Origin of the sequence: Marinovum sp. 2_MG-2023, from assembly GCF_030548265.1 — a bacterium.
Classification (GTDB): Bacteria; Pseudomonadota; Alphaproteobacteria; order Rhodobacterales; family Rhodobacteraceae; genus Marinovum.
In genome coordinates, this window is the sequence record NZ_JAUOSD010000025.1 from 1 (window position 1) to 52,209 (window position 52,209).

Annotated in this window: 52 protein-coding genes and 1 pseudogene; 34 read left to right on the forward strand and 19 right to left on the reverse strand. The window is 59.3% G+C overall.

Features of this window, described 5'->3' with window-relative positions:
• Window positions 1–259, forward strand: a 259-nt coding sequence (locus tag Q4577_RS19830) for a hypothetical protein (RefSeq protein WP_303472195.1), incomplete at its 5' end; no start/stop codon positions are given.
• A gap of 173 nt (window positions 260–432) precedes the next feature.
• Here the strand turns inward: Q4577_RS19830 and Q4577_RS19835 are convergent.
• From Q4577_RS19835 to Q4577_RS19850, 4 genes are all read right to left on the reverse strand, one after another.
• On the reverse strand, window positions 433–879 hold the full coding sequence (locus Q4577_RS19835) for a DUF302 domain-containing protein (RefSeq protein WP_303472197.1): 447 nt from the start codon (window positions 877–879) through the stop codon (window positions 433–435).
• Window positions 880–901: 22 nt separating this feature from the next.
• Entirely contained in the window at window positions 902–1,519 is a 618-nt protein-coding gene (gene msrQ, locus Q4577_RS19840; protein WP_303472199.1) for a protein-methionine-sulfoxide reductase heme-binding subunit MsrQ, read from the reverse strand.
• Window positions 1,519–2,424 carry a protein-methionine-sulfoxide reductase catalytic subunit MsrP gene (msrP, locus tag Q4577_RS19845; protein WP_244684732.1) on the reverse strand — a complete coding sequence of 302 codons (906 nt, stop codon included), beginning with the start codon at window positions 2,422–2,424 and terminating at the stop codon, window positions 1,519–1,521. Before msrP ends, msrQ begins: the two co-directional genes overlap by 1 nt.
• Before the next feature lie 141 nt (window positions 2,425–2,565).
• Complete coding sequence (locus Q4577_RS19850) at window positions 2,566–4,044, reverse strand: FMN-binding glutamate synthase family protein (RefSeq protein WP_244684730.1); 1,479 nt, start codon at window positions 4,042–4,044, stop codon at window positions 2,566–2,568.
• Between the two features lie 242 nt (window positions 4,045–4,286).
• On the opposite strand from Q4577_RS19850, the gene Q4577_RS19855 reads away from it, so the two are divergent.
• Window positions 4,287–5,534 carry a calcium-binding protein gene (locus Q4577_RS19855; protein WP_303472203.1) on the forward strand — a complete coding sequence of 416 codons (1,248 nt, stop codon included), beginning with the start codon at window positions 4,287–4,289 and terminating at the stop codon, window positions 5,532–5,534.
• Between the two features lie 86 nt (window positions 5,535–5,620).
• Here Q4577_RS19855 and clpB read toward each other — a convergent pair whose 3' ends face one another.
• Complete coding sequence (clpB, locus tag Q4577_RS19860; RefSeq protein WP_303472205.1) at window positions 5,621–8,239, reverse strand: ATP-dependent chaperone ClpB; 2,619 nt, start codon at window positions 8,237–8,239, stop codon at window positions 5,621–5,623.
• Window positions 8,240–8,470: 231 nt separating this feature from the next.
• Between clpB and Q4577_RS19865 the strand changes: the two genes are divergently transcribed.
• The 15 genes from Q4577_RS19865 to Q4577_RS19935 all read left to right on the forward strand — a co-directional run bounded on the left by Q4577_RS19865 (window position 8,471) and on the right by Q4577_RS19935 (window position 20,774).
• A complete protein-coding gene (locus tag Q4577_RS19865) occupies window positions 8,471–8,779 on the forward strand; it encodes a hypothetical protein (RefSeq protein ID WP_303472208.1) in 309 nt (102 codons plus the stop codon).
• 212 nt (window positions 8,780–8,991) lie between these two features.
• Window positions 8,992–9,693, forward strand: a complete 702-nt coding sequence (gene pyrF / locus Q4577_RS19870) for an orotidine-5'-phosphate decarboxylase (RefSeq protein ID WP_303472210.1) — start codon at window positions 8,992–8,994, stop codon at window positions 9,691–9,693.
• Between the two features lie 118 nt (window positions 9,694–9,811).
• Window positions 9,812–10,675, forward strand: a complete 864-nt coding sequence (locus Q4577_RS19875; RefSeq protein ID WP_303472212.1) for a branched-chain amino acid aminotransferase — start codon at window positions 9,812–9,814, stop codon at window positions 10,673–10,675.
• Window positions 10,676–10,757: 82 nt separating this feature from the next.
• Entirely contained in the window at window positions 10,758–11,213 is a 456-nt protein-coding gene (locus Q4577_RS19880; RefSeq protein ID WP_244684712.1) for a universal stress protein, read from the forward strand.
• A gap of 92 nt (window positions 11,214–11,305) precedes the next feature.
• A complete protein-coding gene (locus Q4577_RS19885) occupies window positions 11,306–11,869 on the forward strand; it encodes a NifU family protein (RefSeq protein ID WP_244684710.1) in 564 nt (187 codons plus the stop codon).
• Window positions 11,859–12,488 (forward strand): tRNA (adenosine(37)-N6)-threonylcarbamoyltransferase complex dimerization subunit type 1 TsaB, encoded by a 630-nt coding sequence (gene tsaB, locus Q4577_RS19890; protein WP_303472215.1) that lies wholly within the window; start codon window positions 11,859–11,861, stop codon window positions 12,486–12,488. The genes Q4577_RS19885 and tsaB overlap by 11 nt, the downstream gene beginning before the upstream one ends.
• The gene (locus Q4577_RS19895) at window positions 12,478–12,894 is read left to right on the forward strand and encodes a GNAT family N-acetyltransferase (protein ID WP_303472218.1); all 417 of its coding nucleotides are present in this window, start codon (window positions 12,478–12,480) and stop codon (window positions 12,892–12,894) included. The genes tsaB and Q4577_RS19895 overlap by 11 nt, the downstream gene beginning before the upstream one ends.
• A 142-nt stretch (window positions 12,895–13,036) precedes the next feature.
• Window positions 13,037–14,041 carry a BMP family protein gene (locus Q4577_RS19900; protein ID WP_244684704.1) on the forward strand — a complete coding sequence of 335 codons (1,005 nt, stop codon included), beginning with the start codon at window positions 13,037–13,039 and terminating at the stop codon, window positions 14,039–14,041.
• A gap of 69 nt (window positions 14,042–14,110) precedes the next feature.
• Window positions 14,111–14,395, forward strand: a complete 285-nt coding sequence (locus Q4577_RS19905; RefSeq protein WP_303472221.1) for a hypothetical protein — start codon at window positions 14,111–14,113, stop codon at window positions 14,393–14,395.
• Between the two features lie 9 nt (window positions 14,396–14,404).
• On the forward strand, window positions 14,405–16,006 hold the full coding sequence (locus Q4577_RS19910; RefSeq protein ID WP_303472223.1) for an ABC transporter ATP-binding protein: 1,602 nt from the start codon (window positions 14,405–14,407) through the stop codon (window positions 16,004–16,006).
• The gene (locus tag Q4577_RS19915) at window positions 15,999–17,093 is read left to right on the forward strand and encodes an ABC transporter permease (protein ID WP_303472225.1); all 1,095 of its coding nucleotides are present in this window, start codon (window positions 15,999–16,001) and stop codon (window positions 17,091–17,093) included. Before Q4577_RS19910 ends, Q4577_RS19915 begins: the two co-directional genes overlap by 8 nt.
• A 3-nt stretch (window positions 17,094–17,096) precedes the next feature.
• Window positions 17,097–17,732: a LysE family translocator gene (locus Q4577_RS19920; protein ID WP_303472227.1), complete on the forward strand. Its 636-nt coding sequence runs from the start codon at window positions 17,097–17,099 to the stop codon at window positions 17,730–17,732.
• A gap of 3 nt (window positions 17,733–17,735) precedes the next feature.
• The gene (locus Q4577_RS19925) at window positions 17,736–18,743 is read left to right on the forward strand and encodes an ABC transporter permease (protein WP_303472229.1); all 1,008 of its coding nucleotides are present in this window, start codon (window positions 17,736–17,738) and stop codon (window positions 18,741–18,743) included.
• 316 nt (window positions 18,744–19,059) lie between these two features.
• Entirely contained in the window at window positions 19,060–19,983 is a 924-nt protein-coding gene (locus Q4577_RS19930; RefSeq protein WP_244684690.1) for a sulfite exporter TauE/SafE family protein, read from the forward strand.
• Complete coding sequence (locus tag Q4577_RS19935; RefSeq protein WP_303472232.1) at window positions 19,983–20,774, forward strand: TIGR02186 family protein; 792 nt, start codon at window positions 19,983–19,985, stop codon at window positions 20,772–20,774. The genes Q4577_RS19930 and Q4577_RS19935 overlap by 1 nt, the downstream gene beginning before the upstream one ends.
• On the opposite strand, the gene Q4577_RS19940 is transcribed toward Q4577_RS19935, so the two are convergent.
• The 4 genes from Q4577_RS19940 to Q4577_RS19955 form a co-directional block, all read right to left on the reverse strand.
• Window positions 20,771–21,175: a PaaI family thioesterase gene (locus Q4577_RS19940; RefSeq protein ID WP_303472234.1), complete on the reverse strand. Its 405-nt coding sequence runs from the start codon at window positions 21,173–21,175 to the stop codon at window positions 20,771–20,773. The two genes, Q4577_RS19935 and Q4577_RS19940, sit on opposite strands and share 4 nt — an antisense overlap.
• A 10-nt stretch (window positions 21,176–21,185) precedes the next feature.
• Window positions 21,186–23,807, reverse strand: a complete 2,622-nt coding sequence (locus Q4577_RS19945; RefSeq protein ID WP_303472235.1) for a peptidoglycan -binding protein — start codon at window positions 23,805–23,807, stop codon at window positions 21,186–21,188.
• 3 nt (window positions 23,808–23,810) lie between these two features.
• Window positions 23,811–25,055 carry a biopolymer transporter ExbB gene (locus tag Q4577_RS19950; RefSeq protein WP_244686311.1) on the reverse strand — a complete coding sequence of 415 codons (1,245 nt, stop codon included), beginning with the start codon at window positions 25,053–25,055 and terminating at the stop codon, window positions 23,811–23,813.
• Window positions 25,056–25,126: 71 nt separating this feature from the next.
• Window positions 25,127–25,657, reverse strand: coding sequence for a gamma-glutamylcyclotransferase (locus Q4577_RS19955; RefSeq protein WP_303472237.1), 531 nt, complete (start codon window positions 25,655–25,657; stop codon window positions 25,127–25,129).
• A gap of 82 nt (window positions 25,658–25,739) precedes the next feature.
• On the opposite strand from Q4577_RS19955, the gene Q4577_RS19960 reads away from it, so the two are divergent.
• Window positions 25,740–26,726, forward strand: a complete 987-nt coding sequence (locus Q4577_RS19960; protein ID WP_303472239.1) for a DUF2125 domain-containing protein — start codon at window positions 25,740–25,742, stop codon at window positions 26,724–26,726.
• A 61-nt stretch (window positions 26,727–26,787) separates the two neighbouring features.
• On the opposite strand, the gene Q4577_RS19965 is transcribed toward Q4577_RS19960, so the two are convergent.
• Window positions 26,788–27,510, reverse strand: coding sequence for a glutathione S-transferase family protein (locus Q4577_RS19965; RefSeq protein ID WP_303472241.1), 723 nt, complete (start codon window positions 27,508–27,510; stop codon window positions 26,788–26,790).
• A gap of 133 nt (window positions 27,511–27,643) precedes the next feature.
• On the opposite strand from Q4577_RS19965, the gene Q4577_RS19970 reads away from it, so the two are divergent.
• Window positions 27,644–28,357 carry a YafY family protein gene (locus tag Q4577_RS19970; RefSeq protein ID WP_303472243.1) on the forward strand — a complete coding sequence of 238 codons (714 nt, stop codon included), beginning with the start codon at window positions 27,644–27,646 and terminating at the stop codon, window positions 28,355–28,357.
• Between the two features lie 128 nt (window positions 28,358–28,485).
• On the opposite strand, the gene Q4577_RS19975 is transcribed toward Q4577_RS19970, so the two are convergent.
• Entirely contained in the window at window positions 28,486–29,088 is a 603-nt protein-coding gene (locus Q4577_RS19975) for an alpha-ketoglutarate-dependent dioxygenase AlkB (RefSeq protein WP_303472244.1), read from the reverse strand.
• Window positions 29,089–29,295: 207 nt separating this feature from the next.
• On the opposite strand from Q4577_RS19975, the gene dnaK reads away from it, so the two are divergent.
• The 3 genes from dnaK to radC all read left to right on the forward strand — a co-directional run bounded on the left by dnaK (window position 29,296) and on the right by radC (window position 33,306).
• Window positions 29,296–31,206, forward strand: coding sequence for a molecular chaperone DnaK (gene dnaK / locus Q4577_RS19980; protein ID WP_244684673.1), 1,911 nt, complete (start codon window positions 29,296–29,298; stop codon window positions 31,204–31,206).
• A gap of 91 nt (window positions 31,207–31,297) precedes the next feature.
• On the forward strand, window positions 31,298–32,440 hold the full coding sequence (gene dnaJ / locus Q4577_RS19985) for a molecular chaperone DnaJ (protein ID WP_244684671.1): 1,143 nt from the start codon (window positions 31,298–31,300) through the stop codon (window positions 32,438–32,440).
• Window positions 32,441–32,535: 95 nt separating this feature from the next.
• On the forward strand, window positions 32,536–33,306 hold the full coding sequence (gene radC / locus Q4577_RS19990) for a DNA repair protein RadC (RefSeq protein WP_303472280.1): 771 nt from the start codon (window positions 32,536–32,538) through the stop codon (window positions 33,304–33,306).
• A gap of 10 nt (window positions 33,307–33,316) precedes the next feature.
• Here the strand turns inward: radC and Q4577_RS19995 are convergent, their stop codons facing one another.
• Window positions 33,317–34,654, reverse strand: coding sequence for a lytic murein transglycosylase (locus Q4577_RS19995; RefSeq protein ID WP_303472248.1), 1,338 nt, complete (start codon window positions 34,652–34,654; stop codon window positions 33,317–33,319).
• A 125-nt stretch (window positions 34,655–34,779) separates the two neighbouring features.
• Complete coding sequence (locus Q4577_RS20000; RefSeq protein ID WP_244684667.1) at window positions 34,780–35,601, reverse strand: ABC transporter permease; 822 nt, start codon at window positions 35,599–35,601, stop codon at window positions 34,780–34,782.
• A 126-nt stretch (window positions 35,602–35,727) separates the two neighbouring features.
• Here Q4577_RS20000 and cysQ point away from each other — a divergent pair, with 126 nt between their 5' ends.
• The 8 genes and pseudogenes from cysQ to Q4577_RS20040 all read left to right on the forward strand — a co-directional run bounded on the left by cysQ (window position 35,728) and on the right by Q4577_RS20040 (window position 44,501).
• A complete protein-coding gene (gene cysQ, locus Q4577_RS20005; protein ID WP_303472250.1) occupies window positions 35,728–36,525 on the forward strand; it encodes a 3'(2'),5'-bisphosphate nucleotidase CysQ in 798 nt (265 codons plus the stop codon).
• A 5-nt stretch (window positions 36,526–36,530) separates the two neighbouring features.
• The gene (locus tag Q4577_RS20010; RefSeq protein WP_303472252.1) at window positions 36,531–37,763 is read left to right on the forward strand and encodes a glycosyltransferase family 2 protein; all 1,233 of its coding nucleotides are present in this window, start codon (window positions 36,531–36,533) and stop codon (window positions 37,761–37,763) included.
• A 97-nt stretch (window positions 37,764–37,860) separates the two neighbouring features.
• Entirely contained in the window at window positions 37,861–38,754 is an 894-nt protein-coding gene (galU, locus tag Q4577_RS20015; RefSeq protein WP_303472254.1) for a UTP--glucose-1-phosphate uridylyltransferase GalU, read from the forward strand.
• 15 nt (window positions 38,755–38,769) lie between these two features.
• Window positions 38,770–39,108 (forward strand): annotated as a pseudogene (locus Q4577_RS20020) (NAD-dependent epimerase/dehydratase family protein); the annotation flags it as partial.
• The gene (locus Q4577_RS20025; protein ID WP_303472256.1) at window positions 39,068–40,309 is read left to right on the forward strand and encodes a glycosyltransferase family 1 protein; all 1,242 of its coding nucleotides are present in this window, start codon (window positions 39,068–39,070) and stop codon (window positions 40,307–40,309) included. The pseudogene Q4577_RS20020 and the gene Q4577_RS20025, both read left to right, overlap by 41 nt.
• Before the next feature lie 66 nt (window positions 40,310–40,375).
• Entirely contained in the window at window positions 40,376–41,362 is a 987-nt protein-coding gene (locus tag Q4577_RS20030; protein ID WP_244686305.1) for a glycosyltransferase family 2 protein, read from the forward strand.
• Window positions 41,359–43,059: a beta-1,6-N-acetylglucosaminyltransferase gene (locus tag Q4577_RS20035; protein ID WP_303472258.1), complete on the forward strand. Its 1,701-nt coding sequence runs from the start codon at window positions 41,359–41,361 to the stop codon at window positions 43,057–43,059. Before Q4577_RS20030 ends, Q4577_RS20035 begins: the two co-directional genes overlap by 4 nt.
• A gap of 5 nt (window positions 43,060–43,064) precedes the next feature.
• Complete coding sequence (locus tag Q4577_RS20040; protein WP_303472260.1) at window positions 43,065–44,501, forward strand: nodulation protein NodH; 1,437 nt, start codon at window positions 43,065–43,067, stop codon at window positions 44,499–44,501.
• A gap of 93 nt (window positions 44,502–44,594) precedes the next feature.
• Here Q4577_RS20040 and Q4577_RS20045 read toward each other — a convergent pair whose 3' ends face one another.
• The 6 genes from Q4577_RS20045 to Q4577_RS20070 all read right to left on the reverse strand — a co-directional run bounded on the left by Q4577_RS20045 (window position 44,595) and on the right by Q4577_RS20070 (window position 48,579).
• Window positions 44,595–45,059, reverse strand: coding sequence for a PTS sugar transporter subunit IIA (locus Q4577_RS20045; RefSeq protein WP_244684651.1), 465 nt, complete (start codon window positions 45,057–45,059; stop codon window positions 44,595–44,597).
• A 38-nt stretch (window positions 45,060–45,097) separates the two neighbouring features.
• A complete protein-coding gene (raiA, locus tag Q4577_RS20050) occupies window positions 45,098–45,676 on the reverse strand; it encodes a ribosome-associated translation inhibitor RaiA (protein ID WP_244684648.1) in 579 nt (192 codons plus the stop codon).
• A gap of 301 nt (window positions 45,677–45,977) precedes the next feature.
• Complete coding sequence (gene lptB, locus Q4577_RS20055; RefSeq protein ID WP_244684635.1) at window positions 45,978–46,736, reverse strand: LPS export ABC transporter ATP-binding protein; 759 nt, start codon at window positions 46,734–46,736, stop codon at window positions 45,978–45,980.
• Window positions 46,736–47,227 carry an LptA/OstA family protein gene (locus Q4577_RS20060; protein WP_303472265.1) on the reverse strand — a complete coding sequence of 164 codons (492 nt, stop codon included), beginning with the start codon at window positions 47,225–47,227 and terminating at the stop codon, window positions 46,736–46,738. The genes lptB and Q4577_RS20060 overlap by 1 nt, the downstream gene beginning before the upstream one ends.
• A complete protein-coding gene (locus Q4577_RS20065) occupies window positions 47,224–47,856 on the reverse strand; it encodes a hypothetical protein (RefSeq protein WP_303472267.1) in 633 nt (210 codons plus the stop codon). The genes Q4577_RS20060 and Q4577_RS20065 overlap by 4 nt, the downstream gene beginning before the upstream one ends.
• Window positions 47,857–47,967: 111 nt before the next feature.
• Window positions 47,968–48,579: a ribonuclease D gene (locus Q4577_RS20070; RefSeq protein ID WP_303472269.1), complete on the reverse strand. Its 612-nt coding sequence runs from the start codon at window positions 48,577–48,579 to the stop codon at window positions 47,968–47,970.
• Window positions 48,580–49,494: 915 nt separating this feature from the next.
• Here Q4577_RS20070 and Q4577_RS20075 point away from each other — a divergent pair.
• The 4 genes from Q4577_RS20075 to Q4577_RS20090 all read left to right on the forward strand — a co-directional run bounded on the left by Q4577_RS20075 (window position 49,495) and on the right by Q4577_RS20090 (window position 52,064).
• A complete protein-coding gene (locus tag Q4577_RS20075) occupies window positions 49,495–50,178 on the forward strand; it encodes a sugar transferase (protein ID WP_303472271.1) in 684 nt (227 codons plus the stop codon).
• 149 nt (window positions 50,179–50,327) lie between these two features.
• Window positions 50,328–50,777, forward strand: a complete 450-nt coding sequence (locus tag Q4577_RS20080; protein ID WP_303472273.1) for a YtoQ family protein — start codon at window positions 50,328–50,330, stop codon at window positions 50,775–50,777.
• Window positions 50,778–50,927: 150 nt separating this feature from the next.
• Window positions 50,928–51,365, forward strand: a complete 438-nt coding sequence (gene mscL / locus Q4577_RS20085; RefSeq protein WP_303472275.1) for a large conductance mechanosensitive channel protein MscL — start codon at window positions 50,928–50,930, stop codon at window positions 51,363–51,365.
• 111 nt (window positions 51,366–51,476) lie between these two features.
• Window positions 51,477–52,064: a YdeI family protein gene (locus Q4577_RS20090; protein WP_303472277.1), complete on the forward strand. Its 588-nt coding sequence runs from the start codon at window positions 51,477–51,479 to the stop codon at window positions 52,062–52,064.
• Window positions 52,065–52,209 lie beyond the last annotated feature (145 nt).

Below are 52,209 nucleotides of genomic sequence, written 5' to 3' on the forward strand. Positions count from 1 at the left end.
AACCGGATGCGCCCTAACTTATTGGCGCGCCCGCCCGTCAATACCTCAAAAATTTCTCCGTCTCGTCTGCGTCAGCGTCTCGTTTCCTCGTCGCCGCCGCCCCGTCTGGCGTCCCGTTGTGCGCCTCAGCGCCGCCGGTGAAGGGGGTTCTAGTGTTACCCAGCAAAACCCGCAAGCACAAAATCACAAAATTCCAAAGTTTTGCAAAGTTTTTGCGAAAAATAAACGAAATCAAAAGGTTAGACAGATCATTTTTTGACCAAACCCACATCCACCCTCATCCAACACAACAACCCAGTATATACATCACACCCCCAAAACCCCACATCTAGAGTCGCCCACAGACTTACCCACAAGAACAACCTCACAAACCCGACTCAAAGCAAAATCCAACAACAAAAATACGCCAGAAAAACGAGTCGGATGCGTGAATCAGTCCGACTGAGCCGCTTTGGCCGTCAAATTGCCCAAAGCTCCGGCCATGGGCGCGGTGACCTCTGGTGGAAGTGCACCATCCGCCAGATCGGCCAGCCGCTCTGCCGGATCTTCATAGGCAAACCAGACCCCACCCTGTGTGTCTTCATAGACCAGAACCTTGAGCGGCAGGGCCAACCCCGTCTCACGCGACTCGATCATTGCCGGGGTGCCGACCTTTGGGTTGCCAAAGATCACAAGCTGGGAGGCGCCAATATCCTCGCCCACACTCTTGGCCCCGGCCCCATGATCGACCCGGGCAAACACAGTGGCACCCGCGCCTTCGATCGCAGCCACCAAAGCGTCGGCGGCTTCGACGACGGTTTTATCGGTCGCCACTTTTACGGTTTCCGCAGCACCGCCGGTCGCCAGCAAAAGCGGAAGAGCAAATATCACGGTACGCATCGTTGTCTTTCCCTGTGTTGGATCAGGCCGCGCTTTGGGGTGTGAACTGGCGGCGCAGTTTTTTGACGTTGGTTCTGAGAACAAGCAGCCCAAGTATGACCGCCATGTAGAGCAGCGGCTCCAACTGAAATCCCTTGACCAGCATCACATAGTGCAGCCCCCCCAACAGCACGGCGAGATATGTCAGCTTATGCAGCTTGCGCCATCGCGGCCCCAATTTGCGGACCGAATAATTGTTGGACGAGAGTGCCAGCGGCAAGAGCACAACAAAGCCGGCCATCCCCACGGTGATATAGGGGCGCTTCACGATGTCAGCCCAGATCTGGGACAGGATCTGCACATCCAGCACCAACCAGGTCAGCAAATGCAGGAAGACATAAAAGAACGCCATAATCCCGATCGCCCGACGAAATTTGATCAGGTTCACCCCGACGAACCGCCGCAACGGCGTCACCGCCAAACCGACAATCAGCAATTGCAGGGCAAATTCGCCCAACTCATGTTCCAGGGCCTTGATCGGTTCTGCGCCCAGCCCCCCGGTTGCCCCAAGATACAGGAACCAGAGCGCCGGAAGCGGCAGCACAATATAGAGCAGCCACGCCGGAACCCGGCGCAGACCAGCATTCAATTGATCGATCATCAGAACAGTTTCCGCAGATCCATACCATCATAGAGGCTCGCCACCTCTTCCTGATAGCCATTGAACATCGGCGTCGGCTCACGCTTGGCAAACAGACCGCCACCAATACGCCGCTCACTGGCCTGCGACCAACGGGGGTGATCGACCTCTGGGTTCACATTGGAGTAGAATCCGTATTCACGCGCATTGGCCTTGTTCCAGCTGGTGGGCGGCTCTTCGTCGGTCAGTGTGATGCGCACCACGGATTTGATGGATTTGAAGCCGTATTTCCACGGCACCACCAAACGCAGCGGCGCGCCGTTCTGGTTTGGAATGTCCTTGCCATAGATACCGGTCGCCATGATCGTCAGCGGGTGCATGGCCTCGTCCAGGCGCAAACCCTCGACATAGGGCCATTCAAGCACGCGGGAACTCTGGCCGAACATCTCGTCCGGGCGAAACAGGGTTTCAAAGGCGACATATTTCGCGCTCGATTGCACACCGGCCATATTCAGCAGGTCGGCGAGCTCAAATCCGTTCCACGGCACCACCATCGACCAGGCCTCGACACAGCGGAACCGATACAGGCGCTCTTCGACGGTCATCGCCTTCATGATGTCCTCAAAGGCATAGTCGCCCGGCTTGTCGACCATACCGTCGATCTTGACCGTCCAGGGCGTGGTGGTCAGCGCATGGGCATTGCGCGCCGGATCATCTTTGCCGGTGCCGAATTCATAGAAATTGTTATAGCTGGTGATGTCTTCATAGCTGTTGGGTTCAAGCTCTTCCCCCATTGCCAGCGCCGGACCCGCAATCGACGCCAGCCCAAGCCCGGCTGCGCCGCCCATAAGCTGACGGCGGTTCAGATAGACGGATTCCGGTGTGACGTCATTGTCGGTTAAAGTATTCTTCCAGCGAAAGGCCATATGTAATCCCCTTGGTCCTTGAACAGTGACGGGATGCGGTCGCGGGCATCCCGGTTGCAGGGGAATGTAGACACTTGGCCGGGATCAACAAAACAAAGTCTTCTCAAATTCCCGTGGTATGACTGTAACGTTTCGCGGTGCTTACTTACTGGGCCCGACCACATCACGCATGGATACCGATCGGCCATTGTCCTGCATCATCCGCACATGCAGACGCCGGATCAGCCGCGGTTCGGCCACGCCGACGGAATGGGCAATGATTTCGACCTCTTTGATGATCTGGCTGGCATAGCGCGCCACGCGCACCTCTTTGTCTTCGACCACCAACCCCTTTTGAAACCGCGGATCATGGGTGGTGATGCCGGTGGGGCAGGTGTTCTTGTTACACTTCAGCGCCTGAATACAGCCAAGCGCAAACATGAAGCCGCGCGCCGAGACCACGAAATCGGCCCCCGCCGCAAGCGCCCAGGCCACATCGCCGGGATTGACCATCTTGGCCCCGGCAATCAGGCGGATGCGATCCTTCAGCCCCGCCGCATTGCGCATATCGGCCACCAGCGGCAGGCTTTCACGCACCGACATCCCCACCAGATCCATCAGCGGCATCGGCGCGGCGCCGGTGCCGCCCTCGCCGCCATCAATGGTCAGAAAGTCCGGCGCACTGTCCGACCCGCGCCGCCCGATTTCCTCAAACAGGCCGGCAATCCCCTCTTCCGAGCCGACCACCATCTTCAAGCCAACAGGTTTCCCCGTCACCCGGCGCACCCGGTCGATCAGGTTCAACATGTCACCCCAATCATCAACCCCGGTGTGGCGGTTCGGCGAAATCCCGTCCTGCCCGACCTCCAGCCCGCGAATGGCGGCAATCTCGGGCGTGACCTTGGCCCCCGGCAGGATACCACCTTTGCCGGGTTTGGCACCTTGGCTCATCTTGATCTCGAACATGCGCACGGTTTCATGTGCCGCCATTTCGCGCAGCTTGTCGTCGCTCAACCGCCCATCGGGGCCGCGCACGCCGAAATTCGCCGTGCCGATCTGAAACACCACATCACAGCCCCCTTCCAGGTGGAACGGGCTGAGCCCGCCCTCGCCGGTGTTCAGCCAGATGCCGGCGGCCTTTGCCCCGCGGCTGAGCGCACGCACCGCCGGTTTGGAAATCGCACCATATGACATGCCAGAGATGTTGAAGATCGACGGCGCGGTAAACGGGCGCGGCACACCTTCGCCAATGACCATCGGCGCGGTCTTGGCAAATTGGTCATCCAGCGGCGGAAAGGCCGAGTTCACGAAAATCGGCGTTCCCGGCACATCGGTGTTCCGGGTCGAACCGAACGCCACCATATTATCCACGCCCTTGGCCGCGTGATCCACCCAATCGCGCTGTGCACGGTTGAACGGCAGTTCCTCGCGGTCCATGGCAAAGAAGTATTGGCGAAAGAATTCCCCCAGCCCGGAAAACAGATACCGAAACCGGCCAATCACCGGATAATTGCGCCGGATCGCATCGGCGCGCTGGGTCCGGTCAATAAAGAACATGACCACCGCTGTCAGAAGCAACAGACCGAACAGCCCGGCAAACAACACCGCCACGAAATTTACGATTTGGAATGCGAGGCCCATCAACGTCTCCTTTGTGCGGCGCTTTTGTCCGTGCGAACCATCGCGCGTTCGCCCCGTCGCGGCAACGGACAATTGCACCTCTCGCGGCGGCAAATACCCCACTTATGTGTCGGTTTGCGCGCAGCTTGGCGAAAATCGCATTCCCACACCGCGACCGCCCGGGGTCGGTCATAATCTGACCACAATCCACGCCAAGAACCATGATTGTTTCGTCATAACATGCAGCGACAGGAGATAGAGCGTTGCCAGAAAATTCAAACATGGCCCAAGGCACCAGTCTTTACATCGACCCCGACCTCAAGGTCGTCGGCAGCTCGCTGGCGGATCTTCTGAACGGGACATCCGATGACGATTTTATTTACGGCATGGACGGCGACGATACCCTGCGCGGGGGCAGTGGCGATGACCTGATTTTTGGCGGGCTCGGCCACGACTATCTGCGCGGCAATTGGGGCCTGGACACCCTTTGGGGCGGCGACGGCGATGACCGGCTCGAAGCGGGTGGCAAGGATGATGTCCTGCATGGCGGGTCGGGCAATGACACATTGCGCGGTGGCACCGGTGACGACCTGATGAACGGCGGCACCGGCGATGACTCTCTCAATGGCGGCGATGGCAAGGATACGCTGAACGGCGGCAGCGGCATCGACAAATTGGTGGGCGCCAATGGCAATGACGTGATGGACGGCGGCGACGGTGACGACACGCTGTTTGGCGGCAATGGCAATGATACCATGCTGGGCGGAAACGGTCAGGACAGTATCTATGGCAGCAGCGGCAATGACGTCGCCGAGGGTGGCATCGGCGACGATACCCTGCGCGGCGGCAACGGCAACGACAGATTGTCGGGTGACGCTGGCCAGGATGACCTGCGCGGTGGCAACGGCAATGACCTGCTGGATGGCGGCCAGGGCGATGACAATGTGATTGCCGGGGACGGCACCGACACATTGTTCGGGGGCGAAGGCAATGACCGGTTGGTGGGCGGAAACCACAACGACCTGATCCATGGCGGCGATGACCAGGACACGCTTTTCGGCGGTGAAGGCAATGACACCTTGAACGGCGATGCAGGTATGGACATCCTTTATGGCGGCAATGGCCGAGACATCCTGCACGGCGGCGCAGGCGAAGACCGGCTCTGGGGCGGCGCTGGTCGCGACGCCCTGACGGGTGGCGACGGCAACGACACGCTTAGCGGTGGCGCTGACAATGACACGCTGAACGGTGGGGCCGGCGATGACTACCTGCAGGGCGGATATGGCAACGATCTTTTTGTATTTGATACAATGTCCGGCAATGACACCATCCAGGGCTTTGGCACGGGCGCAGATAGGCTGGATTTGACCGCACTTGGCTTGAACGACACCAGCGATCTGCTGTTCGCCGACACCGACACCGGTTTGAAAATCGAAACACTGGACGGCAGCAGCATCCTGCTGCTTGGCACGTCGATGTCGAATTTCGACACCGAAGCCATCCTGATTTAGGCCAACACGGCCAGAAAAAACGCGCCGGAGCGATCCGGCGCGTCCCTATATGGCTCAGCACATGGGCAGTCTTTCAACCGCACAGGTCAATGAACGACCGCATCATCCGGTCTGGGCCGATTGGTCGCCGCCACGCGGTCACCGATGATCAACCCCTCTGCCCCGGCACTGACCGGCAACAGATCCCCATCGGCCACATCCCCAGCCAGCAGCATTTCCGCCAGCGGATCCTGCAAAGCGCGCTGGATCACCCGTTTCAACGGACGTGCGCCAAACACCGGATCATAACCTTCATCAGCCAGCCATTTGGTCGCCGCCTCGTCCAGATCCAGCTCGATCTTGCGGGCCGCCAGACGTTTGACCAGCCGGGCCAGCTGAATATCAACGATCCCCGCCATATCCTCGCGCTTGAGCCGGTCAAATATGATGGTTTCATCCAACCGGTTGAGGAATTCTGGCCGGAAATGCACCCGCACCGCATCCATCACGTCGCGCCGCGCTTGGGCACTGTCGGCACCTTCGGGCAGTTGTGACAACGCCTGCGACCCAAGGTTCGAGGTCAACACAATCAAGGTCTGCTTGAAATCCACGGTCCGGCCCTGACCATCGGTCAGCACACCATCATCGAGCACCTGCAACAGCACGTTGAACACGTCCGGGTGTGCCTTTTCGACCTCGTCGAACAAGACAACCTGATAAGGTCGCCGTCGCACCGCTTCGGTCAGCACCCCGCCCTCGTCATAGCCGACATAGCCCGGAGGCGCACCGATCAGACGGGATACCGCGTGTTTTTCCATGAACTCAGACATGTCGATGCGCACCATCGCGTTGTCATCGTCAAACAGGAAATTCGCCACCGCCTTGGTCAGCTCGGTTTTCCCCACGCCGGTCGGCCCAAGGAACAGGAACGATCCCAGCGGCCGCCCTTCGTCGTTCAGGCCCGCACGCGCCCGGCGCACGGCATTCGACACGGCCTTGACCGCCTGATCCTGACCGATCACCCGGCGATGCAGCTCCTGTTCCATCCGCAGCAGCTTTTCGCGTTCCCCTTCCAGCATCCGCGAGGTCGGGATGCCGGTCCAGCGCTCGACGACCTGCGCAATCTGTTCAGGACGCACAGCCTCTTCGACCATGACGCCGTCCTGCTCTTGCTCCTCGGCCTGCGACAGCTGCTTTTCCAATTGCGGGATCACACCATACGACAGCTCACCCGCCTTGGCCAAATCACCGTTGCGTTTCGCAATGTCCAATTCGGCCCGCGCCCGGTCCAGCTTTTCCTTGATATCACGTGCCGCGCTCAGCTTGTCGCGCTCGGCCTGCCATTTCGCGGTCAGCTGCGCCGATTGATCCTGCAGATCCCCCAATTCCCGTTCCAGCTTGTCCAGCCGGTCCTTGGACGCCTGATCATCTTCCTTGCGCAGCGCCTCGGCCTCGATCTGCTTTTGCAGAATATCGCGGTCCAAAGCGTCCAGCTCTTCCGGTTTGGAATCCACCGCCATCCGCAACCGCGACGCGGCTTCGTCCATCAGGTCGATGGCCTTGTCCGGCAAAAACCGGTCAGTGATATACCGGTGCGACAGCTGCGCCGCCGCCACAAGGGCACTGTCGGAAATCCGCACCCCATGGTGCAGCTCATACTTCTCCTTGATGCCGCGCAGGATGGAAATCGTGTCTTCCTCTGTGGGCTCTGCCACCATCAACGGCTGGAACCGCCGCGCCAGCGCAGCATCTTTTTCCACATGCTTGCGATATTCATCCAGCGTGGTCGCCCCGACACAATGCAATTCACCCCGCGCCAGCGCCGGCTTCAAGAGGTTCGAGGCATCCATCGCCCCATCCGCCTTGCCCGCACCGACCAGTGTGTGCATCTCGTCGATGAACAACACGATCTCGCCCGCCGCGGCCGTAACCTCCGACAACACCGCTTTCAGACGTTCTTCAAATTCACCGCGGTACTTTGCCCCGGCAATCAGCGCGCCCATGTCCAACGACAACAGCTTCTTGTTGCGCAGGCTTTCCGGCACATCGCCATTGACGATCCGCAGCGCCAGCCCCTCGGCAATTGCCGTCTTCCCTACGCCCGGCTCACCGATCAGCACCGGGTTGTTCTTGGTCCGGCGGCTCAGCACCTGCATCGCACGGCGAATTTCCTCGTCGCGACCAATGATCGGGTCAATCCGGCCTTCGCGGGCACGTTCTGTCAGATCAAGACTGTATTTCTTCAACGCCTCATAGCCATCCTCGGCGCTGGCGGTATCGGCCGTGCGCCCCTTGCGGATGTCATTGATCGCCTCGTTCAGGCTCTGCGCGCTCACCGCACCAGCCTCCAGCGCCTTTTTGGCTTCGGATTTGACCAGGGCCAGCGCCATCAGAATCCGCTCGACCGGGACAAATGAATCCCCCGCCTTCTTGGCGACCTTCTCGGCCTCGTCCAGCACCTTGGCCGTCAGATTGTCCATATAGATCTGTCCGGCATCCCCCGACACCTTGGGAATCTTTCCCAACGCCAGATCATTGGCCTGCACCACACGCTCCGGTGCGCCACCCGACCGTTTGATCAGATTGGCGGACAGACCTTCTTCGTCATCCAGCAATGCGCGCAAAATATGTTCCGGGGCCAACCGTTGGTGGTTTTCCCGCATGGCAATGGTCTGCGCCGCCTGAATAAACCCGCGCGACCGCTCCGTGAACTTCGCTAAGTCCATGGCTCTCTCCTTCATGTTAAGCGCCCGATTTCGACGATGCCCGACTGTGCGGCACACCCCCTTTTGGGCCTCTGAACCATAGGTGGGCAAGCCCGATCAGGATTTCAAGGTAACGGCGGCATGACTGAAACGTGACGCCGCAAAATCGGACATCCCCTTCCTCTGCCGAATTATGGCCCCATCTTATCCACAAGGGCCGTGCACCTTAATGCTCTAGGAACGGAGACAGACATGCAGCTGAAAACCCGCATCACCGATGTCCGCCACAACGCGGAAACCGGTTCTTTCGAAGCCCAGGTGACCCTGATGGACGCCACCAACAGCTTCACCTACAGCATCGACTACCCGGCACCAATCGACACCGACCCCGATGTGATCAAATCCGCGCTCTCGGCGCGCGCCCGGGCGCAACACGCCCCGGACACCTGCACCCTGACCTGCAGCCGCACAACCCGACCTGCACCCGGGCAAAACCTCGACATCGCAACCCATATCCTGAACGCGCGGCCGAACTATTTGGCACAAATCCTGCACCGCTAACCACACTGCGCAGATGCTGCTGCGGGCGCAATCCGGTCTTTCTCCTGGCCAAATATCCCGGGGGTCTGGGGGCTGGCCCCCAGCCTGTCGGCACGCCCCGGCGTGACGACACAAACATCGACGCACTGGCTTTTCCGGCCCGAAACCCCTTGCCTTACCGACACCAGCGCGCAAAACACGGGCGGATCGAACCCAGCCAAGGAACCGCGCCCATGCCCCCTCTGTCCGATGACCGCCTGATTGTTGCCCTCGATGTGCCCAATGCCGTGGCGGGTCTGGCCCTGACCGAACAGCTGGGCGATGCCGTCAGCTTCTACAAAATCGGCCTTGGTATGTTGACGGGCGGCGGGCTTGCGCTGGCCAATGAGCTGAAGTCAGAACAGGGCAAACGCATCTTTCTGGACATGAAATTGTTCGATATCGGCGCCACGGTCGAAGCGGCAGTGCGCGGGTTGGCGCAATTCGACCTCGATTTCCTCACCGTTCATGGCGACCCCCAGGTCGTACGCGCCGCCAAGGAAGGCGCCGCCGGCAAGGACATGAAAATCCTGGCGGTAACCGTGCTGACATCGCTGGACCGTACGGACCTTGATGCGGCCCTGATCGCGCCGGGCAACATTGCCGAGATTGTCACCACCCGCGCCGCCCGCGCGTTTGAGGCCGGGGCCGACGGCGTGATCGCTTCTGCCCGCGAGGCCGCGATGATCCGCGCCCTGCCCGAGGCCGCAGGCCGCCTGATCGTGACCCCCGGCATTCGTCCAACCGGCGCGGCAGACGACGACCAGAAACGCATCGTGACCCCAAAGAATGCCATTACCAACGGCGCAGACCATATCGTTGTCGGTCGCCCGGTCTGGCAAGCCTCCGCCCCGCGCGAGGCCGCGCAGGCAATCGTCTCGGAATTGAACCGCTAATCTTTGGTACTGAGTCTCTGTTACTGGGTGACTGTGTTACAGGGTTGCTGACCACCTGGCCCCAAACCTTTACCCTCAATCTTTTGCCCCCAATCGTTTGAATGCAGGAGGATCATCCATGGCAACCGGCACCGATATTCGCACTTATTTTCAGGGCCAATGGCACGATGGCGATCTCGCCGTGATGAAAGCGGCGGATCACGGCTCCTGGCTGGGCACCACGGTGTTTGATGGCGCACGGATGGTCAACGGTTTGACCCCGGACCTTGATCGCCATTGCGCCCGCGTCAATCGCTCGGCCGAGGCCCTGATGATCACCCCCACGGTCAGCCCCGACGATATGGTGGCGATCATCCGCGAGGGTCTGGCCAGCTATGCGCCGGGCACCGCTGTCTATATTCGCCCCATGTACTGGGCGCTCGAGGGCGACTTCCTCGGCATTGTGCCCAAGGCCGGCGCCACCGGATTTGCCATTTCGCTGGAGGCGATTCCAATGGCGCCGGACACCGCCGCCACCACATTGACCACCACCTCCTTTCACCGACCGGTGCTTGCCACTGCGGTGGTCAACGCCAAGGCCGGCTGCCTTTATCCCAACAATGCCCGCATGCTGGCCGAAGCCCGCCGCAAGGGATTTGGCAATGCACTGGTGGCGGACGCATTGGGCAATGTCGCGGAAACCGCCAGCGCCAATGTCTTTATGGTGCGTGACAATGTGGTCCTGACCCCGATCGCCAACGGCACGTTTCTGGCCGGGATCACCCGTGCCCGCCATATCGAAAACCTGCGCGCCGATGGGGTCGAGGTGATTGAAACCGTGCTCAGCTTTGCCGATTTCCATACCGCGGACGAGGTATTCCTGTCCGGCAACATGATGAAGGTCACGCCAGTCACCGCTTTTGATGACACGCAATATCAAATTGGTCCGCTGACCCAACGGGTGCGGTCGCTCTATTGGGACTGGGCCGCAAGCCAGCGATAATCGACCTCGGGGCTTTTGCCACATAATTCAATTGTCCGCCGGCCGGAATAGAGGCATGATCCGCCCGCGAAGGAGTATCACAATGCGCAAGTTTCTAGTCGTACTTGACGACAGCCGCGAATGCCTTAACGCCATGCGCTTTGCAGCAATGCGGGCCAGCCACACCGGCGGTGGCGTGGAAATCCTTTCGGTGATTCCACCGGACGAGTTCAACCATTGGATCGGGGTCGGTGACATCATGCGCGAAGAGGCGCGGGAACGGATTCACGCCCATTTCGAGGTTTTTGCCAAATGGATGCGGGACCGTCAGAATGTCGACCCGGAACTGGTCATCCGCGAGGGTGAGCCCGTGACCGAAATCATCGCCCAGGTTCAGGATGATTCCGAAATCGGTGTTCTGGTTCTTGGGGCTGGCACCGACAAAAAGGGCCCCGGCCCGCTGGTGACCCAATTGACCCGCAATGCCGGCTCTTTGCCGGTGCCCATTACCATTGTGCCCGGCGATCTGTCCAAGGACCGGCTGGAGGCCATCACCTGACCGGCGACCGCAGCTGTTTTAGAATCATTCCAAACATTGACATCGCGGGCCCGGATCGACATATCTGAGGTCAGCGATAAGGAATATGTCCCATGTTCATCCAGACCGAATCCACCCCCAATCCCGCGACCCTGAAATTCCTGCCGGGTCAAACCGTGCTGGAAATGGGCACCGCAGATTTCCCCAGCGCCGACGGCGCGGCGGCCTCGCCGCTGGCGGAGCGGCTGTTTGCCGTGCCGGGGGTCGAAGGTGTATTTTTCGGCCATGACTTTGTGACCGTAACCAAAGCCGACACCATGGAATGGGACCACCTGAAACCCGCCATTCTGGGCGCAATCATGGAGCATTTCCAATCCGGCGCACCGGTGATGGCGGGGGATGTCGGCGGGTCTTCGGGCCATGCGGAACATTCTGGTGAAGATGGTGAAATCGTCAACCAGATCAAAGAGTTGCTCGACAGCCGCGTGCGCCCTGCCGTGGCCCAGGATGGGGGCGACATCACGTTCCACGGGTTTGAACGCGGCGTTGTTTACCTGCATATGCAAGGGGCCTGTGCCGGGTGTCCGTCGTCGACGCTCACATTGAAAATGGGCATCGAAAACCTGTTGCGCCACTATATCCCCGAGGTGACAGAGGTGCGGCCCGTTGCCGTCTGATGACCTCGTTCTGGGATTTGATACATCGGCCGCGCATTGCGCGGCCGCTTTGCTGTCTGGTGACCGGCTGATCGCCCACCGCACGGACATGATGGCACGCGGTCAGGCCGAACGATTGTTCCCCTTGCTGGAAGAGGTGCTCGCCGAAGGCGGCGCAGGCTGGCAGGATCTCTCTGCGCTTGGGGTCGGCATCGGTCCCGGCAATTTCACCGGCATCCGCATTTCCGTCTCGGCGGCGCGCGGGCTGGCATTGTCGCTGAACATTCCCGCTGTTGGCGTCAGCGCGCTGGCGGCCGCGGCCTATGGCCATGACAGGCCGGTGACCGCAATGATCGACGCCCGCCGCGACCGGGTCTATGTCCAGGAATTTCCATCCGGCGCGCCCCGTCTGATCGAGATCGCGGACTTCGTACCGACATCGCCGATCACCGGCCCCGGCGCGGATCTCTTGGCAGGCGGCGAAATGCGCCGGCAAACCTGTGATATTGCCGAGGCCACCGCCCGCATCGCCGCGGTGCGTTGCAACGGCGACGTAACCGCCCCGGCCCCGCTTTATATCCGTGCCGCCGATGCCGCGCCATCGCGTGACAGGCCCCCGGTGATGCTTGATGACACCTGAGTCCATGGCCGCGCTGCATGCAGCCTGTTTTCCCAACCGTCCATGGAGCGCGGCAGAATTTGCCCAGCTGACCGAAGCGCGCGGCGTGATCTGGCTGACCAGCCCGGACGATGACGGTCTGATGTTTGTGCAATCCATCCCGCCAGAGGCCGAAATCCTGACCATTGCCGTCGCCCCGCACGCCCAGCGAAAAGGCGTGGCGCGCAGTCTGATCGCCGACATGTGTGACAGGCTGTTTTCGGCTGGGGTCACCACCCTGTTTCTCGAAGTTGCCGAAGACAATACCGCCGCACGCGGGCTTTATGCCAATGCCGGTTTTGCCGAGTCCGGCCGCCGCAAGGCCTATTACCCGCGCGCCGAAAAGCCTGCCGCAGATGCAGTCATCTTGCGCAAAAGTCTGGCCTAACCTCCCGTTTCCGCCACGGAAATACACAAGAATCGGTTGACCGTCCGCCTGCAACCCGGCCTTAATCGGCAATGATCCGGGTCGACCCGGACCAAGACCCACGTGCGGGGGCCACCCCGCCGTATTCCAACGGGAGCAACTTATGACTTTTCTGAACAAAATCCTTGCCACGACCGCAGCCACCGCGCTGATGGCTGGGGCGGCACTGGCGGATCCCGCGCTGATCTATGATCTTGGCGGCAAGTACGACAAAAGCTTTAACGAAGCCGCATTTAACGGTGCTGAACGTTGGGCCCAGGAAACCGGCGGCAAGTATCTGGAAATCGAATTGCAGTCCGAAGCGCAACGTGAACAGGCGCTGCGCCGCTTTGCCGAAGCGGGTGCAAACCCGGTTGTGACCACAGGCTTTGCCATTGCATCGGCCATCGAAGAGGTCGCCGGCGACTATCCCGACACCAAATTCGTCAACATTGACGGCTTCCTGCCGGATGTGCCCGACAATGTGCAGATGATCGCGTTTCAGGAACATCAGGGCTCCTACCTTGTCGGGATGCTGGCGGCGATGGCGTCTGAATCCGGCACCGTCGGCTTTATCGGGGGCATGGATGTGCCGTTGATCCGTCACTTTGGCTGTGGCTATGCCCAGGGCGCCAAGGCCGCAAACCCGGACATCAACATTGTGGCCAACATGACCGGCACCACGCCGACCGCATGGAATGACCCGGTCAAAGGCTCTGAGCTGGCAAAAGCCCAGATTTCGCAAGGCGCGGATGTGATTTACGCGGCGGCCGGCGGCACCGGTGTTGGCGTTCTGCAAACCGCCGCTGACGAGGGCATCCTGTCGATCGGCGTCGACAGCAACCAGAACCACCTGCACCCCGGCAAGGTTCTGACCTCGATGCTGAAACGGGTCGATGTCGCGGTCTATAACGCGATGATGGAAGGCGAAATGCTGGAAACCGGCGGCACCATGGTGCTGGGACTTGAAGAAAACGGCGTCGGCTATGCCGTGGACGAGTTCAACGAAGCGCTGCTGTCCGACGAGATGAAGGCCGCCGCCGACGAGGCGCGCCAAAAGATCATCGACGGCGAAATTGATGTTGTAAGCTACTATGCAAACGACAGCTGCCCGGTTCTGAACTTCTAAACCTGCGCAAAGTCGCGACACGGGCCGCGCCGGGAAATCGGCGCGGCCCTTCCAAATTGCCGAGGGTCCATGTTTCGCAAAACCGCCTTTGTACCTTGCTGTCTGCCCGAAGCAGCCGCATCCGAAACCATCACGTTCGACATTGCAGAAGACGTCATGATCCACCGCGATGGGGCGGGCGATGCACGGTTTGAATTTCTGGCCGACGGGGACAGCCGTTTGCAATGCGTGGCGCTCAATTCCGGGAATGCGCCGATCTCAGTGGAAAACATCTTTGCAAACACGGGGTTTATCCGGTTTCATGACATAGAAGTCGCACAGATCGCTCGCGCGGTCTGTCGCCGCCGGAATTAGGGGACGCAAATGACATCGGCACCGGCCATTGAACTCAAAGGCATATCCAAGGCGTTTGGCCCCGTTCAGGCCAACAAGGATATTTCGATCCGGGTCATGCCTGGCACGATCCACGGCATCATCGGCGAAAACGGCGCCGGGAAATCGACGCTGATGTCGATCCTGTATGGCTTTTACAAGGCTGACGCGGGCGAAATCTTTATTCAGGGCAACAAAACCACGATCACCGACAGCCAGACCGCGATTGCCGCGGGCATCGGCATGGTGTTTCAGCATTTCAAACTGGTGCCGAATTTCACCGTGCTGGAAAACGTCATCCTTGGCGCCGAAGACGGTGAATTGCTGCGCCCCTCACTGGCCAAAGCGCGCAAGGCCCTGACCGATCTGGCCGAAGAATATGAGTTGAAAATCGACCCCGACGCCGTGGTGGAAACGCTATCGGTGGGTCACCAACAGCGGGTCGAGATCCTCAAAGCACTGTATCGTCAGGCCGATATCCTGATTCTGGACGAACCGACCGGCGTGCTGACGCCCGCCGAAGCCGATCAATTGTTCCGCATTCTCAATCGCTTGCGCGAAGAGGGCAAGACGATCATCCTGATCACCCACAAGCTGCGGGAAATCATGGACATCACCAACACCGTCAGCGTCATGCGCCGGGGGGAGATGACCGCAACAGTCCAAACCACCGAAACCAACCCGGAGCACCTTGCAGAGTTGATGGTTGGTCGCAAGGTTCTGTTGCAGGTGGACAAGGACCCCGCAACGCCCGGCGCGCCGATCCTGGAAGTGCGCAATCTGCGCGTGGTCGACAGCGCCGGTGTTGAACGGGTCAAAGGCATTGATCTGACGGTACATGCCGGCGAAATCCTCGGCATTGCGGGGGTGGCGGGCAACGGCCAGTCTGAATTGCTCGAGGTTCTGGGCGGCTATCGCACCGCGACCGGCGAAATCAGGATGAATGGCACCCCAATTGATCTGACCGGCAGCAAATCGGACGGCCAATCGCGCCGGGCGCGCGGCATTGCCCATGTGCCCGAAGATCGCCAGCGCGAGGGGCTGATCATGGATTATCAAGCCTGGGAAAACGCCGCCTTTGGCTATCATCATGATCCGGCCTTCCAATCCGGCATTCTGATGAACAACGCCGCGATCAAGGCCGACACGTTGCGCAAGATCGAAAAATTCGACGTGCGACCGCCCAACCCGATGCTTGCTGCGAAAAACTTCTCTGGTGGCAATCAACAGAAAATCGTTGTCGCCCGCGAGGTCGAGCGCAATCCCGATCTGTTGCTGGTGGGCCAGCCGACCCGCGGCGTCGACATCGGCGCCATTGAATTCATCCACCAACAGATTGTCGCCCTGCGCGATCAGGGCAAGGCGGTCTTGCTTGTCTCGGTCGAATTGGACGAAATCCTGTCCCTGTCGGACCGGGTGGCCGTGATGTTCGATGGCAAGGTGATGGGCGAACGGCTTGCCTTCGAAACGGATGAAAAAGAACTGGGGCTGATGATGGCCGGGATTACAGAGATGCCCGACAAACCAATCATCGAAGCGGTCGAAGAACAAATGGCAGCAAAAGAAGCGCGAGAGGCAAAGCACCATGGATAGAATGCCAGCATGGGCCGATGCGGTTCTGGTGCCGCTGATTTCGCTGATCCTTGCCGCGATCCTGTCGGCGCTGGTCATCATTGGCATCGGCGAAGATCCGGTTGCGGCCTTCAAACTGATGGTTGAGGGCGCGCTCATGCGTTCGTCCGGTTGGGGTTACACGCTTTATTACGCGACAAACTTCATCTTTACCGGCCTTGCGGTCGCCGTTGCCTTTCACGCGCGTCTGTTCAATATCGGCGGCGAGGGTCAGGCGATGCTGGGCGGGCTTGGGGTGGCGCTGATCTGTCTCTATATTCCCTGGCCGCATTGGACCCTGGCGGTTCTTGGGTCTGCTGTGGGCGCGGCGGCGTTCGGTGCGCTTTGGGCGTTGATCCCCGCCTATCTTCAGGCGAAACGCGGCAGCCATATCGTGATCACCACGATCATGTTCAACTTTATCGCTGCTGCTTTCCTCAACTACGTGTTGGTCAATCTGCTTCGTCCGCCACGCGCCATGGACCCGGCCACCGCCAAATTCCCCGACGCCACCCATTTGCCGACCTTTCGGGACATGTTTTCCACCGCAGACAACATCCTGTTTCGCGGCGCCCCGGCGAATGTGACGTTCTTTCTGGCGTTGATCGCCTGTGTCGTGGTCTGGCTGCTGTTGTGGCGCACCCGGCTGGGCTATGAAATTCGCGCCTTTGGCCATTCCGAAAGCGCGGCGAAATATGCCGGTATCTCGCCGGTGCGGATCACCGTAGTGACCATGTTGATTTCCGGCGCTCTGGCCGGGTTGATGGCCCTGAACACCACCCAGGGCGAGGCCGAGCGGCTGGTGATGAATGCCACCGAGGGCGCCGGGTTCATTGGCATTGCGGTGGCACTTATGGGGCGATCACATCCGTTGGGCGTCTTGCTGGCGGCGATCCTGTTCGGGTTTCTCTATCAGGGCGGGGCTGAATTGGCGCTCTGGACCAATATTCCACGCGAATTGATCGTGGTGATTCAGGCGCTGGTGATCCTGTTCACCGGGGCGCTCGACAATATGGTGCGAATGCCGCTGGAACGTCTGTTCCTGGCACTGCGCCGGAAAGAGGGCTGAGCGATGCAGGATATTATCGCCCATCTCCCCGCCTTCTTTGCGGCGTTTTCGATCCTTGTGGTTGCCGCATCCTCGCCCGGTCCGGCTGTGGCGCTGCTGCTTGGCATTGCGACCACCCAAGGCCGCGGTCCGGCGTTGATCGCCACCACGGGAATCGCTGTCGGATCTCTCTGTCTGAACATCGCGACGCTGTTGGGGGTGGGGCTGTTGATCGCCAATGCCGCCTGGGCCATGCAGATTTTGCGCCTGATCGGGGCGGCCTATCTGTTGTGGTTGGCCTGGGGGGCATTTCGCAAGGCGATAGACCCGCCGGTGCTGAAACCTGTGGCTGTGAAACCGCGTTCTGCGGTTCAACACTTTGCCACCGGCTATCTTTTGCAGGTCACCAACCCCAAGGCGATTGTGTTCTGGCTGGCCATCGCGGCCGTCGGCGCGACCGAGGGCGGCAACGCGATGGTCATCGCGGCCTTCCTGATTGCGGCCTTTGCCATTTCCTTTGGCTGTCACGCCGCCTGGGCGCTGCTGCTGTCATCACCGCCTGTGCGCAGTGCCTATGCGCGCGCACGGCGCTGGATCGAGGTCGCGCTTGGCGGCTTTTTCACCATTGCCGCCTGGCGGCTGGCCACATCGGAGGCTTGAGCCATGGACCTTTTGACCCTTCTTCAGGTGCTTGATTCGACACTTCGACTGGCGACGCCGCTGTTGTTGGCCTGTCTTGCCGGTTTGTTTTCCGAACGCGCCGGTGTTTTTGACATCGGGCTGGAGGGCAAGATGCTGGCAGCGGCCTTTTTCGCCGCCGCTCTGGCCTCTATCACCGGGTCGGTCTGGTTGGGCCTGATGGCCGGGATTGCCGCATCGCTGATTTTGTCGCTGATCCATGGCCTTGCCTCGATCACCTTTCGCGGGAACCAGTTGATCTCTGGCGTGGCAATCAACTTTCTGGCGTCCGGTTTGACGGTTCTTATCGCGCAGGATTTGTTCAGCCAGGGCGGGCGCACGCCATCGCTTGTCGGCGGGGCACGTTTCGAAGGCATTGACCTTCCTTTTGCCATCGGTCCCCAAGATGCAGAGGCGGCGGGTGTCCCCCTGTCGCAACTGGTGGCCGAGGCCGGGCCGCTCCAACAGATCTATTCCGAATTGATCTCTGGCCATTCGATCCTGGTCTATATCGCCCTGTTGTTCGTGCCGCTGTCGTGGTGGGTGCTGTTTCGCACCCGCTTTGGCCTGCGGTTGCGGGCGGTCGGCGAAAATCCGGCGGCGGTGGACACGGCCGGGGTGTCGGTTGTCGCCCAGCGTTTTGCGGCGGTCATGATCTGTGGCGTTCTATGCGGCATTGCCGGGGCTTACCTTGCCACCGCGCTTCAGGCCGGATTTGTGCGGGAAATGACCGCTGGGCGGGGCTTTATCGCTTTGGCGGCGCTGATCTTTGCCAAGTGGCGGCCATGGTATGCGCTTTATGCCTGTCTTCTGTTTGGTCTCTTGCAGGCGGTGGCGCTGCGCTATCAGAACATTGACCTCGGGATCTTTGTTGTCCCGGTTCAGGTAATGGACGCCCTGCCCTATATCCTGACGGTGGTGATCCTGGCCGGCTTCGTCGGCAAAGCGATTCCCCCGCGGGCCGGCGGCGAACCCTATGCCAAGGAGCGGTGACCGCCAACACCGGTTGGTCGCCCCCATGCGGGGCGATCACATAACATTGCAAATCTGGAACATTGCTCGTGCAGAAACACGGCATGCCGGTACTCTCGACGCCGCTTTCTCGCGTCTGTGGCCAATACCGACCTGACGCCTAAAACACGTAAGCAATTGAAGTAACGAGCTAAACCTAAGCTCATCACGGCGTTGGCCAGCAAGAATTTGCGGGCCGCGCCAAAATTTTTCCGCGTCGAAAAATAATCCACGATTTTTGCCACTTCGTGACTTTGCTGCACTTGCAAATCGCTGCGAGATGCGGCTAGAGACAGCCATGCAAATATACCTGCCAATAGCCGAAGTTTCGGTAAATGCTTTCCTGCTCCTTGGGCTGGGGGGTATGGTTGGGATCCTGTCAGGCATGTTCGGTGTCGGTGGCGGGTTTCTCATGACGCCACTGTTGTTCTTCATCGGCATTCCCCCCGCCGTTGCCGTAGCAACCGAAGCCAATCAGATTGTCGCCTCGTCGTTTTCCGGCCTGCTGGCGCATCTGAAACGCAAGACCGTTGATTTAAAGATGGGCGGGGTGCTGCTTGTCGGCGGTTTGGTCGGCGCGGCGCTGGGGGTGTTGGTTTTCAACTACTTGCGCTCGCTGGGCCAGGTCGATCTGCTGGTCAAACTCTGTTACGTTGTTTTCCTTGGCATTATCGGCGCGCTGATGTTTGTCGAAAGCCTGCGCGCCATTCGTCGGTCGCGTGCGGCGGGCGGTGTCACCCCGACAAAACGCAAACACCGTGGCTGGATTTCGGCCATGCCGTTCAAGATGCGGTTCCGCACCTCCGGTCTCTATATCTCTGTCATTCCGCCCCTGATTGTCGGCGTGTTGGTGGGTATTCTGGCGGCCATCATGGGGGTCGGCGGCGGCTTTATCATGGTGCCTGCGATGATCTACATCCTGCACATGCCGACCAAGGTTGTGGTCGGAACCTCGTTGTTCCAGATCATTTTTGTCACCGCATTTACCACCCTGCTGCACGCCACAACCAACTACACCGTGGATATGGCGCTGGCGGTGCTTCTGCTGGTGGGGGGTGTCATCGGGGCGCAAATCGGCACCCGGATCGGCGTCAAGCTCAAGGCGGAACAATTGCGTATCCTATTGGCAATGCTGGTAATTTTGGTCTGCGGCAAGCTTGCCTTTGACCTGCTGGTGCAACCATCCGAACTCTATTCGATTGGCACCGGAGGGGGGCATTGATGCGTGGCTTTCTAGCACTGTTGGCGCTGATGCTTTTGCCGGTTACGGCACAGGCTCAGGACCTGGCACAGGATGAACCCACTGTTGCGGCAAATGACCTGCAAGAGGCCGTTGTCCTTGGCCTGTCCCAGAACCGCGTGCGGATCACCGCCAATTTCGACGGATCGGAAATCCTGATCTTTGGCGCGGTCAAACGCGATGGCGCGGTGCCCGACAGCGAGCTGGACGTGATTATCGCCGTGGCCGGCCCATCGGCCCCATTGGTGGTGCGCAAAAAAGAGCGCCGTTACGGCATCTGGATCAACACCGAATCCGCCGATCTGCATTCTGCACCCAGCTTCTATTCCGTCTCTTCTTCGCGCCCTCTGAAGGATATCCTGCCCGAAGCCGTCGACGAAGAATTCCGGATCACCGCGCCGCAAATGGTGCAGGGGCTGGGGTCAGAACAGAATTTCGTCGATGCCACGATCCGCATTCGCGAAAATGCCGGGCTGTATCAGGTCAACGAAGGCAGCATCGAGGTTTCGGAACAGACCTTGTTCCGCACATCGGTCGACATGCCGGCCAACCTGACCGAAGGCGACTATCGCACGCGGGTGTTCTTGCTGCGCGACCAAACAATCATCTCTGATTTTGAAACGATCATTGATGTGCGCAAGGTCGGTCTGGAGCGGTTCCTGTTCAACCTCTCCCGCGAAAGACCGTTGATTTACGGGCTTTTGTCGCTGGCCATTGCCATTGCCGCAGGCTGGGGTGCATCCGCCGCCTTCCGCGTGTTCAAAGCCGGTTAACCCCGGTAACGAAACACGCCGGTGGCGGTTGCGATCAACAGGCCGGTGTCATCTTCGACCCGGCCCTCGGCAAAAAAGGTGCGTTTCCCGCCGCCGGTTTTGCGTCCTTCACCGATCAGGACCCCGCCCAGAGGCCGGGACAGATAATTGACCGACAGGTTGAGCGTAAGGCACATCTGTCGGTCATCCTGCACCCCGGTGAAGCACCCCGAATACCCCATACATGTGTCCAGCAGCGCGGCGTGAATGCCCCCATGCGGCGCGCCATGGCGGTTCTGGGTAAACTCGGCCAGGGGCACTTCGATGCGGGCGAATTCCGGCCCCCACTCTACCAGTTTCATGCCGATATGGGTGGCAAAGAGAGAGGGTGCCTCCCAGTTTGCCGGGGTGTCGTCGGTCATGTCGGCCTGCCTATTTCTCGGTCAATTTCAATTCGATACGACGGTTGCGCGCCCGGGCCTCGGCGGTGTTGGCAGGATCCACAGGCGTGTATTGCCCAAACCCGTTTGCCGCCAGCCGCTCTGGTTCCAGCCCCAGGAAATTGATCATATACCGCACAACCGACAGCGCCCGCGCCTGGGACAATTCCCAATTGTCGGCAAATTGCTCTGAGCCGACGATTGGCACATTGTCGGTATGGCCATCGACGCGAATGACCCAATCAATTTCGCTCGGAATGTCATCAGACACCGATTTCAGGATGCGGGCGACCTTGGCAATCTCGCGCTGGCCATCCGCCGACAACGTGGCATCACCCGACCCGAACAACACGGAAGAGGCAAAGACAAAGCGGTCCCCTTCGATGCGCACGCCGTCCTGATTGCCCAACAGATCCCGCAGGCGGCCAAAGAATTCCGACCGGTATTTCTCAAGGTTCCTGTTTTCTTCTTCCAGCAGCGCGGCATTGCGTGCCTCGGCCTCGGCGCGGCGTTTTTCTTCCAGCGCCTTTTGCGCCAGCGCCGCATTCAAATCAGACCCAAGGCTTTCGATTTGAATGTTCTGCGCCACATCGCGGGCTTTGTAGTCGTCCAACAGCGCCTGCAATTCGCCCAATTGCGCCCGCAACGCGCCAACCTGTTGGTTGAGCACCTCGGCCCGACGTTGTGCGGCGGTCGACACCTGGGTCTGTTCGGCCAATTCGCTGCGCGCAGCCGCCAAAAGCGCCGCGCGGTTTTCCGCTTCGGATCGGCTTTGGCTCGCGGCGGTTTCGGCGGCCTTTGCCGCCTGCTCGGCTGCCAGTTTCAGCGCCAGCGCCTCGGCCAATTGGGCGCGCACATCCGTGGCCTCCAGCTCTGCCTTGACGGTGGCGGCCAGAGCAGCAGACAATTGATCCCGCAGGCTGATTTCGCCGGTCTGGGTTTCGTCCAATGTGGCCCGCAGATTGGCCAGCTGCTGTTCAAGGGATACGCTGCGCGTCTCTGCCTGTTCCAATGCGCCGCCCAGCGCCTTGGCGTTTTCTTCGGCGGCCAATTGTGCGGCCAGCGCCTCGGCCAGCTTGTCTTCCAGCGTGCGCGTTTCGGCGCGCGCGGCGTTCAGGTCGGCCTGCGAGGTTTCCAAGGCATTCGCGGTTTGGTCGCGGGCCTGTTCTGCGGCCACCCGCGCCGCAAGCGCCGCCGCCAGATCGTCTTCGATCCCGGCCATATCGGATTGCGCAGACAGGGCGCGGGCCAGTTCATCTTCCAGAGTTGACTGTCGATCCAGCGCCGCCGTGGCGGTTTGTTCCGCTTCCCGCGCACTGCGTTCGGCGGTCAATTTCGCGGCCAGCGCCTGGGCCAATTGTTCCTCCAGCGCCCCACGTTCCACATCGAAATTTTCGCGCAGGCTGGTCAGGGCGAGTTCCAGTTCACCGATCCGGGCGGTCTGGGACTGACTGTCCAACAGGGCGGCGGCCAATTGCGCCTCCAATCCCGAAAGCCGTGACCCGGTTTCGCGGTCGTTGGAAAGCGCGTTTTGCAAATCTTCGGTCAGCGCGACATTGCGTGCCTCGGCCTGTTGCCGGGCCAGAAGGGCCGCCGCAAGCTGCGCTTTCAGGGTCGTGGATTCCTCAGACGTTTCGGCCAGCCGGGCATCCATCTCGACCAATTGCGCTTCGGCGGCGGTCTGCGCAATCAACGCATTGGCCAGCCGCGCATCCAGATCTTCTTCGACCGCTTTTGCCGCCGCCAACAGCGACAGGGTTTCCTCGGCCTCGCGGCGGCGCTCTTCCAATGCGAGGGTCATTGCGGTCAATTCAGCATCTGCGGTTTTCAACCGCTCGCGCAACGCCTCGGCGGCGGCGATTTCGGCCAGCCGTTTCGCCTCTTCCTCGCTCAGGCGGTTTTCCAACTCCTGGATCTGCGCACCAAGCACCGCAGTCGTGTCTGCCTGATCGCTTTGCATCTGGGCAATCATGGCTTCCAGGGCTTCGGCCTGGGCGGCGGCAAGGCGTGCGGCCTCGGCCTCGGCATCAATTTCGTCGCGTGCCTGCGCCAAGGCCAGTTGCATGGCCTCTTGCTCGCTCAACAGGATCTGTTCACGATCCTGCAATTCACCAATACGGTCGGCGGCGGCGGCCTGATCGGCCAACAGACCGGCGATCTGGGCCTCGAACCCGGTGATCTGTTCCTCGGCCGCGCCCAGCGCCGCGTCCCGTGCGGCCACATCCTGTTGCAAGGCCGCAATCTGAATGCCGGCGGCGGACAATGCCGCTTCGCGCGTTTCAACATCGCGTTGCAAGGTGGCAATGATCGACGCCTGTTCCGCCGCACGGGTTTCGGCATCCCCCAGCGTGGCGGTCAGGCTGCCAACCTCATCCTGCAGCGCGGCGGTCTTGTCGCGTTCCAGCCCCAGCGCCTCGGCCAGGGCGGCGATTTCGCCGGACAATTCGTCCAGCTGGCTTTCCTGACCGGTGATGGTTTCCCGCAGCGAAAATTGCACCACCATGAAAATGGTCAATACAAACATCAGTACCAAGAGCAGACCGGTCATCGCATCGACAAAACCGGGCCAGATCGAGCTTTGCAATCTTTGCCCTGTGCGACGTGACAATGCCATCGTTTAACCCTCCTGTTCAGGGGATTCCAATTTCGGCCGTCTGATGTTTCGATTGGGCCGATTTGCGGCGTTTGTATTGGCGCTGACCTGGCGCACGGCGGTGTTCAACGCACGGGTCAGTGCCGACAGATCGGTACGCAGTTCCGCCATGCTTTCCTGACGGCCGGCAGACATCTCTTCGAGGATACGCAGCATCTGGACATCAATCGACCGCAGGCGCATCCGGCTTTCGGCATCAATCCCGCCTTCGGGGTTCACCGTGCGACTTTCCAGCGCTTCAATCAACCGTTCCTGTCCTTCGGCCAGACGGGTCAGCGCCGTGGTCGGGGCGGATTGTGCCTCCAACCGTTCGGTCATCCGTTCCAGACTGTCCGCCAGGATCGACAGTTTGTCATCCACCACCGCGCGGCTTTCGTCGGACTGGGCGAACATCTGTTGCAGCGATTCCATCTGCTCGGACATGTGATCGACCACTGCGACCAGCAGCTGTTGATCGCTGCCGCCCTCGCCCTCACCCGAACCGGCATAGCCCAGCCGGGTGATCGAGGACATCCATTCCTCAAGCTCGCGGTAAAACCGGTTCTGGCCATGACCGGCAAAAAGTTCCAGCAACCCGACCACAAGCGAACCGGCAAGCCCCAGCAAGGACGAGGCAAAGGCCGTACCCATTCCGCCCAGCTGGCTTTGCAGACCTTGTTGCAGGCGTTCAAAGATCTGCCCACCGGTTTCGCCCGGTGCCGGTGTCAGCGACCGGATCGTATCAACCAATGCCGGGATCGTGGTCGCAAGGCCGTAAAACGTGCCCAACAGCCCAAGGAAAATCAGCAGCGACACGATATAGCGGGTGATTTCGCGCGCTTCGTCAATCCGTTGCCCCACCGAGTCGAGGATCGACCGCGACGAGGTGGCCGAAATCTGCATCCGCTTGCCCCGCGTCCGCATCAAGGTCGCCAAAGGCGCCAGAATGCGCGGCGCGACGTGGCCGGCATCGCGTTCGGCTGCGAAACTTTCGATCCAACGCACCGATCCGATCAACGTCACCACCTGCCAGAAGGTGGCAAAGACCCCGATCACAAACACCAGAACGATGAACCCGTTCAGATAGGGATTAGAGAGGAAAACCGGCAAAACCCTGGGCAGCGCCAGAAACAATCCGGCCCCGACAAGCCCCAGCACCGTGACCATAAAGATCACCTGGCGCACAGGTTGAGAAAATTTCGGCTCGGCCTCGCGGTCCGGCTTGTCCACCATGAGGGACGGTTCCTGACACTGTTAGTTGCGCCAAGAGTCTAGGCAGGTTTCCCTAGCAAGCCAAGGTGTTATCGGCAAATGTCATGGACCCGGGCCGCCAACCATTGCAAATCTGCATCCTCAATGCCCAATTCGACCAAATGTGCGGCGGTATTCCACAGATATTCGGTGTTCGTACCACGCCCGCCAACGGCATGGGCGATGATCTGGGCCTGCTGTTCCAACGGCATATCCCGGCAATATTGCCAATGATCCGTGTTGATCACATAGGCCAGCGCCTCGACCCGGCGGCCATCATCCATACCCAGCATCACATGCCGCTCGACATAGGCCGACGACACCAGCTCGCGGTCGCGCAGATAGGCCAGCGTCGCATCCTCTGTCCCCGGCTCTGCCCGCAGCGCCACCCCGTCACAGACCGCATCTGTCGCCTCGTCCAGCGCCAGAACAAGCCCCGGATCTTCTTCGGTGCCACGATGGTGGATTGAATGCATGCAGAAACTGCGGCGATAGCCCTCAAGCGAGGCCAGCCGGGTTTCCGCGACCGGAAAGCCGGGGTTCCACAAAAGAGAGCCATAGCCAAAGACCCAAAGTGCCATGATGCTTTTCCTTTCGACTGTCGGGATGTAATGCATCACGGCAAGAGGCAAAAGCCCAGCCCCGCCGCGACGGAGACCGCCCATGATGAAACGACTTGCCATTTTGATCATTCTGGCCGCTGTCGGGTGGGCCGGTCATTGGCTTTGGGGAAAACAAACCCTGATGGCCACCTATCAGTCCTGGTTCGCCGAGCGCCGCGCCGAGGGGTGGCAGGCCGAATACACCGATATGGCCATCCGTGGCTTTCCCAACCGGCACGACACGACGTGGGAGGGGCTGTCGATCACCGACCCAGACAGTGGTCTGGGATGGCGCGCGCCGTTCTTTCAACTCTTCCTGCTCAGCTACAACCGGCATCATGCCATCGCGATATGGCCCAATCGCCAGGTGATTCTGACGTCAGAAGGCGAATTCGATGTCACCAGCGAAAGCCTGCGCGCCAGCCTGGTGACCGAAGAAGATGCCCATTACCTGCAACGGGCAAACCTTGTGGCGGATGTGCTGAATATCACCGATCCCGACGGTGCCACCACCGCCCTGGCGCAATTGCGCATGGCGGCAAACCGCACCGACAATGCAACCTATGATCTGGCGATCACGGCAGAGGGTCTGGCCCTGCCCGCCGGTCTCTTGCGCGCCACCGGCGGGACGTTGCCGGATACATTCTCGGCCGCACAGATGCAGGTGACGGTTGGTTTTGACACGCCTTGGGCGTTAAACGCGCCGCACATCCGACCACAACCGGTGCTGATTGACCTTAAAAATGCGGCGCTGGAATGGGGGCCCATGGCGCTTCGGATGACGGGCAAGATTGACATTGATGACGCGGGTCGCGGCAATGGCGAGATCAACCTCCAGGCCCGCAACTGGCGCGATATGCTGGCGATTGCCCGTGCCTCGGATCAGGTGCCCGCAGTGTTGCTGGACGGGATCGAGACAACATTGACACTGATGTCGTCTCTTTCCGGCAGCAGCGCGACACTGGATGCCACGCTGCGCCTGAAAGAGGGTCAGATCTGGCTGGGTTTGGTGCCCCTGGGCAAAGCCCCAAGATTTGTGCTTCGCTGATCGCCGCAATACCCAATCAACCTGCAAGCGCGGCTCATGAGGCCGCTGACGGATCTGGCCGTTAACCGGCGGCCTGAAGCGCCTGCATTTCGGGATACATCGCGGCCCGCCCCGCCGCGACATAGGCCATCAACCGCGCATTGCCCTTGACCAGGTCCGCCAGCGGCGATGCCCCCGGAAGGGTCGACAACATGTCAAGAAACGGCACCACCGACGCATCTGCGGCCGTGGGCCGGTCCCCGAACAAAAACGGACCGTCCCACAGCAGCGCCTCAATCGCGGCAAGATCTTCCTGCATCAGCGCCAACCGATCGGCGTCGTTCATTCGGGAAAATCCATGTGCAAGCATGCCGGTGCGCACCTGATTCCGAATGTCATCGGTCACGGCCACCCGCTGCACCTCCGGGATCGAGGCAAAGAAAATGTCGCGCACCCGGACCCAGCAATCGTCATTCATCCAGCGTTCGTGCACCAATCCCAATGACAGGTTTTCCTCGGCCAATCGCTGAAACGCCCGCGCCGTGGCTTTCTGCAACGCGGTCAAACCGGGGTGGAAATCGGCGCCGCGCGTTTCGAGAAAGGCCTGAATACGCCCCGAATCCGGTAGCAACGCGCCATCGACCCGGATCACCGGCAGTTTTCCGTATGGCATTTCGGCGGGCCGTTCAAAGTATTCCGGCGTCCATGCCTCGCCCGCCATGGTCAAAAGGCTCATCGCTTTGACACAATAGGGGCTATGTGACGGGCAACCGAAGCTGGGCGGAAAAGTCAGTAGAGTGATCATTGGTAAATTCCTGTGTTGTGGTGCCCCTGACTACCAACCCCTCTTGTCAGTTTTTGTCAGCACATACCGTTGTCAGCCCCCTGTCCTTGCCAGTACCCTGCCCCAAGACGCCCCCAGGAAACCCAATGCCAAGATGACCCGCACCCAACGTCTCTTTCAATTGATGCAGGCCCTGCGCAGCCTGCCGGCCCCGGTCACCGCGGCGGAGCTGGCCGACGAAATGTCGGTCGACCCGCGCACAATATACCGCGATATCAATACTTTGCGTGAAATGGGGGCGGTGATCGACGGCGCGGCGGGCTATGGCTATACCATGATCGAAGATCACGCGCTGCCGCCCATGGGGTTCGAAAATGACGAGTTGGAGGCGCTGGTCCTGGGCCTGCGCGAAGTTCAGGAAATCGGCGACCCCACTCTGGCGAAAGCGGCGGGTCAGGCCCTGACCAAGCTACGCGCCCGCCTGCCCGACAAACAGGCGCATCGCCTGCGCCATGCGGTCCTGCATGTGCATCATTTCCACGAAATTCCCAAACCCGGTGTCGATGCGGCCGTGCTGCGCCGCGCGACTTGGGACGAAATGCGCATTCGGTTTGCCTATCGTGACAAAGACGGCAACGCCACAACGCGCGAGGCCGATCCGCTGACCATTTCCTATTTTCAGATGAGCCATTGCTTGCTGGCCTTTTGCCAGTTGCGACAGGATTTTCGCGCGTTCCGCCTGGACCGCATGACCGATCTCGAAGTGCTGGACATCAGCTTTCGCCCGCGCCGCGTGCCCATGCTGCGCGACTACATGGCATTGCTGAAAGCCGGAACAGAACGGCACAAAGGTGGCGAACGCCAATAAGACCCCGGGGCTTCTTCTGTTCTCAAATATCCCGGGGGTGAGGCGGAACGCCGAGGGGGCTGGCCCCCTCTAAACCCCTCTGGCCTCCTCTGCCGCGCCTGATACAAAGCCACCCGATCACAGGGCACTCAGGTCACCACCCGCAAGGTCAGGTTGATCCGCCCGCCCTCTTTCATCAATCGGGATGAGCCGAATTTTATCCGATCCACCCCATGATGCACCAACCGCGCCTTGCCGCGCATCACAACCACATCACCAGACTCAAGCCAGATTGATTCGGTCTTGCCGCCCTTTTCGACATTGCCAATGCGAAACAACCCGGCGTCCCCCAGCGACAGCGACACCACCGGCTGGTCGAAATCCGCCTCGTCGCGGTCCTGATGCAGCCCCATGCGGGCGCCTTCGCCGTAGAAATTGATCAAACAGCACTCCGGCATCCGCGCCTCGGGCGCAACCTGGCGCCAAATCGCCAAAATCGCTTCGGGGATCACAGGCCAGGGCCGGCCATTCGGGTGAAATGGCTGATAGCGATACCCCGATCGGTCCGTGACCCAGCCAAAATCCCCGGCGGCGGTCATCCGTACCGACATCCGCCGCCCACCGGGCGTTTCGGGATGAAAAAACGGGGCCTCACGCGCCACATCGCGCAGCAATTCCAGCATTTCAACCTGTTGGCCCGGTGTCACATGCCCCTTCCAAAGCTCGACTCCGCGCAGATTCAGGACCGTCATGCGCTTTCCCTTCACATTTCCTCAACAAAACCGACCGCATTTGCACAATAGCGTCGCCCAGAGCGCTTGCAGCACCCAAAACCGGTCCTTATATACACGCCGAAGCGCGGAACGGGCCGCAGGGCTCTCCGCCAAATCATTCGGGACGGGATGCTGTAATGGGTCCTGCCTCGTGTCATCGCCTTGAAGAATAAAAGGGATCGCAAAATGGCCAAAGTAATTGGTATTGACCTCGGAACGACCAACAGCTGCGTCGCCATCATGGACGGCAGCCAGCCACGTGTAATCGAAAACGCCGAAGGCGCACGGACGACCCCGTCGATCGTCGCTTTCACCGACAACGAACGTCTTGTCGGTCAGCCTGCAAAGCGTCAGGCCGTCACCAACCCGGAAAACACCGTTTTCGGGGTAAAGCGTCTGATCGGTCGCCGGAATGACGACGCGGATCTGGCCAAAGACAAAAAGAACATGCCATTCAACGTCATCGACGGCGGCAATGGCGATGCTTGGGTTGAAGCGAAAAGCGAAAAATACAGCCCCAGCCAAATCTCTGCCTTTATCCTGGGCAAGATGAAAGAAACCGCCGAGAGCTATCTTGGCGAGGACGTGACCCAGGCGGTCATCACCGTTCCGGCCTATTTCAACGACGCCCAGCGTCAGGCCACCAAAGACGCCGGCAAGATCGCCGGTCTCGAAGTGCTGCGGATCATCAACGAACCGACAGCGGCGGCCCTGGCCTATGGTCTCGACAAAGAAGACACCCACACCATCGCGGTCTATGACCTTGGCGGCGGCACCTTCGACGTGACCATCCTTGAAATCGACGACGGGTTGTTCGAAGTCAAATCCACCAACGGCGACACCTTCCTCGGTGGTGAAGATTTCGACATGCGGATCGTGAACTACCTCGCGGATCAGTTCAAGAAAGAGCACGGCGTTGACCTGACCAAGGACAAAATGGCGCTGCAACGGCTGAAAGAAGCCGCCGAGAAAGCCAAGATCGAACTGTCCTCGTCCAGCCAGACCGAAATCAACCAACCGTTCATCTCGATGGACCCGAACGGTGGCCAGCCGCTGCACATGGTGATGAAACTCACCCGTGCCAAGCTGGAATCGCTGGTCAGCGACCTGATCAAAGCCTCGATCAAACCCTGCCAGGCCGCGTTGAAAGACGCCGGATTGACCACGTCGGACATCGACGAGGTTGTTCTGGTGGGTGGTATGACCCGCATGCCGCGCGTGATCGAAGAAGTGACCAAGTTCTTTGGCAAAGAGCCGCACAAAGGTGTGAACCCCGACGAAGTCGTTGCCATGGGCGCCGCGATCCAGGCCGGTGTTTTGCAGGGTGACGTCAAAGACGTTGTTCTGCTTGACGTGACGCCGCTGTCGCTGGGGATCGAAACCCTCGGCGGTGTTTTCACCCGCCTGATCGACCGCAACACCACGATCCCGACCAAGAAATCGCAAATCTTCTCGACCGCCGAAGACAACCAGAACGCCGTGACGATCCGGGTGTTCCAAGGTGAACGCGAAATGGCCGCCGACAACAAGATGTTGGGCCAGTTCAACCTTGAAAACATCCCGCCCTCGCCGCGTGGCATGCCCCAGATCGAAGTGACCTTTGACATCGACGCCAACGGCATCGTGTCGGTTCAGGCCAAGGACAAGGGCACCGGCAAGGAACAGAAGATCACGATCCAGGCCTCGGGTGGTCTTTCGGACGAAGACATCGAAAAGATGGTGCACGAAGCCGAAGAGAACGCCGAATCGGACAAGGCGCGCAAGGAATTGGTGGAAGCCAAGAACCAGGCCGAAAGCCTTGTGCATTCGACAGAAAAATCGCTGGAAGAGCACAGCGACAAAGTCGATCCGACCACGGTCGAAGCCATCGAACTGGCACTGGCGGCCCTGCGCGACGAAATGGAAACCGACAATGCCGACAAGATCAAATCCGGCATTCAGAACGTGATGGAGGCGTCCATGAAGCTGGGCGAAGCCATTTACAAGAATAGCCAGGAAGAGGCCGGTGAAGAGCCGACCGCCGCCGATGACGGCCCCGATGATGACAGCATCGTCGATGCCGATTTCGAGGATCTTGATGGCGACAAACGCGCCTGATCATCCGTGATGACAGCGCGACGGAACCACTGCGGGGGCCGGTCCGGATGCCGGGCCGGCCCCCACATGTTCCTGAAAGGAGGACAGAGGCATGTCCAAACGTGATTATTACGAGGTTCTGGGCGTCGCCCGGACCGCCTCCGCTGACGAGTTGAAGAAGGCCTATCGCAAAAAAGCGATGGAACTGCACCCCGACCGCAACGCCGACAACCCCGAAGCCGAAGGCAAGTTCAAAGAAGCAAACGAAGCCTACGAAGTGCTGAAAGACGCCGACAAAAAGGCGGCTTATGATCGCTACGGCCATGCCGCATTTGAGGGCGGAATGGGGGGCGGACGCCCCGGCGGACATCCAGGCCAGCAGGGCGATTTCGCCAGCGCCTTTTCGGATGTGTTCGACGATCTGTTCGGCGATTTCATGGGCGGGCGCCAGGGCGGCGGCCAGCGTGCGGCACGCGGGGCCGATCTACGCTATAACCTGCGGGTAACGCTGGAAGAAACCTATTCCGGTCTGCAAAAAACCATCAACGTTCCAACATCGGTGCAATGTGGATCCTGTAATGGGTCCGGCGCCGAAGGGGGCGCGGAACCGGCAACCTGTCCGACGTGTTCCGGCATGGGCAAGGTCCGCGCGCAGCAGGGCTTCTTTACCGTTGAACGCACCTGCCCGACCTGCTCCGGTCTTGGCCAGATCATCAAGAACCCCTGCCAAAGCTGCCACGGCGCGGGTCGCGTCGAAAAGGAACGTGCGCTCAGCGTCAACATTCCCAAAGGCGTCGAAACCGGCACCCGCATTCGTCTTGCAGGTGAGGGCGAGGCCGGGATGCGCGGTGGGCCTCCGGGCGATCTCTATATCTTTATCGAGGTCAGCGCCCACAAGATCTTTGAACGCGACGGCGCGGATTTGCATTGCCGGGTGCCGGTGTCAATGTCGGCTGCCGCGCTTGGTGGCGACATCGAAGTGCCAACCATTGATGGCGGACGCAGTCGGGTGAAAATTCCGGCGGGGTCGCAATCGGGACGGCAAATGCGCCTTCGGTCCAAGGGCATGCCGCCGCTGCGGGGTCCCGGGATGGGTGACATGTTCATCGAACTTGCGGTTGAAACCCCGGTCAATCTGACCTCTCGCCAAAAAGAGCTCCTGCGTGAGTTCGAGGCCCTGAGCGAGGATAACAACCCGGAAAGCAAAAGCTTTTTCTCATCCGTCAAAGGATTCTGGGATAGCATGAAGGGTTAATCCTTTGCCGCAAAGACGCCTGCAAGGGCGGATGCGCGGGGCTTCGGCCTGTGAAAATTAACCAATGCTTTACCAAGCTGGGCCATGCTGATGGCATGGCCCGGACAACCGCCTTTTCAGAATCACCCTTACCGCTGTTTGACAGCGACGAGGCCACCGCCGTTCCGGCGTCGGCCAACGGCGGCACGCGGCTGCCGTCGTATATCCGCGACCATCGCAAACGGCTGCGTGACCGGTTTCTGGCGGGCGGGGCGGATGCGTTGCCGGATTACGAAATGCTGGAACTTGTCCTGTTCCGCGCCATTCCCCGTCAGGATGTCAAACCGCTGGCCCGGCTGCTGCTGGAACGGTTCGGCGATTTCAATCGGGTGATCTCTGCCCCGATCCCCCGGCTGTCCCAGGTCAAGGGCGTCGGAAATGCCGTGATCTGTGAATTGAAACTGGTTGAGGCCGCCGCCCAACGTCTGGCGCAATCCCGCGTGCTGGAACGCCATATCGTGTCCAGCTGGGACCAATTGATCGCCTATTGCCATACCGCCATGGCCCACCGCGAAACCGAACAGTTTCGCGTGCTGTTCCTGGACCGCAAGAACATCCTGATCGCGGATGAAGCCCAGGGCCGGGGCACCGTCGATCATGTCCCCGTCTACCCGCGTGAGGTGGTGAAACGCGCGCTCGAGATCAATGCATCGGCCCTGATTCTGGTGCACAATCACCCCTCAGGCGATCCAACCCCCAGCCAGGAAGACATCGACATGACAGCCCAGATCGAAGTTGCTGCCGGTGCGCTCGGCCTCACGCTGCACGACCATATCATCATCGGCAAAAGTCGTGAGCTTAGCTTTCGGGCCGAGGGCCTGTTATAGCTGGCGCACCCTACCGCAACTTTTTGAGGATGTAGAAGGACGCATTGCCGTCTGGCACCTCGCCGATGCTGTTCTGATAGGCCCGCAGCGCCGCAATTGTGGCCGGGCCAACCTGGCCATCCACACCTTTGGTATCAAACCCCTTTTGGGTCAGACGGCGTTGCAATTCCATCCGTTCGGCCCGGTTCAGCGCCCGATCGCCAATCGGCCAACCACCCTGAATGGCCGGTCCGCCGGTGATGCGATCCGACAAATGCCCCACCCCCATCGCGTAAAGATCAGAGTTGTTGTACCGTTTGATCACGTCAAAATTCTTGAAAATCAAAAACGCCGCGCCGCGCGATCCGGCGGGCAACATCAGATAGGCCGAGCCATAGTCCCGCACCGGACGACCGTCCATGCCCACCACGCCGGCGCGCGCCCAATCGCTGGGCATACGGCGGGTTTTCGATTTCACCTGACCGTAATCGAACCCGCGCGGCAGCTTCACCTCGACACCCCAGGGCATCCCGCGCGCCCAGCCAAAGCGGGCAAGATAGGCCGCCGTTGATGCCAGCGCATCGGTCGGATCATTTGACCAGATGTCACGTTTGCCATCGCCGGTGAAATCCACCGCATATGCTGCAAAAGAGGTCGGGATGAACTGGGTGTGGCCCATCGCACCGGCCCAGCTGCCGGTCATATTGGCGGGCGTGGTGTCACCGCGCTGCAGGATTCGCAGCGCTTCGATCAATTGTTTCTCGAAAAACCGACCGCGTCGGCCATCATATGCCAGGGTCGCCAAAGCCTCGATCACCGGGATGTCGCCACGGGTTTCCCCATAGGCACTTTCCAGCCCCCAAATCGCTGCGACCACATGTTTGTCGACACCATAATGGGCCTCGATCCGGTCCAGCGTACGGGAATTTCGGCGATACGCCCGTTTGCCATCGCGGATGCGTTTGTCGGACGCGGCAATATCAAGGTATTCCCAAACCGTCTTGGTGAATTCCGTCTGCCGCCGATCGCGTTCGATCACATGGCTGTTGTAGGTCACGCCGCGAAACGCCCGGTCATAGGTCGCCCCCGACACCCCCGCCGCCAAGGCACGCGGACGAAATGACCTTACCCAGGACTGGAAACCGGGATTGTTGACCTTGACCACGGGATCAGCGGCGCGGGCCGCCCCGGCCAGATCTGACGGCCGCAATTGCGGCCGCAGGCTGGGGCCGGTCAACATGGCGATTTGCACGGCGGTATCCACCGCTTGGCCCGGGCGCATCCCGGGCCGGGGCGAGCTTTCCAGCGCAAAAACCGGCAGGGCAACCGCCGCCGTAATTCCGAGAGATACAAGTAATTTCAATAACATAAACCTAACTCTCTGATTTCAGATTTCACATCATCATAGCAGATTGCGCAATTGCGGAAACTGATGGTTTCGTGATTGGCGACAATCCTCCGGCGCCAAGGGCAGCCGGACCAGGATCAGCAGGCTTAGCTGCGGGCCGACCAGGACGCCGACACATGCCGCCGGGTATAGAATTCGCCCATCAGACCAAGCGTGATCAACGCGATCCCCAACCAAAGGGGGTAATCGGTGTTCGAATTGCGCGGGAAATAATTCACAAAGGCAAATCCGCGCGCCTGATCAATGGTGTGGAACAACGGGTTCCAGTCAAACATCACCAACAGGTAGCTGGGCAGGGTATTGGCCACAAACATCTTGCCCGAGGCGATCATGTTGGCCCGCTGATAGATGGTCGATGCAATGCTGATCGCGGTCGGGAACCAGGGTTTCAGGGCCAGAAACACCATGCCAACCGCCGCCCCGGTGAACCACGACAGAAGCAGCATGGCCATACAGCCGACAGGATCGTGAATCTCCACATCCTTGAAGCCGACATCATAGACAAACAACACGATCAGCACCGACAGGATCTGAATGTACAGCGCGGACAACATTCCCGACAGGATAGAGATTATCGTGTTCATCGGCGCGTGCTGCATCATTGGCGATGCTGGCCCCTCGGCCCCGACAACCGCGCTCATGGTTTTGATGTGGGTCATGTACAGGAAAATGCCGGACATGATGTAAATCATGAAATCGCCGCGCAGTTTCAGACCACGCAGCCCCAGAACCGTGAACATCACGTAAAACACCACAACCATGATGATCGTTTGCAGCACATTCATGAAAATCGACATCAATGCATTGCCGTGCGTCTTGCGCACATTTCGCACCGCGCCATGATAGACCAGTTCAATCGTCGCCAAGAGCGATTGAAACGCGGTTTTTGGACTTCGTTGAACGAACATGGGCCTGCTCCGCCTGATGTATTCTTATGACACGGAATTCTTGCTGTTCCGTTGCTATGCGAGCATAACGTTATACAAACGTTCTGACAACAAATCCCGACGGCATTTTACCAAAGGAGTAGAGCTGTGAATTATGATGAGCTGACCCGCGTGATCCGAAAACTCGCGTTGGAGGCCGGGGATGTGATCATGGAGATCTACAATTCAGACGATTTCGAAGTAAAATCGAAATCCGACGACAGCCCGGTCACTGCCGCTGATGAGGCCGCTGATGCGCTGATTTCCGCTGGATTGCGCGCCGCATTTCCCGATGTGACTTTGGTCACAGAAGAGCAATCCGACAGCCACGAAGCCCGCGCCGAGACATTCCTGATTGTCGACCCGCTGGATGGCACCAAGGAATTCATCAATCGCCGTGGCGATTTCACCGTCAATATCGCCTATGTCGAAAGCGGCGTTCCGACGCGCGGCGTGGTTTATGCGCCGGCCAAAAATCGGTTGTTCTACACCAATGGTATGGGCAATTCGGTTGAGGAAACCGGCCCCTTTCACAAGGACACCCCCGGCGCCCTGACCCCGATCAAGGTGCGCCAGCCCGACAATCAGGCACTTTTGGTGGTGGCTTCAAAATCGCATCGCGATCAGGCCACCGACGATTACATTGGCAAATACAATGTCGAAGACATGAAAAGCGCCGGATCGTCGCTGAAATTCTGTCTGGTTGCGACGGGCGAGGCGGACATTTACCCGCGTGTCGGGCGCACGATGGAATGGGATACCGCTGCGGGTCATGCGGTGCTGAACGGGGCCGGTGGCCATGTTGTACGCTTTGATGACCACACCGCATTGGCCTATGGCAAAGAAGGTTTCGCCAACCCGTTCTTTATCGCCTACGCACCGGGCGTGGACCTGAAGGACGCCTGACAACCTTGGCCACGGTCAGCGTCATCATCGTATCACACGGACGCCCGCGGGCGTTGAAACGATGTTTGCTGGCCGTGCGCCAACTCCTTTATCCTGAATTCGAAATTGTGGTGGTTGCCGATGGCGGCGGTCTGCGGGCCATCCATGGCACGCCGCAAAGTTCCGCGATCAAATCAGTACAATTTGACGAAGAAAACATCTCGGCGGCGCGCAATATCGGCATCGGATTGGCCACGGGCGAGGTTGTTGCCTTTATTGATGATGATGCGGTGCCGGAACCGACCTGGCTCACCCATCTGGTGTCCGCATTTGATGATACAGAAGTGGCGGCCGCAGGCGGCTATGTGCGTGGGCGCAACGGTGTGTCCTGGCAATGGCGGGCTGCCTGGGTCGATGCGGCGGGCGGGCGCCACCCGCTGACGCTGCCCGATGATCAACCGGTGGTCCTACACCCCAAACCCGGCCGCGCGATCAAGACCGAAGGCACCAACATGGCATTTCGCCGCGAGGTGATTGCCGGCATTGGCGGCTTTGACCCTGCATTCCGGTTTTTCCTCGATGAAACAGATGTGAACCTGCGGCTGGCGCGCGGCGGCCATGCCGCAGCGATTGTCCCCCTGGCCGAGGTGCACCACGGATTTGCCGCAAGTGCCCGGCGGCGCGATGACCGGGTGCCACGGGATCTGTTTGAAATCGGGGCAAGCCACGCGGCCTTTTTGCTTCGTCACTGCCCTGTCAATGAGCGTCCGGCACAGGCGGCGGCATTCACCGATGAGCAACGTCGGCGATTGCTGCGCCACTTGGTGGCGGGTCGACTGGAGCCGCGCGATGTCCGCCACCTTTTGCAGCGATTGGCACAAGGCATGGCAGAGGGACGCAACCGCGCGCCCAGCGCCCTGCCGGCCCTGCCCCGATCCAGCGCCGCGTTTTTACCGATAAAACGCAGTGCCGTACCGCAATCGCGGATTCACTATGGACGCTGGCGCATTCGCACAAAAATCAGGCAGAAGGCCGCACATGATGTCGCGGCCGGCCATATTGCAACGGTTATGATATTTTCTTTTAGCGCCTTGTTTGGTCGCGTACTTTTTACTGAAAATGGGTTCTGGGAGCACAGCGGCGGTCAGTTTGGCCAAATGAAACGTCAGGGAAAACTGTTTCAAATCCGTCGCTTTGCGGGAAAGTGCCGAAACGAGACAAACCGCGTGCGCGCGGTCAGAGGATTAAGTAGACCATAGCCGGATCATCGCCCAACACGTTGGTCTTTGCCAATTCGAAAATTGATCGGTTTGATGTAATACGCCCGTCACAGGGCATTGGAAAACGAGGGTATTAATGCGTAACAAGGTTACGAAAGCAATCTTTCCAGTCGCAGGTCTGGGCACGCGGTTTCTTCCGGCGACGAAATCAGTCCCAAAAGAAATCATGACGCTGGTCGACCGCCCGTTGATTCAATACGCTATCGACGAAGCCCGCGAAGCCGGGATCAAGGAATTCATCTTTGTAACCTCGCGCGGCAAAGGTGCATTGGAAGATTATTTCGACCATGCGCCGCAGTTGGAAAACGAACTGCGCAAGAAGGGCAAAGATGACCTGCTTGAGACCCTCAAAAGCACCAATATGGAAAGTGGCGCCATTGCCTATATCCGCCAGCACAAGGCATTGGGATTGGGGCACGCGGTATGGTGTGCGCGGCGTTTGATCGGCAACGAACCCTTTGCCGTCATGTTGCCGGACGACGTCATTGCCTCAGAGAAATCCTGTCTGCACCAGATGGTCGAAGCCTATGAGGAAACCGGCGGCTGCATGGTGGCGGCGATGGAAGTTGCCCCTGAAAAAACATCCTCTTATGGCGTGCTCGATGTGTCCGAGGACCACGGTAAATTGGTCTCGGTCAAAGGCATGGTCGAAAAGCCCAAAGTCGAAGACGCACCCTCCAACCTCGCTGTCATCGGGCGCTATATCATCACCCCGGATGTGCTGCGCAATCTGAACAAGTTGAAACAGGGCGCAGGCGGCGAAGTCCAATTGACCGACGCCATTGCCCAGGAAATCACCGAAGGCCGCAAGGTATCCGGTCTGCGGTTCCGCGGCCAACGGTTCGATTGCGGTTCCAAGGCGGGGTTCCTGCAAGCGACCGTGGCCTTCGGGCTGGCGCGCGAAGAATTGCATGACGATCTGCATGGCTTCCTGCAAGAGCTGATGGCTGTGGACAAAGCGGCCCAATAAACATGAGGGCGGCACGATGGCACATGTATTCGCGACTATGTGCATGTCTCCGATCTGGTCGATGTGCATGTTCTGGGCCTGAAATGGCTGAAGAATGGGCACGGCAGCCGGGTCTTCAACCTGGGCACCGGATCGGGATTTTCCGTATTCGAGGTGATTTCCCATTCCGCTGCGGTCACCAACCGCGAGGTGCCTTATGAAATTGGTGGCCGCCGGGCGGGAGATGCCACAAAACTGGTTTCCGGATCGACCCGCGCTGTGCAAGACTTGGGTTGGACACCCACAAGATCCAACCTGGAGGCGATGATCCGTGATGCCTGGCGATGGCACCAAAGCGGCCATTACGACCGATAGCGCCGCCGCACCACCGGCCCGATGCATTGACATCACGCGGCTGATCCGGCGTGCCGGACGGCCAATGACCGGCGTCGACCGGGTGGAATTTGCTTATCTGCGCGCCCTGGTGGCGGATGCGGTGCCGGTTTTTGCCTTGGCACGCACCCGCCAAGGATATGTTTTGCTTGCCCCCGAAGGGGCTGCGGAAATCCTGCGTCGCGCCGGGGCGGATGAATGGGGGCCGCTGGATGCGCTCGGCCGTTTTCTGGGCCGTGTGTCCGGTGGCTCTGAAATCCGGCGAAGGGCCGAAGCGGATCTGCGCCGGAATGCGCGCGCGCGGACGTTGCCACACCGTCTTGGCGCGATGCTGCAACAGCATTTGCCCGCCGGTATCAGTTATCTCAACACCGGGCATTCCAACCTGACGGACCGCGTTATTTCTGCGCTGCGATGCGTGCGGGACGCCCGGATTTCGGTGCTGGTGCATGACACCATTCCGCTTGATTTCCCGCAATATCAACGCCCTGAAACCCAGGTGAAGTTCAAGGCCTTCCTGGGGCGGGTCGCAAGGCACGCCGATCTTGTCATTGCCAATTCCGCCGTGACCCGTGCCGATTTCCTGCGCCATTGCGAGGCCTTTGGCCGCTTGCCAGAGTGTATTGTGGCGCCGCTTGGGATCGAACTGGCACAGCCTGCGGACCTGCCGAACAGCGCCTTTCCCGATGCCCCTTACTTTGTCTGTGTCAGCACAATCGAGCCGCGCAAAAATCACGCATTGCTCTTGGATATCTGGGACAGTTTCGCCGAAGAGGGCCGCAAAGCCCCGTATCTGTTGATCTGTGGCGGCCGTGGCTGGAACAATGACGCGGTTTTTGCCCGGCTCGACCGGGGCAATCCATTGGTTCAGGAACGCCCCGGCCTGTCGGATGGCGAAATTTCCGCGCTTCTGGCACGCTCCTGCGGATTGGTTTTCCCCAGCCTTGCCGAAGGTTACGGCCTGCCCCCGGTCGAGGCCGCTGCACTGGGCGTTCCGGTAATTTGCAGCGATCTGGAGATATTCCGGGAAACGCTCGCAGACATTCCCATTTACCCGGCACAGCCTGACGTCTATTCTTGGCGCAAGGTACTGGAGCAGGTACAAAAGAAAAAACAACCACGGGCGTTATTTCATCCGCCGAATTGGGACAGTCATTTCAATATTGTCTTAAGCTCGGTCTGATAGCGACACCGGGAATTTAGTATTGAGGGAAGTGGAGCGGTTTTGGGGGCTTGGCAATCATACCGGCTGAGATTGCAACGCAAGCGGTGGCGCCTGCGTGCACTGCGCAAGTCGCGTGAATTGCGTGTTGTTGCGGATCGCACCCGCCAGATCAAACCAAGCGATCTTCTGGTGTTTTCAACCCTACGCAATGAACATGTGCGCCTGCCCTATTTTCTGGAATATTACCGCAATCAGGGCATCAACCACTTTTTGATTGTCGACAACGGCAGCGACGATGGTTCGCGCGAATACCTTGCCGAACAACCCGACGTGTCGCTTTGGCACACAAAGGCCAGCTACAAACGATCGCGTTTTGGCGTTGATTGGCTGAACTGGCTGGCGCGCAAACATGGGCATGGCCATTGGGCATTGACCGTGGACCCGGATGAATTCTTTTTGTTTCCGTTTTGCGACACCCGGCCGTTGCGCGCATTGACCGATTGGTTGGATGCCTCTTCGATCCGGTCGTTTTCGGCGATGCTGCTGGATATGTATCCCAAGGGTCCGGTCAACCGGCATCCCTATCTGCCCGGCAGCAATCCAATGGATATCGCCTGTTGGTTTGACAGCGGCAATTATTCGATTTCCCGCAATCATCTGTTTGGCAACCTGTGGATTCAAGGCGGGCCGCGGCGGCGGGTGTTTTTCCCGGATTTCCCGGAAAAAGCGCCGGCGTTGAACAAGATTCCCTTGGTGAAATGGGATCGCAAATATGCCTATGTCAGCTCGACCCATATGCTTTTGCCGCGCGGGCTTAACCTTGTTTACGATGAATGGGGCGGGGAAAAAGCCAGCGGTATTTTGTTGCACACCAAATTTCTCGACACCTTTACCGCCAAGGCCGCAGAAGAGCTGACGCGCGGCCAGCATTATTCTGGCTCCGTGGAATACAAGGCCTATGCCGCCACATTGCAGGACGACCCGGATCTGTGGTGCAAATGGTCGGAACGCTACATCAACTGGCGTCAGCTGGAAATTCTCGGCCTGATGTCCAAGGGGAACTGGGCGTGAGCGTCGGGGTTGTCATGCTGGTGCATACTGCGTTTGACCGCGCAGAACAGGTTGCCCGCCATTGGGCCAATGCCGGCTGTCCGGTGGTGATCCACGTCGACCGCAATGTGACGCAAAACACGTTTCAAACCTTTGCCACGGCGATGGCCGATGTCCCCCATATCCGGTTTTGCAAACGATACCGGTGCGAATGGGGCAGCTGGGGCATTGTCGCCGCCAGCCAGGCCGCCAGCGAATTGATGTTGCACGAATTTCCCGATGTGCGGCATGTCTACCTGGCCTCGGGGTCTTGCTTGCCTTTGCGCCCGGTCGAGGAATTGGTCGACTATCTGGCCGCCCGGCCGCGCACCGATTTCATCGAAAGCGCCACCACCGTTGATGTCCCCTGGACCGTCGGTGGCCTGTCGGAAGAGCGTTTCACCCTGCAATTTCCGTTTTCCTGGCGCAAGAACCGGTTCTTGTTCGACAGATTTGTCGAAATTCAGCGCCGTTTGCGGGTCAAACGCGTCATGCCCGGCGGGTTGAAACCCCATATGGGCAGCCAATGGTGGTGCCTGACACGGCAAACCCTGTCGGCGGTATTGCAGGACCCGGAACGCAAGACATATGACGATTTCTTTCGCCGGGTCTGGATTCCGGATGAAAGCTATTACCAGACATTGACCCGGCTTTATTCCCGCGACATGGAAAGCCGGTCCCTGACCCTGTCGAAGTTCGATTTTCAGGGCAAGCCGCATATTTTCTATGACGACCACCTGCAATTGCTGCGCCGGTCCGATTGCTTTGTGGCGCGCAAGATCTGGCCGCAGGCCGATCTTTTGTATCGGGCGTTCCTGACCGACCGCGACGGCGCGATGAGCCGCACAGAACCCAACCCCGGCAAGATCGACCGGGTTTTTGCCAAGGCCGTTGATCGCCGGACACGCGGCCGCACCGGGCTCTATATGCATTCGCGGTTTCCCAACGAAAGCTGGGAAAACGGTGTGACCGCCGGACCCTATTCGGTGTTTCAGGGCTTTGCCGAATTGTTCGAGGATTTCGAAACCTGGCTGGCGCGCATGACCGGCGCACGCGTGCATGGCCATTTGTTCGGCCCCGAGCGCGCGGAATTTTCCGAAGGCGAAGACGTGATTCAAGGGGGGCTGTCCGCCAATGCCGCGGTGCGGGATGTGGATCCGCGCGGGTTCTTGACCAGCCTTTTGTGGAACACCCGCGGCGAACGGCAATGTTTTCAATACGGCCCACGGGACACCCAAGAAGATGTGGTCTGGAATATTGCCAAAGATCCCAATGCCCAAATTTCCGTGGTCTCCGGGGCCTGGGCCGTGCCCTTGTTCAAGTCCAACCTCGATTTTGCCGCCATCCGCCGCGAAGCTGCCAGATTACAAAAAATCGAGGCCGAGGCGCTGAATGCCTATCGGTCCTCTTATGCCAAGGCGCGCATTCACATCTGGACCATGGCCGAATTCATCGAGGCGCCGATGGAGCCACTGCAAAGCATTATCGACGACATTTCCCTGCGCGGCGGCCCGCGTCTGGCCGAAGTGCCGAAAATGGCGGATCTGACCGGCTTTGGCCAATTCCTGCAAAACCTCAAGAATCAGGGCATGCACCCCTACCTCATGGGGGATTTCCCGGTTGAGGGTCGCGCAACCGGGAAACGCGATGAAACCCGCAAACCCTATTTGGTGAGATAACCGCCATGGCCAACCGCTTTGACAGTTTCGTGGTGTTTGCTGAAATGCGCACCGGCTCCAACCTGCTTGAGGCCAATCTGAACCTCTATGATGGCATCATCTGCCATGGCGAGGCGTTTAACCCGCATTTCATCGGCTACCCCAACAAGACAGAGATTCTGGGGCTGGATATGGCCCGGCGGGACCGCGATCCAGCCGCGCTTTTGGCCGCGATCCGTGACCACAGCGCGGGGCTGGGCGGCTTTCGCTATTTCCACGACCACGATCCCCGCGTGTTGGAGCCGCTGCTTGATGACCCGAAGTGCGCCAAGATCATCCTGACCCGCAATCCGGTCGAAAGCTATGTCAGTTGGAAAATCGCCCAGGCCACCGATCAGTGGAAACTGACCAATGTGGCGAAACGCAAGGATGCTCAGGCGCGGTTTGATCGTGCAGAGTTTGAAGCCCATTTGGAATCCCTGCAAAATTTCCAGATCTCATTATTAAACGGATTGCAGAAGCGCGGCCAAACGGCGTTTTACGTGTCATATGAAGACGTCCAAGACCTTGCGGTGATGAATGGTCTGGCCCGCTGGCTGGGCTGCGACGCGCAATTGGAAAGCTTCGATCACAATCTGAAGCGCCAGAACCCCAGCCCGATTTCCGACAAGGTCGAAAATTTTGAAGAGATGGACCACGCATTGGCGCGGCTGGACCGGTTCGATCTGACGCGCACGCCGAATTTCGAACCGCGACGCGGGGCGGCGGTGCCCGGATATGTCGCCGCAGGCGCGGCACCGCTGCTCTATATGCCGATAAAAGGTGGCCCGGAGGAGGTCGTGACGGACTGGATGGCCGGTCTGGGCGGTAAACTTGGCCGCGATTTCAACCAGAAATCCCTGCGCCAATGGCTGCGCGCTCATGCGGGGCACCGCCGGTTTACCGTGCTGCGTCACCCGCTGGCGCGGGCGCACCATGTGTTTTGCAGCCGTATTTTGGCCAAAGGCCCCAATACATTTGGCCGGGTGCGGCGGGTGTTGATCAACCGCCACGACCTGCCGTTGCCGGAACATTGGCCCGACGCCGGATATGATCGTGACCAGCATCGCACCGCCTTTGGCGGATTTTTGGAATTCATCCGGGCGAATTTGAACGGCCAGACCAACCTGCGAATTGACCCCCATTGGGCCAGCCAAAGCGGGATTCTACAGGGCATGGGGGATCTGTGCCTGCCCGATCTGGTGCTGCGCGAAGAGGAAATGGCCGCCTATCTGCCTGCGATGGCACAGCAAATGGGATTGAACGCAGCGCCAGACCCACGCGAAGCGGCGCCAGACCTGCCCTTTTCCCTGGCAGAGATCCATGATCCGGCTCTGGATGCCCTGGCGCGGGCGGCCTATCCACGGGATTATGTGATGCTGGGATTTGCCGATTGGCAACCGCCAGACCACCGGCCCGCCTGACGCCCAACCACAGGCCCCAGCCATGAAAAAGGCCGGCCCAAACGGGCCGGCCAATCTTTTGCACAAGCAATTCCCGAAACGGGGCGACCCGGATCAGGCAGCTTTCATTGCCTCATCTTCGGTCAGGATGGTGAACAGCGTCCCTGCGTCGTGATTGGCCCGCAGCTTGGTACAGACCGCAGGATCGCGCAGCAAACGCGACACGCGCGCCAAAGCCTTGAGATGTTCAACGCCGGCATCTTCCGGCGCGAACAGGCCAAACACGATATCCACGGGCTGGCGGTCCACGGAATCAAAATCGATGGGCTTGTCCATCAACATGAATACACCGCAACAACCTTCGATCCCGGAAATCCGCGCATGTGGCAGGGCCACACCGTGGCCCACACCTGTGGGGCCCAGGCTTTCGCGTTCAAGAAGCGCCTCAACGGCCGTTCCGGCATCAATGCCATATGCTGCCTGGGCCAGTTCGGCCACATCATGCATCAATCGCTTCTTGCTGGACGACGTCGTGCTCGCCCGGATCGCTTCGGGTTTCAGCAATTCAGATAGTTCCATGCGTGCCTGTTTCCTCATATCCTGACCGGACCGCTGGCTTATGCCTGTTCTTGCGGTTCAATCCAGCCGATATTTCCATCATCGCGCCGATAGACGACATTCAGACCTTTTTTCTCGCTGCGGAACACCAGAACCGGCGCGCCCGCAATCTCCATCTGCATCACCGCCTCACCCACGGTCAGGGCGGGAATGTCGGTCTTCATTTCGGCGACAATCATGGGCTGGAGGCTTTCCGGCTCCGAATCCGTCTCTGCGCCCTGCCCGTCGCTGGCGAGGATATACGACGACGCCCCATAAGTTTCAACTGGCTCGGTCCGGTCCTTGTGATGGTCTTTCAGACGCCGCTTGTAACGGCGGAGCTGTTTTTCCATCTTGTCACAGCAGCTTTCAAAAGCGGCATAGATTTCATTGGCATGGGCCTTGGCCTGGGCGGTCAGGCCGGTGGACAGATGCACAGTGGCCTCACATATGTATTCATGTGCAGCCTTGGAAAAGACGACGTTCGCGTCCGTCGGTCGTTCGGCGTATTTCTGCACGACGCTGCCCAGCCCATCCTGTACATGGGTTTGCAATGCCGCGCCGATGTCGATTTGTTTGCCGGTGATTTGGTAGCGCATCTGTGGTCCTTCTTATTGTTCCGGTGGCCATTAGGGCGCAACACCGCCAGGGCGGTCTTGGCCGGGCTGGTCACCTTCTTGGGAAACTGACGTGGTGGTCTGCCTTTTGTCGATGTGCCTGTACGTGGTCACCCGTCCTGGAACCGGGTCCGCGACTTTTTTCAAGGGCAAGCCACACATGCGTCATACCCCATTTGAGGACAGAGCAGGGGCGTCTGTCAATGATTTGTAACAGGAAGATCGCCGTATTTGATGGACATTCGGTAAACTCGGGCAAACCAGGGGCGACCGCCGTCACCTGTTAAGAAATTCGAAACTGATCGCCCAGGTAAACGCGACGCACATTTTCGTTTTGCACCACCTCGTCCGGGGTGCCGGACATAAGCACCTGACCATCATGCAGGATATAAGCGCGATCAACGATTTCCAGCGTTTCCCGCACGTTGTGATCGGTGATCAGTACGCCGATTCCACGGGTTTTCAAATCCGACACCAGCGCGCGAATATCGCCAACGGAAATCGGATCTACCCCGGCAAATGGTTCGTCCAGCAAAAGATATTTCGGCTCTGCCGCCAGACAGCGGGCAATTTCCACTCGGCGGCGTTCACCGCCCGATAGCGCCAGCGCAGGCGCGCGGCGCAGATGTTCGATGTGAAATTCGCTCAGCAATTCCTCAAGCCGCGCACGGCGTCGTTTGCCGGATTTCACGGCAATGTCCAGGATGGCGCGAATGTTGTCTTCGACGCTCATGCCGCGAAAGATCGACATTTCCTGCGGCAGATAGCCAATCCCCAACTTGGCCCGGCGATACATCGGCATATTGGTGACGTCACGGCCGTCAATTGTGACCTTGCCACCCTCTGGAAACACCAAGCCCGCGACGGAATAAAACGTCGTTGTCTTGCCAGAGCCGTTCGGCCCAAGCAGGGCCACAACCTCGCCGCGGTGCAAGGACATGCTGACATCGCGGATCACCACCTTCTTGCGATAGCTTTTGCGCAGATGGTCGATACGCAATCCGGCAGACCCATCCGCCACAGTCAGCACAGGCTTGGTCATTATTCGCTGTTGCCTTGCTGAATCACGGTTTTGACCCGGCCGGTCATCCGTGCGGTGCCCTTGTTCAGGTCTGCCACCATCCGATCGGCCGTCAGCGCATTGGCGCCCTGGGTCAAAAGCACATTGCCCGTCATCACCACGGTGCCTGCCTCGACATCATAATCGGCATTGTCACCTTCGGCGGCCTCTTTGCCCGATACCAATGTCACGCCGCCGCGCGCCTCTAGCCGAGAAATCCCTGTGCGGTTCTGGGTATACACCACCAGAACCCGTGGCGCCGACATCCGCATTTCACCCTGGCCGACCACCACATTGCCGGTAAAAAGCGCAGTGCCGTCGTCCTGGTTGATCGAAAGATCATCGGATGTGACTTCGACCGGGGCATCGGTATCGGCGTCAATCGCGCCAAATCCAACCTCGGCCCCTTGGGCCAGACCCGCCACCGGCAGGAGTGCGATCAAAAGAACCGCCAGAATTCGAACAGATGTCATGGACGTTCACTTTCTTCCTCGGGGGGGTGTTTCGCGGGTTGATATAGCAGCTTGACGCCATTTGTGAAAACCAATTGCAGGTTATCTTCGGTGCCGGTTTCACGAATATGGAATGCGCCGGCTTGAAGATCGCCAATCGGGCCGTCCGCCTTTACGCCATTTGGCGCTTCGCCGCGAATTGTACGCAGTGCGGAGGTCAGCATTTGGGTATGCACCACATATCCGGCGGAGCTTTTGATCACCACATCTCCGGCCAATTCCAACAGATCCGCCGGTTCATTTACCGCCGCTGTATTGGCGACAATATCAATTTGCGATCCATCGGTTAGCCGAAACGCCGCTGTCAGCTGGCTGGCCAGAACCCCCGCAGGGTCATTCGGATCGGCCCGGGCGGATTTGGCGGTAATTGCCACCGCATGGCCCTCTGGTGTGCTACCGGTGTAATACGGTGCGGTCAGGCTGTCGCGCGCGGGGATCTCTGCCTCGTCATCAAAGAATGTCAGGGCCGGATCATCGGCCACGGAGCGCGACAAAAGAAAGACCGTGGAAAGCAGCCCCAAGGCAGTCAGCGGCAGAAGCACCTTCAGCCACGCCACGACACTGGAATGAAACGACTCTTGCACGGCCATTGGATTGGGCCCCAAATTCAACATCTGGGTTCTATCTAGGCACGCAAGACCAGAAGTGCAAAGCCACAGGCGCCAGTACGCGGCAAACCGCGACCGAACCACCACATAAGATTAATGGGCAAAGATGTCCTGATCCGACCAACCCGCCAGATCCAGTCGCGCCCGGGTCGGCAAAAAGTCGAAACATTTTTGCGCGATCTCGTCCCGCCCTTCGCGTTGCAACCGCCGGTCCAGCTCCTTGCGCAGCCGATGCAGGTAAAGCACGTCTGACGCCGCATAGTCGATTTGCGCCTTGGTCAGCTCTGCCGCACCCCAATCGCTGGATTGCTGTTGCTTGGAAATGTCCGTGCCCAGCAATTCCTGCACCAGATGTTTCAGCCCATGACGGTCCGAATAGGTCCGCACCAGTTTGCTGGCAATCTTGGTGCAATAGACCGGCGCGGTTTCCACCCCAAAGGCGTTCATCAGCGCAGCAATATCAAACCGGCCATAGTGGAACAGTTTCAACACAGCGGGATCAGCCAGCATCGCGCACAGGTTTGGCGCCGCATCCTGGCCGCACGCGATCTGGACCAGATGCGCATGACCGTCGCCTGTGGACATCTGAGCAAGACACAGGCGATCGCGGTGCGGATGCAGACCCATGGTTTCGCAATCAACCGCCACCACCGGACCAAGCCGCAGCCCATCCGGCAAGTCACCCTGGTAAAGATGATTGGACATTATCCCAGCTCCATCTGCGCCTGCTGACCCGGCCATAGTGGTTTGCCCGGAATGATGCAACGTTGGGCCATCCCGCGACCGGTTTCGAGGCCGAATCGGTTTTCTGAAAATTCCGGTAAAAACTACGGTAATTTTGATCAATCCCCAAAAATCCGAAGGATTGAACACATCCTGAGCGCGAGTGACGTGACGTCCCAAGAAAAAACTTATACGAAAATTTGCAGCATTATGATGCAACTCAGCGTCGAAATTTGTGACAACGCGCACAACCGAGGGGCACGAAAAGGCCGCCAGAGACACCCGATTAACCATCGAAAAGGGGGAAAATTCGCTGAATGTTTTCGCTTGTTCCAGAAACGCACAAAGATTTCAGAGGCTTTATTGTCGCGGCTAACGCATCCATCGGAATTATCGCCCACCATTGTTTCACTCAGAATTACAATTCTACCCCAAATACACGCCTAACGTGCATTTCCCGTGATTTGTTTCCCCAAATGGGATCTCAAAAAAAGCGCCCGAAGTTCGGATTTCACCCGCCTGGTTAACGTTAATTTAAGATGGTTAAGATTCCCGCCACGACACTCTCCCATGAAGGGAGTGGTTGTTTGCGCAACTTGACGATCAGCCCCCGAACGTCCAAATTCAACGAAGTCGAGCAAAATTAGTCACAAATTTAGTGGCAATTTTTGCAAACGGCACTTGGGGGTTAGTGCTTTCACTTAGGAGTGAAGTGTAGGGTAAAACGGTCTGTTCTCGGTTGATGGTATGCCTTGGCATCCAGCCACCATATTTTTGTATTTTGGCTTCATAGGCGCATCCGCATTGCGGGCTGCGGTTGGATGCTTGCCGACTATGGACTGAATAATCACGCACCAAGCTTCGTCGCTAACGCCTTTGGAGGGCATGACGTTGACAATGCATTTACGTTCGGCTGGATCTGCTCAAGGATCGCCCGAAGCACTGCTTGCCGGCCAGTTGCCGGTGCTTGCAGGGGGTATTTACCGCCAATTTGCAAAGCGTTTTCTGGACGTGGGGATCGTTTTGCTGGCCCTGATCCCGCTCCTGATCATTCTTTTTCCTATGAGTCTTTTGATTGCTCTTGATGGCCATTCGCCATTTTACCGTCAGGCCCGTATTGGCCGTAACGGTCGCATTTTCCAGATGTGGAAACTGCGGTCCATGGTGCACAATGCCGATGCCCAGTTGGCAGCGCACCTTGCGGCCGATCCCAAGGCCCGCGCCGAATGGGACCGGACGCAGAAACTGCGTAAGGATCCGCGTATCACCAAGGTTGGCGCATTGATCCGCAAATCATCGCTGGACGAGCTGCCGCAGCTGTTCAATGTCCTGATTGGCGACATGTCTCTGGTGGGACCGCGTCCGATGATGGTCGATCAACGTGGGATGTACCCCGGCACCGCATATTATGCGATGCGTCCCGGGATTACCGGCATCTGGCAGACCTCGGCCCGCAACGACAGCAGCTTTTCCGATCGCGCCATTTTCGATGCGCGCTACTTCCGGGAGCTGTCGTTCCTGACGGATCTGCGGTTGATCGGGCGGACCTTTCAGGTGGTCTTGAAGGGCACCGGATACTGACACCCGACATCTGACGGGCAAATGCGACCACGGGGGCAACCACCGTGGTCGTTTTGTTTTGCCGGCCCGGGTCGACCGGTCGGCAGCGGGCTGTTAGGTCAGGATCGCGCGCGAACGCGCAGCCCGACCAGAAACAAGAGGAACCCACCATGAGCCTGACTGTCTATCTAAGCGGTGAAATTCACACGGACTGGCGCGATCAAATCATTGCCGGGGCCAAAGAGCTGGACATCACGTTTTCCGCCCCCGTCACCGATCACGCCGCCAGCGACGATTGCGGCGTTTCGATCCTTGGCTCTGAGGACAACAAATACTGGCACGACCACAAGGGCGCGATGGTCAACGCCATCCGCACCCGCAAGGGCATCGCCGATGCCGATGTGGTGGTGGTGCGCTTTGGCGAGAAATACCGCCAGTGGAATGCTGCCTTTGACGCCGGCTATGCCGCCGCGCTTGGCAAATCGCTGATTGTGCTGCAACAGCCCGATCACGATCACGCCCTGAAAGAGGTGGATGCAGCCGCATTGGCCGTCGCGCGCGAGCCAGCCCAGGTCGTCGACATCCTGCGTTATGTTCTGACTGGCAAACTGTCGGCCTGACCCGCTGGATGACGTGGGGTCGTTCGGGGAATTGAACATCGCCATTCCCATGGAAAGACTTGTTTCGTCCCCCTAATGACGCATTGTGGGGGCGCGCAGCAGCAGAAAATCAGGCATGCGTGGCCAAAGTGAGCGAAGGGAGCCGCAACAATGATTCAAGAATTCAAGGACTTCATCGCCAAGGGCAATGTCATGGACATGGCCGTTGGTATCATCATCGGCGCGGCATTCACCGCGATTGTGACGTCGCTGGTGGGGGATCTGATCAATCCCATCATCGGGCTGTTTTCCGGTGGTATTGATTTCACCAACAACTACGTCGTGCTGGCCGGTGACGTCCCCGCCGGCGCCAGCCTTGAGGCTGCGCGCGAAACCGGCGCATCCATCTTTGCCTATGGTGCCTTCATCATGGCGGTCATCAACTTCCTGATCATCGCCTTTGTGGTGTTCATGCTGGTCAAAATGGTCAATCGGGTCAAGGAAACCGCCGCCCGCACCGAAGCCGAAGCGCCCGCCGAAGAGGCCCCCGCAGGGCCCAGCGAAATCGACGTTCTGCTTGAAATCCGCGACTCGCTCAAGGCACGCTAAACGCGCGTCTCGACAGACATTGAACCGCGTGCACATTGTTGCGCGCGGTTTTTTGGTGTCAAATGGCCCTGCTGGCGTCGCGTTTCGACCGCGTGCAAAGGAGCCTGGGCTATGGGCAATATGGACCGCCGATGCGGGATCTGGTTCGACAAGGCCACGGTGTGGCGCGCCGAGCTTCTGGCGCTGCGCGAGATCCTGTTGCACGGCCCGGTGGACGAAGCGTTCAAATGGCGCGGTCCGGTCTATACCGCCCATGGAGGCAATATTGCCGTGCTTTGGGCGATGAAACATCAATGCGGATTGGGGTTCTTCAAAGGGGCCTTGCTGGACGATCCCGCGCAAATCCTGGTCGCGCCCGGCCCGAATTCCCGCGCGACACGCATGATCGCCTTTACCGACGTTGCAACAATCCGGGCACAGGCAGACGTCATCACCAAATACCTCCTGAAAGCGATTGAAAACGAAGCTGCGGGTTTGCGCGTCACCTTTGCGAAGGATGATCTGGACCTGCCAGAAGAATTGAATGCGGCGCTTGCGGCCGACCCTGTGCTCAACGACGCCTTCATGGCGCTGACGCCGGGACGGCGGCGGGGTTACATCCTGCATTTCGCCGGGGCAAAACAGGCCAAGACCCGCGCCGCGCGGATCGAAAAATGGACGCCGCTGATATTGCAGGGCAAGGGAATGCATGATCGTTGAAAGGTTTGGGCCGGAACGGTTGGCCCAGAACGGAAGCGAAACCGCAAACCGAGACGCAGCATGGGGGGTGACCTGCCCCCCGCGAAATCCCTCACCGTAATGTAGAGTCTGCGCCAACTCTGAAGGAGCAGACAGATGCGAAAGA

What these genes read in the sequence shown, in the direction of transcription:
- Q4577_RS19835 (WP_303472197.1), bottom strand. Translation starts at nt 879, where the DNA reads ATGCGTACCGTGATATTTGCTCTTCCGCTTTTGCTGGCGACCGGCGGT.
- msrQ (WP_303472199.1), bottom strand. Translation starts at nt 1,519, where the DNA reads ATGATCGATCAATTGAATGCTGGTCTGCGCCGGGTTCCGGCGTGGCTG.
- msrP (WP_244684732.1), bottom strand. Translation starts at nt 2,424, where the DNA reads ATGGCCTTTCGCTGGAAGAATACTTTAACCGACAATGACGTCACACCG.
- Q4577_RS19850 (WP_244684730.1), bottom strand. Translation starts at nt 4,044, where the DNA reads ATGGGCCTCGCATTCCAAATCGTAAATTTCGTGGCGGTGTTGTTTGCC.
- clpB (WP_303472205.1), bottom strand. Translation starts at nt 8,239, where the DNA reads ATGGACTTAGCGAAGTTCACGGAGCGGTCGCGCGGGTTTATTCAGGCG.
- Q4577_RS19865 (WP_303472208.1), top strand. Translation starts at nt 8,471, where the DNA reads ATGCAGCTGAAAACCCGCATCACCGATGTCCGCCACAACGCGGAAACC.
- pyrF (WP_303472210.1), top strand. Translation starts at nt 8,992, where the DNA reads ATGCCCCCTCTGTCCGATGACCGCCTGATTGTTGCCCTCGATGTGCCC.
- Q4577_RS19875 (WP_303472212.1), top strand. Translation starts at nt 9,812, where the DNA reads ATGGCAACCGGCACCGATATTCGCACTTATTTTCAGGGCCAATGGCAC.
- Q4577_RS19880 (WP_244684712.1), top strand. Translation starts at nt 10,758, where the DNA reads ATGCGCAAGTTTCTAGTCGTACTTGACGACAGCCGCGAATGCCTTAAC.
- Q4577_RS19885 (WP_244684710.1), top strand. Translation starts at nt 11,306, where the DNA reads ATGTTCATCCAGACCGAATCCACCCCCAATCCCGCGACCCTGAAATTC.
- Q4577_RS19895 (WP_303472218.1), top strand. Translation starts at nt 12,478, where the DNA reads ATGACACCTGAGTCCATGGCCGCGCTGCATGCAGCCTGTTTTCCCAAC.
- Q4577_RS19900 (WP_244684704.1), top strand. Translation starts at nt 13,037, where the DNA reads ATGACTTTTCTGAACAAAATCCTTGCCACGACCGCAGCCACCGCGCTG.
- Q4577_RS19905 (WP_303472221.1), top strand. Translation starts at nt 14,111, where the DNA reads ATGTTTCGCAAAACCGCCTTTGTACCTTGCTGTCTGCCCGAAGCAGCC.
- Q4577_RS19910 (WP_303472223.1), top strand. Translation starts at nt 14,405, where the DNA reads ATGACATCGGCACCGGCCATTGAACTCAAAGGCATATCCAAGGCGTTT.
- Q4577_RS19915 (WP_303472225.1), top strand. Translation starts at nt 15,999, where the DNA reads ATGGATAGAATGCCAGCATGGGCCGATGCGGTTCTGGTGCCGCTGATT.
- Q4577_RS19920 (WP_303472227.1), top strand. Translation starts at nt 17,097, where the DNA reads ATGCAGGATATTATCGCCCATCTCCCCGCCTTCTTTGCGGCGTTTTCG.
- Q4577_RS19925 (WP_303472229.1), top strand. Translation starts at nt 17,736, where the DNA reads ATGGACCTTTTGACCCTTCTTCAGGTGCTTGATTCGACACTTCGACTG.
- Q4577_RS19930 (WP_244684690.1), top strand. Translation starts at nt 19,060, where the DNA reads ATGCAAATATACCTGCCAATAGCCGAAGTTTCGGTAAATGCTTTCCTG.
- Q4577_RS19935 (WP_303472232.1), top strand. Translation starts at nt 19,983, where the DNA reads ATGCGTGGCTTTCTAGCACTGTTGGCGCTGATGCTTTTGCCGGTTACG.
- Q4577_RS19940 (WP_303472234.1), bottom strand. Translation starts at nt 21,175, where the DNA reads ATGACCGACGACACCCCGGCAAACTGGGAGGCACCCTCTCTCTTTGCC.
- Q4577_RS19945 (WP_303472235.1), bottom strand. Translation starts at nt 23,807, where the DNA reads ATGGCATTGTCACGTCGCACAGGGCAAAGATTGCAAAGCTCGATCTGG.
- Q4577_RS19955 (WP_303472237.1), bottom strand. Translation starts at nt 25,657, where the DNA reads ATGGCACTTTGGGTCTTTGGCTATGGCTCTCTTTTGTGGAACCCCGGC.
- Q4577_RS19960 (WP_303472239.1), top strand. Translation starts at nt 25,740, where the DNA reads ATGATGAAACGACTTGCCATTTTGATCATTCTGGCCGCTGTCGGGTGG.
- Q4577_RS19965 (WP_303472241.1), bottom strand. Translation starts at nt 27,510, where the DNA reads ATGATCACTCTACTGACTTTTCCGCCCAGCTTCGGTTGCCCGTCACAT.
- Q4577_RS19970 (WP_303472243.1), top strand. Translation starts at nt 27,644, where the DNA reads ATGACCCGCACCCAACGTCTCTTTCAATTGATGCAGGCCCTGCGCAGC.
- Q4577_RS19975 (WP_303472244.1), bottom strand. Translation starts at nt 29,088, where the DNA reads ATGACGGTCCTGAATCTGCGCGGAGTCGAGCTTTGGAAGGGGCATGTG.
- dnaK (WP_244684673.1), top strand. Translation starts at nt 29,296, where the DNA reads ATGGCCAAAGTAATTGGTATTGACCTCGGAACGACCAACAGCTGCGTC.
- dnaJ (WP_244684671.1), top strand. Translation starts at nt 31,298, where the DNA reads ATGTCCAAACGTGATTATTACGAGGTTCTGGGCGTCGCCCGGACCGCC.
- radC (WP_303472280.1), top strand. Translation starts at nt 32,536, where the DNA reads ATGGCCCGGACAACCGCCTTTTCAGAATCACCCTTACCGCTGTTTGAC.
- Q4577_RS19995 (WP_303472248.1), bottom strand. Translation starts at nt 34,654, where the DNA reads ATGTTATTGAAATTACTTGTATCTCTCGGAATTACGGCGGCGGTTGCC.
- Q4577_RS20000 (WP_244684667.1), bottom strand. Translation starts at nt 35,601, where the DNA reads ATGTTCGTTCAACGAAGTCCAAAAACCGCGTTTCAATCGCTCTTGGCG.
- galU (WP_303472254.1), top strand. Translation starts at nt 37,861, where the DNA reads ATGCGTAACAAGGTTACGAAAGCAATCTTTCCAGTCGCAGGTCTGGGC.
- Q4577_RS20025 (WP_303472256.1), top strand. Translation starts at nt 39,068, where the DNA reads ATGCCTGGCGATGGCACCAAAGCGGCCATTACGACCGATAGCGCCGCC.
- Q4577_RS20040 (WP_303472260.1), top strand. Translation starts at nt 43,065, where the DNA reads ATGGCCAACCGCTTTGACAGTTTCGTGGTGTTTGCTGAAATGCGCACC.
- Q4577_RS20045 (WP_244684651.1), bottom strand. Translation starts at nt 45,059, where the DNA reads ATGGAACTATCTGAATTGCTGAAACCCGAAGCGATCCGGGCGAGCACG.
- raiA (WP_244684648.1), bottom strand. Translation starts at nt 45,676, where the DNA reads ATGCGCTACCAAATCACCGGCAAACAAATCGACATCGGCGCGGCATTG.
- lptB (WP_244684635.1), bottom strand. Translation starts at nt 46,736, where the DNA reads ATGACCAAGCCTGTGCTGACTGTGGCGGATGGGTCTGCCGGATTGCGT.
- Q4577_RS20060 (WP_303472265.1), bottom strand. Translation starts at nt 47,227, where the DNA reads ATGACATCTGTTCGAATTCTGGCGGTTCTTTTGATCGCACTCCTGCCG.
- Q4577_RS20065 (WP_303472267.1), bottom strand. Translation starts at nt 47,856, where the DNA reads ATGGCCGTGCAAGAGTCGTTTCATTCCAGTGTCGTGGCGTGGCTGAAG.
- Q4577_RS20070 (WP_303472269.1), bottom strand. Translation starts at nt 48,579, where the DNA reads ATGTCCAATCATCTTTACCAGGGTGACTTGCCGGATGGGCTGCGGCTT.
- Q4577_RS20075 (WP_303472271.1), top strand. Translation starts at nt 49,495, where the DNA reads ATGCATTTACGTTCGGCTGGATCTGCTCAAGGATCGCCCGAAGCACTG.
- Q4577_RS20080 (WP_303472273.1), top strand. Translation starts at nt 50,328, where the DNA reads ATGAGCCTGACTGTCTATCTAAGCGGTGAAATTCACACGGACTGGCGC.
- mscL (WP_303472275.1), top strand. Translation starts at nt 50,928, where the DNA reads ATGATTCAAGAATTCAAGGACTTCATCGCCAAGGGCAATGTCATGGAC.
- Q4577_RS20090 (WP_303472277.1), top strand. Translation starts at nt 51,477, where the DNA reads ATGGGCAATATGGACCGCCGATGCGGGATCTGGTTCGACAAGGCCACG.